The organism is Breznakibacter xylanolyticus (genome assembly GCF_003254275.1).
GTDB classification, from domain to species: Bacteria; Bacteroidota; Bacteroidia; order Bacteroidales; family Marinilabiliaceae; genus Breznakibacter; species Breznakibacter xylanolyticus.
Map to the genome: position 1 here is coordinate 4,275 of NZ_QKZK01000022.1, position 52,953 is coordinate 57,227.

The window sequence follows — 52,953 nt, forward strand, 5'->3', positions numbered from 1 at the left end:
AATTCGCATAATTCGTATAATTCGCGGTCAAAAAAAACTAAAACACAGTCACATACCAAACACACAAAACAATCCACATCACCCCGTTAACACATTCAAGCATAATTAAAAACCCGAACCATCTTGTGTCTTGCATCTTGACACTCAAATCTTAATACTTTTTTAAACATGAAAACCATCGGAGAAGAAATAAAAGAATGGCAAGAGTATCTCACCTCTTACGCCAACGCTGAAGCCGAACTATTCAAACTAAGACTCATCGACCGTATGACCGTCTTGTTTTCAGCATTGATTACCAAAGTCGTCATTTTAGCGTTCGTGTTGGTTTCCGCCCTTTTGGCATCAGTAGCTTTGGCCTTTTGGTTGGGGGATACACTCAAGTCATTACCTCTGGGATTTGTGATTGTCAGCGGTGCATACCTGGTGTTACTGGTTCTCTTTGTGATACTGCGGCAACCGCTGGTCGAAAAACCGGTACTTTCCTTACTCCTCGAGCTCTTTTTCTCAAAACCCCATCACGACAACGAAGCGTGACTACAATATAACTCACTTGAGTTATCTGCTTTCTTATTTAAACGCAAGACGTTACAAATTAACTCAGCGCCTTTGCGCCTCAGCGTTTATTCCGACTCTGTGGGCATTGAAAATGCGGAATATCTGACCAATTGAAATGATCTGTACCCTAAAAATTAACACCATGAAACCCAACCACCGATACGCTCACATCTCCTCCCTCAAAGCCCTTCGCCAGGAGGAAACCAAACTTCACTACCAGTCCCTGCTCGCCGAAAAATCCATGGCGCTCAAAGTCATGGAACTACGCTACGAATTCGACCCACAACGATGGGCTTCTCTCATTGGCGACAAACTATTTTGGTTCATGACACGATTCTTTGACTGAGAACGGGTCAACTGTCCCTTTCAACATCTAAATGCTCCTATTTCGTTCCCCTTCATTTCGTCTTGGGGTAAGCTCCATTTTTTGTGTCATTTTCTCCACACCCCAAAACCAAAATTCATTAAAATCAGCACTTCTCCCCAAAAACACACAATCGCAAATAACTGCTATATAAATACTTACAAGACACACCCCCACAATAATATATAGATAGTGCATAGATACTCCCTAGATAAAGCATAGATAGTGTATGAAGAGTGCCTGAAACGTTTAGTTAAATAACCACAAAAACACCACACCCCCATACTGTCAAAAAGTACAAATCACAATTCAAAAAGTGGTCTCATTAATGGTGCGTTCTACTAAAAATACGCTCTATCGCCAAAGAGTTTTCAATGAACACAGAATTCTCGGGGACACAGAGTTTTTTAGGCTATGATGTCCGTTTGAGAAACATCAATCCGGTGTTCAAATAAAAAAGCAGATAACTCAAAAGAATAATACCCCGCTCAAATCATCATGTAACGCTGAATATCAAGCCATTCCCTATTCTCCAATCCCCCCCTCACACCACAGAGCCGTAGGCTCGTCCCATCTTGTAAGGCCGGATTTCAATCCGGTCACACCTCACACCCCCCACTTCCTCATACCTAAAACCATCCCATCAGCGAAATGTCGCACCCGACACACCCCACAGAGCCCTAGGCTCGCCCCATCTTGTATGGCCGGATTTCAATCCGGTCACACCTCACACCCCCCACTTCCTCATACCTAAAACCATCCCATCAGCGAAATGTCGCACCCGACACACCCCACAGAGCCCTAGGCTCGCCCCATCTTGTATGGCCGGATTTCAATCCGGTCACACCTCACAAACCATCCTCCCTCATACCTAAAACCATCCCATCAGCGAAATGTCATACCCGACACACCCCACAGAGCCGTAGGCTCACACCATCCTGTAAGGCTGGATTTCAATCCAGTCCCCCCAACCGGTTCTCCTATCCCCCTCTCACCCCACAGAGCCGTAGGCTCGCCCCATCTTGTAAGGCCGGATTTCAATCCGGTCACACCTCACGTAAGGGCATACACCAATGAAGACCTAAGCCCCAAACATACTTTCAATCCCAAAAACCTTGAACTGTGGCATAACCACACAAAAGAAGCCTGCCCAACAATGATTGCTTGAGCAGGCCAGAAACATTCATGAAAAAAATAATTACCAACCTAAACCTCACAAAAAACTGAATGCTAGAACTGTTGAATGTTTCTAATTGAACTTTAAGAATCGTATTCTGATATAAAGGTAAGCCCAACAGCAGGGGTTGTCAATAGAACAAACTGAAAAAATTCACCCCTAATACAAATAAAAACACAGCCTCTATCAATCAAACAGATAGAGAAGAATTCTTCAACGGCTCGTAACGAATGGGCAACTGCACGTAAAAGGTACTCCCTGAATTCGGCATCGATTCCACCCACATGCGCCCCTGAAGCAAACTCGTAAGCCCCCTGCAAATGGCCAACCCCAGCCCCGCCCCATGCTGCGCATGTTCCCGAACCGTACCTCCGGCATGATGAAAACGCTCAAATATCTGGTCGATGGCCTCGGGCGCAATCCCAATGCCCGTATCGCGAACATAAAACAACACCTGGTCGCCTTCTTGCTGACAACCCATTTCGACTTCGCCCTGAGTGGTAAACTTCAACGCATTATATGCCAAATTATTCAATATCTGATAGGCCATCAGACTGTCGGTATAAATCTCTAGCGCGTCATCGGGCAGACTGAGCCGAAACTGAACCCGCGGATTCGACTGTATCTGGTGCAGCAACGACGCCTGTACCTGATGAAACAACGCATCTACCGACAACCAGGCTGCCGTCACAGGACTTTGGTTGGCCTCGATTTTTGAAAAACTAATCACATTATTGAGCAGCGTGAGCAAATTGCGTCCGTTTTCGTTGATGATGCGAATGTAACTGTTACGCACCTCCGGCTCCAACGTCCCGTCTTCGAGAAGCTCGGCAAAACCCAGGATGGCATTCATGGGAGTGCGAATCTCGTGACTGAGATTGACCACAAACGACGTCTTGGCCGCATCCGATTTAACGGCCTCCTGCTTGTCGCGCAATAGCACCCGCTTGGCATAAGCGATCACCGGCAACTCAAACACAAAAAATATCACGGTAATGAACAACACATCCAACAATCTACTCCGATTTGATGGATATGACTCGATGAGATGTGGCCAATAAAGCTCAATGGCAAACAGCCCGATGATATTAAACAACAAAAACACCAACACCCAATGATAATAGGTATTGACCGAAAAAAACAGGTATAACAACAAAAAACCCTGTGTCATCACCAACGCCGTACCCTGACTCCCACCCGAGAACATCCAAACCCCGTTGATCATGAGCACAAAAAAAACCAAAAAGATATTCCTGGCCCATAGAGTCTTACCTTTCGCATAATCGAGCCAGAATATAAAGGGCGTAAAAAAGACTGCAAAAAGCGAAAACATCGTCGCTGAAAAAGGAAGACCAAATAACGGATTGGTGATAAGCGACATACCCGTAATCAACACCGTTATCAGCAGGGTGTAATAAAACATCAGCTCATGAATGGAGTACTTTTCGGACCGAAACCATACGAACCGCTCGATATAATATCTATAAACCCCAGTTAATCGTCTCATAATGCACCTTAACCGATCGCGAAAGCATTGTGTCAAATATACAATAAATGCCAACAATCCCTACAAAGATAAAGGATAGAAAGCTGCCACGTCTTTATCGCCTGTTAAAATTCTTTACCTTTGCCCCAAACAAAGCAAAAGTCGTGATTTATCCACAAAACTTCGAAGAAAAAATCAAATTCACCCGCATCCGCGAACACCTCAAAGCCCATTGCGCCAGCACCCTGGGCATTGAACGGGTGGACGCAATGCAATTTACCTCCCGGCACGACGAAATGACCGGATGGCTGCTCCAAACTCATGAGATGCTGGTGCTGATGACCACTGCCGACGGTTTCCCAACCATGGTGTTTGTCGACATCCGCGAAGCCCTTAAGAAAATACGCATCGAAGGTCTTTACCTCGAAGAAAAAGACCTCTTTGACCTGCGCCGCTCCCTGGCCTCTATCCGTGACCTGGTGCGCTTCCTCTCCTCGCAGGACGAAGTCTGCTACCCCTCGCTGCGCGCCCTGGCTGCTCAGGTGACCATCTACCCGGGCATCATCGACCGCATCGACCAGATTTTAAACAAATTCGGCAAGATAAAGGACAACGCCACCCCCGAATTGGCCGCCATTCGCCGAGACATACAAGAGAAAATGGCCGGCATCAACCGACGCATGATGGCCATCCTCAAACAAGCCAAACAGGACGGTTTGGTCGAAGCCGATGCCTCCATCTCGATCCGCGAAGGTCGTGCCGTCATCCCCGTTCCATCGCCCAACAAACGAAAACTGGGCGGCATCATCCACGATGAGTCGGCCACCGGAAAAACCACCTTTATTGAACCGGCCGAAATCGTGGAAACCAACAACCAGTTGCGCGAACTGGAATATGCCGAACGCCGGGAAATCATCCGCATCCTCACGGCCATCAGCAACGACATTCGCCCCTATCTCGACGACCTGTTTTACTCATACGAATTCCTGGGATGGATTGATTTTATCATGGCAAAGGCAAAATTTGCCCAACAAACCGGCTCCACCCTTCCGGCCTTGGGCACCACGCCCGACATGACCTGGGATCGTGCCGTTCACCCGCTGTTGCTGCTCCAATTTCAGCAAACCGAACACACGGTAGTCCCCCTCGACATCGAACTCAAAGCCGACGAACGCATCCTGCTCATCTCAGGCCCCAACGCCGGCGGTAAGTCGGTGTGCCTGCAAACCGTGGGGCTGCTGCAATACATGCTGCAATGCGGCATGCTCGTGCCCATGCGCGAAACCTCGCGAATGGGCTTTGTTGAGCACATCTTTATTGACATGGGCGATGAGCAAAGCATCGAAAACGACCTGAGTACCTACAGCTCGCACCTCACCAACATGAAGCACTTTTTACGTCACAGCAACGGTCGCACACTGGTGCTCATCGACGAGTTTGGCACCGGCACCGAACCCATGCTGGGGGGCGCCATCGCCGAATCGGTGCTGGCACAGCTCAACCGTCAGGGAGTGTATGGCGTCATCACCACCCACTACACCAACCTGAAACACTACGCGGCCCAAACCCCCGGCATCATCAACGGCGCCATGATGTTCGACACCCACGCCATCCAACCCCTCTTTAAACTGGAGATGGGGCAACCCGGCAGCTCCTTTGCTTTTGAGATTGCCCGAAAAATAGGACTACCCGAGTCGATATTGACCGAATCGAAAGAAAAAATCGGTCAGGATCACATCGACTTCGACAAACACCTGCGCGAAATTGTGCGCGACAAACGATACTGGGAGCAGAAGCGGGAATCGATACGCATCAACGAAAAACGCCTCGAAGAGGTGCTGGCACGCTACCAGGGCGAACTGGCCAAGGTGAAACAAGAGCGCAAGACCATCCTCGATCAGGCCAAAACCCAAGCCGCCAACCTGCTCAACACGGCCAATAAACAAATTGAAAACACCATTCGTGAGATACGCGAAACGCAGGCCGACAAAGAACGCACCCGACTGCTGCGTCAACAGCTCGACGAGGTAAAAGAAAAGGTGGAGCAGTCGGCACACGACCGCGACGACACGGTGGAACGCAAGATTCGCCAAATTCAGGAACGCGAGAAACGCAAACAAGAAAAGGCCACCAAGCCACAGCACCCACCCCGCGAAGCCAAAGCGGCACCTGAGCGTGAGCCCGTGACCAATGCCCCGCTTCAAAAAGGCGACAGCGTGAAGCTGCCGGGTCAGGAGATTCCGGGCGAAATATTGGAAATACAAGGCAACACGGCCACAGTGGCCTTTGGCAACCTCAAAACCTCGGTGAAAATCAACAAACTCACGCGCATCAGCAAAAGCAACTACAAGAAAGAGGTGCGGCAGGCACAGGAATCCTTCAGCAGTGAACTGAGCGAACGCATCCGCAACAAAAAGCTCAATTTCAAGGCCGACATTGACGTGCGAGGCATGCGAGCCGACGAAGCGCTGCAAGCCGTGATGAGCCACATCGATGACGCCATCATTTGCGAAACCTCATCGCTCAAAATTCTGCACGGAAAGGGCGACGGCATTTTGCGCAAGATGATTCGCGACTACCTCGCTTCGGTGAAAGAAGTGCGTTCGTGTCGCGACGAGCACGTGCAGTTTGGCGGAAGCGGGATCACAATTGTGGAATTTGTTTAATAAAATCCGATGTCATTTAATGAATGTTCAGGGATGGCTTTCAGGGATGTCAAGGAGTGTATCGATCACTTTTTGTGCAATGTATTAGAGTTTAAAACTTGATATTCCCCTATGTTGTGATGAGTTAAAAGGATTTTTCCACGAATTCCACGAATTTCTATGACTTGCGCATGCATGTCATAGAAATATCATCATTGCTTTTCAATTCGTGGATTCATTCATTGTCTGGGATTTCATTTCATGTGCTTCATCACAATATTCGGGTATAGCGTGGTTTAAAAGGCGACTTAAGAAATAGATAAACAACCCTATGATTTCATCCTTACGCGTGTAATGCTTTTAGAGGCCCCATAGGAGCCAAATATCGGTAGCTTTTTGATGAATCGTTTACCTCTCGCCCCGATCGGGGCGAAAGATGATTGGTTTACCTTCTTCTACCGAGCTTTGGTGCCCAAAGGCACCATCAAACATGCTTGGATCGCGATTTGCTGCCGTGAAAAAAAAATCGGCACGGCAGAAAAAAAAATTTCCACGGCAGGAAATATTAAAACGCCATGCCATGGAATAAAAGCCCCTTGCGTGCCTCAAGCGTCTTAAACGGCAACTTCCCCACCGCTCAACAATTTCGCCAGGATGTTGTTAATACAACACCGCATCATTGCGAGGTCATTGACTGTCATCTACCCACATAAAATACAAACCATGAACGAACTCACCCTTGCCACCCCAACCTTGCTCTTTTCGGCCGTATCGCTGATTCTGCTAGCCTACACCAACCGGTTTTTGGGCTATGCACAGGTTATCCGAACACTTTATGAGCAGTTTTTGCGTAACCACGACCAGGTTCTGCTCGAACAAATTCGCAACCTCCGTCAACGGCTTTACCTCACCCGAGCCATGCAAATGCTCGGCATCCTGAGTCTCTTTTTTTGCGTGGCGGCCATGTTCCTCATCTACATTGGCATGCAAACACCGGCAGCCTATACCTTTGGAGGTGGATTGGTACTGCTCATTGCCTCCCTGGCCGTGTCGGTGTGGGAAATACAAATCTCCGTGCAGGCGCTCGACCTAAACCTAAAAGACATGGAAAACAGAAAATTATGAGCTTATGATTTAAGCGAAACACGCTCATAACAGTACAGACTCAGCCTCTTTTCAAGAAGTTTGCTAAAACATCATCAATTATTTTATACGAAACAATCTCGAGTTCCACTTAGGGGGATGAGAGGGCTAAACAATAAACACATGAAAAATCGAACCACCTTTTTCGCAATCATGATGGTCGCCATCATGTCCATCGCAAACGCATCGGCTCAGGATGTGAAACACGAGTTTCCGGCGTTGCCTTACGCCTACGACGCGCTGGAGCCCTACATGGACGCTGCCACCATGGAAATTCATTACACACGCCACCACAAGGGTTATTACGACCGGTTTGTAAAAGCCATTGCCGGCACGCCCCTCGAAAACCAGTCGCTCGAAACAATTTTTGCCGGCATCAGCAACGTGAGCCCGGGCATCCGCAACGATGGCGGCGGTTATTACAACCACGTGGTATTTTGGGAAAACCTATCACCCACTCCCGGGCAACCCTCGGCCAAGCTGACCCAAGCCATTGTCAATCGGTTTGGCAGCATGGAGGCTTTTCAGGAACAATTCAGCAAAGCAGCCCTCTCGGTCTTTGGCAGCGGATGGGCATGGCTCATCTTCACCCCCGACAACCAGCTGGAGATTGTCACCACCGCCAACCAGGACAACCCTCTCATGGACGTGGTTCCGGTGAAAGGTCAGCCATTGTTGGCCATCGACGTGTGGGAACATGCCTATTACCTCAAGTACCAAAATAAACGAGGCGAATACATCAACGCGTTTTGGAAGGTGGTGAACTGGGAAGCGGTGAGCAAACGACTGGAAGATGCAAGGGTAAAATCAATGAATTACGCACACGAAAAGATTATAGAATGAGTGCACAAACAAAATAGGAATAAAACTGAAGCACAATAATGAAGTCGATTTTCTAATTTCTAAACAGATGGTCTCATGTTTTTTTTTTACTATTTTCGTCAAACTAAAAAAAAAATCCCATGAAACTAATTACATCCCTGTTTCTAACCAGCTTGTTATATGTATCAAGCGCGCAAGCACAGAATTTAAACGAATCACTCATCTTACATTACCCATTCAATGGGAATACGACATGCTCTACAAATGATGATTATAACATAATCAACAGCGGCCCTTCACTATCAATTGATCGATTCGGAAATAATGATGCGGCTTTTTCATTTAATGGCTCTTCAGGTTTTAATCTATCACCAGTACATTTAAACAATCAATCATTGGCGCAAACCCTTTCAATGTGGATTAAAACCAGTAACACGAATAAAGTTGCATTTGGTGAACTCCTCTGTGGCATTGTAGGAGATGGTAATTCCAGATTCATTTTAGCAATGGATCAGGGTAAAATTTCAGTTGAATATGGTGTTGGCACCGGAAATAAATACATCAAAGTACAAACCTCAAACACAAATTTATTTAACGATGACCAATGGCATCATTTGGTATTAACATCCGAAGGTGATTACATCACCGATGGAGGAAAACTATATGTCGATGGAAATCTTGAATTAACATTCACGCCAGGATTCAATAATTCAACTCAAAATGTTGCCATCCGAATAGGTGGATACAGGGAAGAGAATTATTATACCGGATCAATCGATGACATACGGCTTTACTCGCGTGTCCTTTCTGAAAATGAAATCAACTATTTAAAATATGAATATCCTTGCACATCTACAGTCATCAAAGAAGTAACATCAACGACCAATTTGATTATTGAGATGCCTATTCCACTTACAGCATCGAATAAAAAAGTCGCCTCAATCAATGTCTATCCAAACCCGGCCAAGGAATACATCATCATTGAATCCGCAGATTACAATGACATTTTAAACTACACCGTTGATTTGCTGAATTTAAATGGGGTTGTTTTACAAAGTTCAAAATTCAATTCCCAGCAAATCAAGTTTAACTTAAATAGCCTATCGGCTGGAACCTATATGCTGAGAATTAAATCACCTTCAAACACCACTGTTGAAACTCGTACAATTACGATTCAATAATATCCCATCCTATCACACACAAAAAAGCCAGTTTTAAACTGGCTTTTTTTATTCATCCCTATCAACAGGGTGTTATTTCTTAACAGCAACCACCCTCACCTGAAACCATGAACGCTCAATACGTCCATAAATCCGGCAAAAGAGATGAAACATCCTTTTACCAAACAGTTTTGCAATCAACTGATAACGCGGTGGCCACTTATGAATAAATGCCTTGCTTTCCACCACCTGATAACCTGCTTCTGTAAATAAATTGCCCAAATTCATGGGACTCCATGAATACAGATGGTAATTCACATCTTTAGGATCGTACTTAAAACGAATCGAATCGCAGGGGACCACAAAAATGATCTTACCCCCTGCTTTCAGTTTATTTTTCAGCAGAATCAATTGATTCAAGGGATCGGGAACATGTTCCAAAGCATTATTTGAAATGATGCAATCCGCCCAATCATCAGGCAATTCATCCACTGAGGCAACGGCCTTAACACCAAGCTTTCCGGCATGCATTCGAGCGGTCTCATTAATCTCCACGCCCATTTTACCCTTGCAGGCAATATTTTTGAGCAAGAATCCACCACCACAACCAAAATCCACAACATTCATTTGAGCATCAATATCCTTCTCAAACTTCACAAGATTTGCCCATCCACCAAAAGCACCAATATTCTTTTGCCAGTCAAAATACGACTGATCGTAATAATCGCTCATACTATATGTCTAAATGTTTTACCCCCTCAACGCCTGCTCCACATCCTTTATCAAATCTCCGGCATCCTCAATGCCCACCGACAGGCGAATCAAGTCGGGGGCCACACCGGCGGCAATGAGCTGCTCATCGGTCAACTGACGATGCGTGTGGCTGGCCGGATGCAACACCGACGTGCGGGCATCGGCCACATGGGTAACAATGGCAATGAGCTTCAGGCTGTCCATGAAACGGATCGACTCATCGCGCCCACCCTTCAAACCAAACGAGATGACCCCGCACGACCCCTTGGGCAGATACTTCTGAGCCAGCGCATGGTAACGATTCCCCGGCAATCCCGGATAGTTCACCCATGCCACCTGGGGATGGCTCTGCAGAAACTCGGCAATTTGCTGAGCATTGGCACAATGACGTGGCATGCGCAAATGCAACGTTTCAAGCCCCAAGTTGGTCAGGAATGCATTTTGTGGCGACTGAATGGCGCCCAGGTCACGCATGAGCTGCACGGTGGCCTTGGTAATGAAAGCCGCCTTGCCAAACGCCTGACTGTAAATAAGACCATGGTACGACGGGTCGGGCTGCGTGAGGCCGGGGAACTTATCGGCATGCGCCTCCCAATCGAAATTGCCACTATCCACAATGGCACCACCAATACAGCAGGCATGGCCGTCCATGTACTTCGAGGTCGAATGCACCACCAAATCGGCGCCCCACTCAAAAGGACGACAATTGATGGGTGTGGCAAAAGTGTTGTCAATCATCAGCGGGATACCACCGGCATGAGCCACACGGGCAAACTTCTCAATGTCGAGCACCATCACGCCGGGATTGCTAATGGTTTCGCCAAACAGCACCTTGGTATTGGGGCGAATGGCCGCAGCAATCTCCTCCTCCGAAGCATCCTGATTGATAAACGTGGTCTCGATGCCCATCTTTTTCATGGTCACCGACAACAAATTGTAAGTGCCACCATAAATGGTCGACGAACTCACCACGTGATCACCGGCCGAACAAAGGTTAAAAAAGGCAAAGAAAAGCGCCGCCTGCCCGCTGGCCGTCAGCATGGCCGCCACGCCCCCTTCCAAGGCAGCAATCTTGGCCGCCACCGCTTCATTGGTAGGGTTCTGAAGGCGCGAATAAAAGAAACCGCTCTCCTCCAGGTCGAAGAGACGCGCCATCTGCTCGCTCGTTTCGTATTTAAAAGTGGTGCTTTGATAAATCGGCAGCACACGCGGCTCCCCCTTCTTGGGAGCCCAACCGCCCTGCACACAAATGGTATCGTTGCTTTGGGATGACATAATTGATCGTTTTTGAGGGATAAAAATTATCGCATCGAAAATACAATTTTTTAAGCCCCATCCCCGACCTTCATGCAATTAAATTGAATCAACAACTCAAGAGAAAAACATCACAAACACCCATCCCTCACAACTCCCCATTTTCAAACCTCGTGAGCATCTCCCCGGCAATGCTCCCCGAATTGGGGCGATACGGCAAACGGTGCCGATGAAACCACTGCGCATCGGCAATCTCCCCCCCGTCGGGCTTCAGCGGCAGGCAGCCATCGGCCTTGGCCGTAAAACCAATCATCAACGACCCCGAAAAAGGCCACGGCTGACTCTTGTAATATCGAATGTCACTCACCTCAATGCCCACTTCTTCGCGCACCTCACGCCGCACGGTCTCCTCCAGCGGCTCCCCCACATCGGCATAGCCCGCAATGAGCGAATACAGATTATTGGGAAAATTAACATTGTGAGCCAGCAAAATGTGGTCGCCACAAGTCACCGCCACGATGATGGCCGGCGAAATGCGCGGAAAAATCAAATGCCCGCACACCCCGCACACCAACGCCCGCTCATCCCCCTTGTGATGCGTGGCCGCCCCGCACCGCCCGCAAAAACGATTTTGCTCGTACCACTCCTTCAACTGCTTACCCACAGCCCCCACCCAGGCAATTTCGCGGGTCACCTGCGTGCGCAAAAATCCCATATCGAAATACGAAAAGCCGTCACTCAAATGGTTCCCAATTTGCGGCGCCCAAAAACAGTTAATCCCATTAAACGCAAACAAATAAAATGGCGACGCATCCGTGAGCGTCAACTCTGCCGCTGTCGGCAATTCATACCGGTCACCATCCTGCCGTAGCAACAGTTGACCATTCTCAAAATGCAAAATGAAATCACTCGGCAAAACGCCATCAACCACCTCAAAGTGGTTGTCGAACAAATGGGGATGAATATCGTGTAGCATCAAAAAATGATTTTAGCAAAACAATGCCATAAAATTAGCCGAAATAAACATTCCCCCCTTCAAACATCCACCCTTAATTGAACAAAAACAACCGCACCATCTCCATAAGGGCGTTCCCCTTCGGGTCGGGCTTTCCGCTGCAAGTCCTCGCTGCGCTCCGGGCTTTCCGCTCCAATCCCTAACGCAAGGTTACCCTGCACGCCTGTCGTGCCTGCCATCCGCCCTCAAAAAGTTGTTACAACCCGAAATTTCGCCTCCCATTTTAGCCGCAAACGTGCAGCAGCCAAAAATTCCTCGTGGTTGGCTCCTGCACATCTGCAGCAACCAAAAATTCCTCGTGGTTGGCTCCTGCACGTCTGCGGCAGCCAAAAATTCCGCATGGTTGGCTCCTGCACTTCTGCAGCAGCCTAAAATTCCTCGTGGTTGGCTGCTGCACACTTGCAGCTAAACAACAACCCGAAAAGCAGCCTGCCCCCAATCATCATCCCCCCCTCGTCACCCTTGCGCCATGCAAAAAAGGCCGCGAGACGTTTCCCGCGGCCTTTCCATACAAAACAAACAAAGTACAAACAAACAATTATCCTATCAGACAACACGGGCACACGCTCCGTGTCCTCCATCTGCGTTTTGAACCGTTCCCTTGCAGGTTGCGCTTTGCTTGTCAACACCTCGCTGCGCTGCCGACTGTCAACCACAATCCCCAACACATACACTCAGGCTCCGGGAGTACCCCCCATCACCTTCGATGCCGAAAAACACAACCATGCCAAACCACTTCATTGTTGAAAATGGTAGCCGGAAAGCAAAAAAATTGAAAATGAAAATCGATACGACGTGTATCCCTTCCATTCACAGCCTTTCACCCGAAAGCTACAAAATCAGTGCTGTGTTCATGGCAGGTCTTCTGGCTTGTCCGGTTTTGAAGCCTTCCCGTTTTTCAACAGTGGCATGTGTTTCAAAACCATATTTGGACTTTACAGCTACGGGGATAGCTCCGGATTCGCACCGGATTCCCTTTTCATTTTGGCCGATCAGAGCAATCGGTCAAAAACCATAAACATGACGCAAACATAATCGTCTTGCGCCAAACTAAAAAACTTTATGCCACATTTTTATCAACAACCCCATCCAGCGCCCGTGGCTACAACCGGCATCACTTTAGATTGCCTCTATATTACCGCAACGCCAAGACCAATGTGGCCAATCTTTTATCTTTGCGCCCTTAAATTAAAGGCATTCATGAACCTGCTCACCATTCTGCTCATCGCCTTCGGGCTCACCTTCGACACCTTTGCCGCATCGGCCACCATCGGCCTCATGGTAAAAGACATTCGCTTTAAACATGCCACCCGCCTGGCCATCGTCATGGCCTTCTTTCAGGCGTTGATGCCACTCATCGGCTGGTTCATCGGCATCTCCATACGCGACTACATCATCCACATCGACCACTGGGTGGCCTTTGGCCTGCTATTCTTACTGGGTGCCAAAATGATCATCGAGGGGCTCAAGCACGACGACGAGCGCTCCCCCTTCAACCCCTTTCGCCCCATGGTCATCGTCACCATCGCCATTGCCACCAGCATCGACGCCCTCATTGCTGGTGTGAGCTTTGGCCTTTCCGAACTCAACATTTGGCTCACCATCTTCCTCATTGGTTTTCTCACCTACCTGATGGCCATGCTGGGAATGCTCTTTGGCAAAACCATTGGCAACCGCATCGGCCATCGCATGGAAATCATCGGCGGACTCATGGTCATTGCCATTGGAGTGAAAATACTCATCGAACATCTCAATTGAAGCTCTCTCTGATGTAACAACATTGTAAGTTGTAATTGTAATTATTCAAGGGCTATCACACCGATTAATGAGGGACTACGATAACTCTTTTCAGTGATCTGCGTTCTTATTTAAAGGCAAGACGTTGTAATTAACTCAGCGTCTTTTGAGCCTCAGCGTTTATTCTTACACTGTGTGCATTAAAAACTATGTGCATTAACGCATCTCATCCCTTATCATCGCCGGGTTCGGCAATCAGTTCAAACGAACCATTGCTTTTATTGTAGGCAAATATCTCACCGGTCTCAATAATGTAATACCACCCCATGATTTTGAGTTCCCCCTTTTGATATTTCTCACGAATAAAGGGATAGGACAACAGGTGCTTCATTTGTTCCACCACATTCATCTGCTCGGTAAGCCATTCGCGGGCAGCCGGATCCGATGCCTCGGGCAAAGCCAACACCTTGTCGCGCACCGGATGTGCCAGTTGCAGCCATTTGCGCGTGTGCGGCATATTGGCCAGTTTTTCATCGGGCAAATACAATGCCTCACATCCCCCGCAGTTCGAATGACCGCACACAATGATATTCTCGACCCGAAGGGCTTGTATGGCATATTCGATCACCGAGGTGGTGGCCAAAAACTCGTCGGCCTCGCGATACAGGGGCACCAGGTTGGCAATGTTGCGCACCATAAATAATTCGCCGGGCTGTGTGCGGGTAATCAGGTTGGGTACCACCCGCGAATCGGAGCAACCGATAAACAAGGTGTGTGGCTTTTGCGATCGCCCCAACTTCTCGAACAATTGCTTGTGTTGCTCAAAATCGTGCTTTCGAAACTCAACAATGCCTTGCAGAATATTTTCCATACGCGTCTCTCTTTATTTACTTTAAAACAAAAAAGCAAAAAAAAAGTTGCCATTAAGCAACTCTTACAAAAATCAATTATTATCATCCGAGGCAACGGCCAGCCCCTTCAGCACCAGCTCTGCCGTAGCAGGATTCGTCGCCAATGGTACATTGTGAACATCACAAATACGCATCAGCATGTTAATGTCCGGTTCGTGTGGATGAATGTCCAACGGGTCGCGAAAGAAAAACACCCCTTGAATGAGCCCTTCGGCCACCTGCGCAGCAATTTGCGCATCACCTCCCTGTGGCCCCGATAGCATGCGCTGCACTTCGAGTCCTGCTGCCTGAGCGTGCTTACCCGTGGTTCCGGTTGCCACGATGGTAATATTGGCTGAATGAAGAAAATTGTAATGTTTATTCAAAAAAGAGACCATTTCGGCCTTTTTCCCGTCGTGGGCAATAACTGCTAACTTCATAATGGATGATTTTAAAATTGTGATGCCCTCTCCTCTTTATTTAAATGCAAATATAAACGCGACAAGGGCTATTGATGCCGGGTTTTCGTTTTTTTAACAGCTTTGTACCTCCCAACCATCAAAAAAAGGGGGATGCCTGCTTAAACACACGCATCCCCCTTTTCACACACCCAGGAAGGTATTAGTCCTTCACCACTTTCACGCTTTTCACCACTCCATTGCGATAAGTCATTTGAGCGATATAAATTCCGGGAACCAACAATTGATAATCATTTCCGGCGCAACTCCCGGTCAAAGTCAAGTACGTAGTTGCAACCACTTCACCTAACTCATTCAGTTGAAGAGTCGCATTTGACAAAGAATTAGCTTTAGCAGTCATGAGTCCATTGATGTGCTCAACGGTCAAAGCATTGGCGTAAATCGCCACATCGTCGAATTTAAAAGCAGGGTCTTTATCCCCCCAATTCCAAGCCTGGTTTCCACCCAAACAAACATAATCCAACTCAGAACCATTCGTAAATAATCCATTGACCGAACGGCCTTTGGTGCCATCACACGTCCAAGCGTTTTGCACAACCCCGTCCACATACATCTTCACAGACGTTTCGGCAAATGTGGCTGTAAAGAAATGCCAATTACTATCATCCAACCATGTTACATTAAAGAGATTGTGATTATATTCTGTATACTTCGTTGGATTCCCATCGTAATTCACATTTTCTGGCCACTTTAAATCAGTCCAACCCGCCAGATTAATTGATGCCTCCATTCTGAATTGAAGTGCCAACATGGGATATTCATTTACACCAGTTGCATTGGGTGCACTGCCATAAGCTGCAAAAATGGGATTCCAGTAACGTTCGGTGTTTGTACCTTTATGTACCCAGAAACAGATGGATAATTCCTTATTGGTCGCAATTTCAGAACCGGACAATACACTACTTGGCAATAATAAATAGTTGGTTCGAATTGCCTCGCCATCAACCGCATTATGAAACACTTTACCAAACCCTTGGGTTGTTTCATCAACAAATTGCCCGGAACCAACAACTGTTGCATCCTTTGCCCCATCTTCAAAATTGTTGTAGTACACTCGTGTTTGTGCATAAAGACCACATGTCGTCATTATGACAACCAACATGATTGAGTAGATTTTTTTCATCTGACCTTTTTAAATTGTTAATAAATTGAAATAATTGTATCGCAAACTTATTTCACAACCCCATTAACAAGGCGGACAAAAAAAGAAGGAATGAGGATAATTTGATAAATCAATAAAAAAACAAGCACACTAAAAACACAAAACCCTCAAAATTAATAAAATAAAAAAGCCACCTTTCAGGTGGCTCTATCTATAGGGGGTCATTTTGACATCAAATTAAGGTCGTCCATGAGCTTATCTTTGTACGATTTCCCAATGGGAATGAGTTTTGGGCCGGTTTCGGAATTAATAATTACCGAATTGTCCTCTATCACCTTTATCTTGCTCATGTTGACAATGAATGATCGATGTATGCGAACAAACTTATCCATCGGCATTTTGTCGGTGATTGACTTCATTGTAAAATGAATGGTGAATTTATCTTTAAACGTATTGACTACCACATAGTTTTCCAAAGCCTCGATCCATAAAATGTCGTCATACTTCACACGCACAAGCGATGAATTATTCTTGATAAAAATCTCGGTGCTCTTTTTGGCAAGATTCTCCTTCTTATCAAAACGCTCACGTGCCTTGTTGACCGCTTTTATGAAACGGGGATACAACACTGGTTTAAGAAGATAATCGGTGACATCGTACTCATACATTTCCAACGCATACTTCTCCTGCGATGAATAAATAATGACTTGAGGCAACACATTCAATGATTTGAGAAAATCAATCCCCGTCATTTCGGGCATCTCGATATCGAGAAAGATTAAGTGAATGGGATTTTCACTATCACTATGATTCAACGCGTAAATGGCCGATACCGCATTGTTGTATTTGCCCATCAACGTCAGCCCATCAGTTTTAGTGACAAAATCCTCAATAATCTTCGTCGAAAATTTGTCATCATCAACAATGATACAGTTCATAATTTCAAGAGTCAGGTTTACAAAAGCTTAGATCAAAAAAAGAGGTTATTCGCCAACAGCAATATCACGCAGCAGCAAACGACCAATTCAAATTTAAGAAAATCTCATTAGAATCGCAGCATAATTATGGGAGTTTTTTTCTATTAACGCCCAAAAATTTATGACCAATGCACCCAAATGTTCCATTAAATTTCAATTCGCTCCTCGATTCCCAATTGACTAAAAAAACGCCTCTCGATTAATTCAGGCGTTTTCAACGAATTACGATACCACGCATAAAGCAACGACAGCTTCTCCTGATCTGAAAGCTGCCATGGCAAATCGGATTTACGCAAAGCCGTGGTCAACACATGCAGAATAATGGCAACCGATACCGATATATTGAAACTCTCCGTAAAACCCACCATGGGGATTTTTATCAGCTCATCGGCGTGAGCCTGCACCACCGGACTAATACCTTCGCGCTCGGTGCCAAACACCAATGCCACTTTACCGGCCGATAAATCGAACTGCTCCAAATCCGCATCAGGGGCATGGGGTGAAGTAGCCACCACACGGTAACCTTGGGTCTTTAAATGCTGTATGGTTTTAAGGGTATTGTCCGATTCATGGCGGTAACGATGCAAATCGATCCAACGGGTGGCTCCCCTTACCACCTCGGCATTGACCTTAAAACGATTGCGTGTTTCAATCACATGCACGTCCTGAATCCCGAAACAATCGCACGTGCGCAACACGGCACTCCCGTTTTGAGGCTGAAAAAGATCTTCGAGCACCACAGTCAGGTAACGGGTTCGATTGGAGAGGTTACGATCAATGAGTTCAATGCGCTGATCGGTGAGAAAACTCCTAAAATGGTTCACCACCTGGCTCAACGCCTGGGGTGGTATGCGGCTCATCATCCTGGACATACAAAACGATCACTTATGGGTAAAAAAAAGAGAGCACAAAAGTACTCTCTTTTTCAATTTTTTTGGGTAAAAAATTAATTAACCGCGTCTTCCAATTCACTACCGGCTTTAAACTTTACAATTTTTTTAGCAGCAATAGTAATTTCTTTTCCGGTTTGAGGGTTACGGCCGGTACGAGCACCGCGCTCAGTCACACCAAAAGAACCAAAACCTACCAAAGATACTTTGTCGCCTTGCTTCAACACATCCGAAATGGTTTTTGTCAATGCATCCAATGCTTTTTTAGAATCAGCCTTCGTCAAACCAGCCTCAGCAGCAATTGCGTCAATTAATTGAGCCTTGTTCATAATCACAAATAATTTTAGGGTTTAAAAAATGGTTTATTGTATTCGTAACACAAATATAGAGGATTTCAGATGGCTTCCAAATTTCAGAACCAAAAAAATATAACATTTTGCTACATTTTTTTGAAGAATATCAGATTTCCGTTCTCAAACAACCTCTTCCCTATCAAGCATTCACTTGCAGGGGGTATTTATGTGCCTTGAAAATCAAGATGAATTTCGCTTTATTTTATCATATATCACCCAGACAAACCCTTAATTTTTCTAAAATAATGCAAAAATCAACAACTCAAATGAGCAGATTGAAAAGATCGGGATTTTCATTAATCACCTGATACTTAACACCACGCTCATTCATATTGGATATCAACGCATTATAATCATCTGGCGACTTCGTTTCAATGCCCACCAAAGCAGGTCCGTTTTCACGGTTATTCTTTTTGGTGTACTCAAAATGCGAGATTTCGTCATCAGGCCCCAGTATTTCGTTTAAAAATTCACGCAAAGCACCGGCTCGCTGAGGAAAACGAATGATAAAGTAATGCTTCAGTCCCTCATACAACATCGATCGCTCTTTGATTTCCTCGGTTCGGGTGATGTCGTTATTCCCGCCACTGACAATGCATACTACATTTTTCCCACGTATGGCATCGGCAAAAAAATCGAGTGCTGAAATGCTCAATGCGCCGGCCGGCTCAGCCACAATGGCTTCTTCATTATATAATTGAAGAATGGTGGTGCACACTTTACCTTCGGGAACCAACACCATGTCGTCAATCACCTCCTGAGCCAACTCAAAATTGAGGGCTCCCACGGTGGCGACGGCTGCTCCATCGACAAATTTTTCGAAATGGGAAAGTGTCACACGATGCCCTTGCTCCAATGCCTGCTGCATGGATGGAGCCCCCTGGGGTTCAACCCCGATAATGCGGGTGCCAGGACTGATTTGTTTAAAATAGGAACCCACACCCGAAATCAATCCGCCGCCCCCAACGGGGACAAACAGATAATCGAGTTTTTCGCGGGCATCGCGCAATACCTCAAGCCCCACTGTGCCTTGCCCGGCAATCACCGTGCGATCATCAAAAGGATGGATAAACACCGTTCCGTTGGCCTGACAATCGAGCATGGCAGCTTGGTAGGCATCATCATAAGTATCGCCAGTCAGGATAATCTCCACCTGATCTTTGCCAAACATACGCACCTGCTTGATTTTTTGCTGGGGCGTGGTGGCCGGCATAAAAATGCGTCCACGAATGCCCAAATGTCGACAGGCAAAAGCGACACCCTGTGCATGGTTACCTGCACTGGCACACACGATGCCACGCAATCGCTCATCGGCGGTAAGTGACGAAATTTTATTGTAAGCACCACGTATCTTGTAAGAACGCACCACCTGCAAATCTTCACGTTTGAGGTAGACATGCGCCTGAAAACGTTCAGAAAGAATGGGGTCAAACACCAACGGGGTCTGTACCACCACCTCCTTGATATTCTGATAAGCGGTTTCAATGTCCAATATCGATAACATAATGAATCGGTTTAGTCTTTCACCACCAGGTCGTTTTGCAACATACGGTTGTTGTACTGCTGCAAAACGGCTTTCATGGCCAGTTCCACATCATTAAACCCACCTGCGGCCTGAATGTTCTGTGACAAGGATGAATCGTTGACAAAATCGTACACCCCGGTCACCTTTTTTCCATCGAAATACATCACCAAACTGTCGCGCATAAATTGATAAGTCCCGCCAACATAATTCATCACAAAAGGCTTTTCGTTGCCCGTGAGGTCGTTGCCAAAAGCCATGTAAGGATTGGGGTAATGGAGCATCGACAGCACCGTGGGCATAATATCGGTTTGTTGCGCCAAACGGTTATCAACCCCTTTGAACGAGCCATCGGGTGCATAAAATATTAAAGGAATGGCAAACGCATTGACATTGGTCTTATAAGCATCGTGACACGGAAAGGTACTATGGTCGGCTGTGATAACAAATAAGGTGTTTTTGAACCAGGGCATTTTACGAGCTGTTTCGAAAAAGCGCCTCAAAGCATTGTCGGTGTAGCCAATGCACTGATGCAAATCCATGGTTCCCTTGGGAAATTTACCTTCATATTGTTGGGGCACTTTATAGGGATGGTGCGACGAAAGGGTGAACAGGGTACTCACAAAAGGCTCCTGCTCCTCTTCCAGCTGTTGAGCAAAAAACTGTAAAAACGGTTCGTCCCAAATCCCCCAAATTCCATCAAAATGAGTATCATCGTTAAATTCGTTACGCCCCACGTATTTTTGAAATCCGGCCATATTGGTAAACGCCTGAAAGCCCATGCTACCGTTGGGTGCCCCGTGAAAAAAAGAGCTGGCATAGCCCTCAGATCCCAATAAAGAAGCCAGACTATTGACGCGATTAGACGAATACTCCGACAACACATAAGGCAACACCAGTGCCGGCAGGGAAGCCGTCACCGATGGCAGCGCATCGATGGATTTTCGGCCATTGGCAAAGGCATTGGGAAAAACCAGACTATGATTACACAACGAATCGAGAAAAGGCGTGTAACCCTTATATTGACCACCCTCAAGCGCAGGATTGAAAAACGCAAAATGCTCCCGACTGAAACTCTCTAAAATGAGAACAACCACATTTTTACGATTAAAAGCAAGCGTATCGACAGGTTGTTTAACGGGTGAAAACAAAGCAGTCATCTGCGAGGGAGTCTCAAAGAAATCCATCTTCTCGAACGACTTTTTTCCAATGGTGCGAATGATGCTAAAAGGGGTGTTGAGCACGATGGCCACCTCTTCGGGCGACTGCACATATTCACCGGCGTTGCTCAGCGTAATGGGGCGGGTGCTGTGCCGATATCCACCACGAATACCCACAATGGTAAAGCCGGTGAAAAGCGTTAATGCCACCACCCCAATGGGGTAAGCCAGCCAACTGGCCTGATAATGATGAATGCGGGGCTTCACCATTCGGAACAAATAAACCAACATCGCCACCAGGGCGCCCCAAACCAAAAACATATACCAATAATCAAGCACAAACTGCCCGGCCAGGGTACCCAGATTCGACTCGTTTTTGAGGATATCGGCCACATTGGCCGTGGTCCGTTTCATGATAAAAGGGTAGTATTTAAAATCGATAACATTCAAAGACAACCCCACTGCATTTACGGTGACAAACATACCCCCTATGAAGCGCTGAAAACCGACTTTATCGCGCCAGGGTCCTGGAATGAGTGCCAACAGAAAATAAAGAGCATTCAGATAAAGCAAGGCGCTCACATCAAACACCACCCCGCCTTTCATCAGCACCCAAAAACTTCCCCAACTGACACCGGGAAACATGGCCATATTGAAGGCAAAAAACAACACACGGCACACGGCATACAACAACAATAGAACCACAAATTGATAGATGTAAACTGCAAATTCGTTCATCTGAAACCGGGAACGAAACCAATTTTTCATGTATAAAATTTTAAATATCAAAACATAAGACCAAGAGGCCATAATTAATCACCCACCCGATGTGTAAGGCATAAGCACTTCATTGCTACTTGAACTGCCACGAAGCCTCAAGAGTTACATAAAGAAGGTTTAAAAGCACAAAATGAGTGCAATATTAACGAATATCAAAACAGAAGCGGCTGCGAAGATGTAAAAACATCCTTCGCAGCCGCAAATATGAGAACCAAATCAATGGTTGAAATGAATCTTAAATGAGGTCGATGCCATTTTTGGCACACTCGGCACGCATGTCGTCCGACCAAAGGCTGGCTTGTATTTCACCAATGTGAGCCTTGCGCAGAAAGAACATACACAAACGCGACTGACCGATACCACCGCCAATTGAAAGCGGTAATTCACCACTCAGCAGACGCTTGTGGAACATGAGATTCTCGCGCTCGAGGGCATTCTCGAGAACCAACTGACGATGAAGAGCCTCGGGGCTCACGCGGATACCCATGGATGAGAGTTCGAAAGAACGCTCCAAGACGGGGTTCCAAACCACAATATCGCCATTCAAACCCATAAAACCATCAGTATTGGGCGTTGTCCAGTCGTCGTAGTCCGGGGCTCGGCCATCGTGTTTCTCGCCATTGGAGAGCTGGCAACCTATGCCCATGATGAATACAGCCCCTTTTTCACGGGCAATGGCATCTTCGCGCTCTTTGCCTGTCATACCGGGGTACATCTTCAACAGTTCTTCACTGTGGATAAAGAAAATATCTTCGGGCAAAATGGGACGAATGGCGGGGAACTTCTCGTACACCACGTATTCGGTGCGCTTCATCACCTCATATATTTTGCGAACAATGTACTTGAGAAAAGCAATGTTGTACTGCTCCGATGAAATGTGACGCTCCCAGTCCCACTGATCCACATAAAGCGAGTGGATGTTATCGAGGGTTTCATCGGCACGGATGGCGTTCATATCGGTATAAATACCATATCCGGACTCAATTTTGTAATCGGCCAAAATCATCCGTTTCCATTTAGCCAAGCTGTGAACCACTTCGGCACGAGCATCGCCCATGTCCTTAACGGGGAACGACACTGCCCGCTCCGATCCATTGAGGTCGTCGTTCAGGCCGGTGCCTCTCATCACGAACAAAGGAGCCGTCACCCGACGCAAACGCAATTCAGACGATAAACTTGACTGAAAAAAGTCCTTGATGATTTGAATGGCCTGCTCCGTTTGTATCAAATCAAGATATGACTTGTAGTTTTTTGGTATAAAAAGATGACTTACCATGATGTTTTAAATATTGTACTTCCTCTCGTGAACCCTCTCAGCAAAAAGATAACCCTTTCACCCAAAGAAGGTTTTAAAATATTTCTCTCTCTAGCCTGATGATATCCTTGCAGAATAAAATCTGCCAAAAATATAAAATTTTTAACAACCTGACACATTTTTCCCTTTCTGAAAAACAAATTTATCACCACTTTTAAAATCATCGGTTAATTTGAAAGAAAACACCCCTAATTCCAACACATTGGTAAAAAAACGATGCCTCTAAAAATAAAACAATCGGCATCGATGGTTCGACAACCTATTATCGAACTATTTTTGCACCACACAAAAAAGATCATGCCGGCAAACAACATATCACACAACATCATTAAGCTTAACATCATCAAGGTAGCCAAGTGGTTCATGCTCACGGCACCCATCATGATGTTGTTTTATAAAGAAATGGGCTTCAATGCCGAGGAGTCGTTTCGTCTGAAGGCGTTTTACTCCATCAGCATTGTCATATTCGAAATTCCATCGGGTTACCTGGCCGATGTCATCGGGCGACGCAAAACCATCATCATTGGTAGCATCTTTGGCACCCTGGGCTTTGTCATCTACTCACTAATGACGGGATATTGGCCATTTTTGATGGCCGAAATGACACTAGGCTTTGGCATGAGCTGCATCTCGGGAGCCGACTCGGCCTTGCTGTACGATTCGCTCAAAGTTACCGGTCGCGACCACCTGTACGTGAAATACGAGGGTCAGAACTTTTCAGTGGGCAACTTTGCCGAAGCCATGGCTGGCATCACGGGGGGTGCCCTGGCCGAAATCAGCCTGCGTTTCCCATTTTTTGTGCAAACAGGCATCGCCCTCATGGCCATCCCAGCCGCGTTGATGCTGGTGGAACCCCCATTGCATAGTAAACGCATGGCCATGGGCATGAAAGAGATATGGGGCGTGGTGCGCCATTCGCTCATCGACAACCGCCCGTTGCGATGGAACATTGTCTATTCGTCCATCATTGGGGCGGCTACACTCACCATGGCATGGGTCATCCAACTCTATTTAGCGCACATCGGTTATCGTGAATACCAAATCGGTATGGTGGCCATGGCCTTGAACCTGGTGGTGGGTTTTGCCACCCTTTCAGCCTATAAAGCAGAACGTTACTTAAGCCCCACCACCACCGTATGGGTCACCACACTCATCATCACCGGCAGTTTTATGGTGGCCGGTTTTTTTCAGTCGGGATGGATTATTGGTTGCTTTGTCCTGTTTTACATCGCCCGAGGCATCGCCACCCCTGTATTAAAGGACTATGTAAACCAAATCACGGGGTCGCACATCCGAGCCACGGTACTGTCGATACGCAGCCTCATCATACGAGCTGTTTTTGCCGTGGTGGCTCCGCTATTTGGCTGGTTTACCGACCAATGGTCACTGTCGGAGGCATTTATTTTTCTGGGACTTTTTTACATGGCAACCACCGGCGCGTCCATTGGTTTATTTTTAAAGACGTTGCCAGCAAAGGGCAACCGCTAAAGCTCAAAATCAATCTCCAGGCCATCGTATGCCAACCGCACATGGTCGGGTAACTGGCGCTCAACATCGGCATGCAGCCCCAACTGGTGGCCAATGTGGGTGATGAAAGCCCGACGAGGGTCTACCCGGGCAATGACATCAAGCGCTTCGGGCAAGGTGAAATGCGAAATGTGCGTTTCGAAACGCAGCCCACTGATGACCAGCACATCCAGCCCCATGAGCTTTTGCAACTCCGGCTCGTCGATGCGGTTCACATCGGTGACGTAAGCCATCTTCCCCACCCGAAACCCCAGGACGGGCAAACGGTGGTGCCACACGCGCACTGGCACCACGTCCACCCCCATGCATTGAAAGGGCTTCTCCCCTATCTCAACCAATGAATACTCAGGCACTCCTGGGTATTTGTAGGTCTGAAAAGCATAATCGAAACGGGTTTTCATGTCCTGATGAACACTATGCTCAGCATAAATGGGCATGGCGCCCTGCACTTGCCAGTTGAAAGCCCGCACATCATCGAGCCCCGACATGTGGTCGTAATGGGCATGGGTAAGCAAAATGGCATCGAGGTGCTTGACATTGGCTCGCAACATCTGCTGGCGAAAATCGGGACCGCAATCGATGAGTAGGTGCTTGCCCTTTACCTGTATCAATACTGAGGAACGCAAACGGTTATTACGGACATCGACACTGGTGCACACCTCGCAATCACAAGCAACCACAGGCACCCCCATGGAAGTACCCGTCCCTAGAAACGTGAGACGTCCTTGGTGAGCGGCAATGGATACGGAATGGGCAATGTAAGGAGATGTATGAGGCATGTCCGAATGATGATTTACCCCACAAATATAATGGCTTCGTACGGGGCATCCAACACAAGCCTTGCGGTTTTAAGACTCCCGCCCAATCTTTGCGGCATATTTCCCGGTAGCCAGAGACGATTATTGTTTGGGGATGTCTATTTTTGTGCTCCATTAAACAGATCTGCGATGCAAGGACAACTTTATCTCATCCCCAGTCCGCTTGGCGAAGGCGCCATCGACCATGTGTTACCCCAAGATGTGTGCCGTCTGATTTCGACGATCCGTCACTTTGTGGTCGAAAACGAGCGCACAGTGCGCCGTTTCCTCAAGCAGGTGAACAGGGACATTGACATCAACGCTCTGCACTTCACCATTCTCGACAAAGACACCTCCCTCTCGCAGCTGCCGGCCATGCTGGCTCCCATCGCTCAAGGACATCATGTAGGTATTGTGAGCGAAGCCGGGTGTCCGGGCATTGCCGATCCGGGCGCCACCCTGGTGGCACTGGCACACGAACGCAACATCAGGGTGATGCCATTGGTAGGACCTTCGTCCATTTTGTTGGCGCTAATGGCCTCGGGCATGAACGGTCAAAGCTTTGCCTTTAACGGCTACCTGCCCGTCAAGAAAAACGAAAAAACGGAAGCCATCAAACGCTTTGAGCTTCGCTCAATGAAGGAGAACCAGTCGCAAGTGTTTATTGAAGCCCCCTATCGCAACCTACAACTACTCGATGACATGCTGGCCATTTGTAAACCGGCCACCCGTCTGTGCATTGCCTGCGATATCACCCTCACCACGGAACTCATCGCCACGCGCACCATTGCCCAATGGCAAAAAAGCCCGAAGCCGGATCTTCACAAGCGACCGGCAATTTTTATCATACAGGGATGATGCCCCTTTCGACAGTGCATCGGATTGATGTCATTCACAATTACTTCTACATTATATCCCCCTGCCCTGCCAGAGACATGTGACACCCAAATGCATCACAAAACTTCTTACGACCGAGCGTGTTCAGGACTTACACCCGGAGTTATCACCCATGCCGGGCGCACAAAAAAAACCCTGTCAGGATTTGAAAACCTGACAGGGTTATAAAACACTCCTCCATAATCAGATGGAGCTAGCCGCGCCCCCAGACACGATAAAAAGCCTCGGCAACACCAAGCATAAATAAGTTGCCCTCCTCCAATGACAATGATCAAATCAATCGGCCTTGGTTTTGATGATAAAATAAAGAACCAGATTGGGGTTGGAAAAATCCGTTGCAACATAAGAGTTCTCTTCAACTGAAACAACACCACCCAACTTATCGTAGTTGGTTTTGCGAACAACAGCATTCAACTTGCTTACGACCTGTTTGGTATCTGAAGTATTGCCGGTTTTAAACTCCTGGATATTATCCCCATAAACCTCATCATAACCAGTAGAAGCAGCAGGCTGTATAAAGCCGATGAAATCATCTAACCCATAGGTCTCCTCTCGTTCTTTGATGTAATCAACATACCCTTTGTAAACCAACCGCTCTTCAACGTTTCCATCTATTCCGTAAACAAATTCAATAAAGGTGTGTTGCTTGTGATAACACAGCTCCTTTTCGGTGATCAAAAGCGTACCGGCAACAACATCGTGATCGATGGTTTGGGTATAAATGGTACTATCCTTCATGGAAGGCATGCCCAGAATAAAACCCTGATCGATAACCCTAGTGAAAGTAGCAATAGTACGATAAGTATGACTATTTAGAAGTTGCCGGCTCACGGACTGATGATGGTTTTCGACCCTGAAACCGGTGACTTGGCTCAACCATTTGGCACCAGGAGTCCCGATGGAGAGATAGTCGGAAGCATTTGTAAAAGTATGTTTATATGGCCAACTGCCATTGTAGATATCTAACATGGCTATGTTTTCGATATTCATAATGGGCATTGCAGTCAATTCAATGGATGCATCAAAATCTTTGGCTTCGATGTATTCCTTATTGATTAAAAGCAAGAAGCTGGTATTTTTAAATTTAGTGCGTGCGTTATCTTTATTACGGCTCTCTAACAAAAAGCTGTACTGAAGCGAGTCGCTGATATCAACAAAGTTCATTTTCAATTTCTCAGCATCGTAAGTCACATGATACACCTTGTGATCTTGATCGAGCTCATGTTTCCGTTTATAGCTGACCATCACCATGGTATCTGGATTGATATTATCGAGCATGATGATTTTAGAAGCCATGTAAGGAACATTCACTTCCACTTGATCGATTTGAACTTTATCGTCGCCATTAGCAAATCGATAAGTCACCGGGTGGGCAAACACCTTTTTGCTTCTATAATTTTGTATATATGCAAAAGGATTACCCTTTTTGTTGATGATGGTAAACTGATCGTTTTCACCCGATAGCAGATACTTTACATACGCCTCATACTCATCGCCCAAATTCGAATTTAAATACTTGCTGACGTAATTGCCCAAATAGGTTCGCCAACCACCAAACCAACTGGTTTCTTTCAAAAGGGTTGCCGGCTCTAGCTTTTCGACCCCCGGTCTCCAACTGCGCATGTAATGCATGAAGGTACCTGCCAAATAGCCATATTCACGAGTTCCCGACATCCAAGCGGTTAACATAGAACTATCCCAGTGATCCCACGAATTTGAAATATAGTTTGCAAAAGGAAATTTGGAGGATTCCAAACTCTTCTTGAGAAACTCTTCAGACTCCGCTTCGGGAATGGCTTTGTCGTCCCAAACAATCCGGTCGGACAAAGTGGCATGGGCTTCCATCCAAAAAAGATTACCACCATTGGCCGAAATATAGTAATCCTGTGTGTAATGCATGAATTCATGCGCCAAGGCTTGCTGCAATTGGGGTGTTTTTAATATATCCTGCGAGATGGTAAGGTAGCCCTGAAGCATTCCCAAAATGCTCACTTCACCATCGGCTTCCCCTGAAAAATTATGGACATACACTTTAAACTTGCCTTCAGGTACGGTCAATCCCAAAGACTTATACTTATTAATGACCATGGGCAGATACTCTGTTATGTCCTGCACCATCAACGGAACACCGGCAACATGCCAAGGCTGCTTAGGCTTTTTACGACCATATATTGCATTCAAAAATTCTTCTTGAAACTCATTGTAAAATACCAGGATATTATTTCTGTCATATACATCGGTATATCCCCTGCGATACTCTTCGGCATACCACCACCATTTCATTTTGGTCAAATGATGGGTAAGAATGTTCAGCGTGCTGTCTTTCAAGCTCAAGCGGGCATTTTCAAAAGGTTTCCACAACTGATTCTTGTCATCATAATAAACGGCTTCAAAACGATTGATCTCCTTTTCGTTAACCTTCAACTTGTCAATATTCTTCAGCTTAATCAACAACGGGATATCAAAGGAATCGGCAAAACTGACCGACACATCGTATCCCATACCCGCCACCACGCCTTTGGGTGATGCAGGGCCATTTTCGAGCTTGGTGATTGTGAGCCTAAAGTCAGCATCATGAAAGTTAACAGGAACCACCACTTCGATGCTATCGACAGAGATTGTTTTCAGGTTTTGAGTCACATTGATGACCTCATCAAACAATACTGTTCCCAAGGCTTTAACCAACAACTGATCGCTGTACTTTGGGTCACATCCCTGCTCATCCAGACAGCAACGGTAGTAGGCATTATTCTTAGGCTCAAGCAGTAAAGCCTGCTCACTGATGCTTTTCACGTTACTTTTCAAATCGATCCTCGTCATTTTATCGGACACCTTCTCCCAAGTCGTGCCATCAGAAGATGCCTCCCAATAAATGTTGCCCCGTTTCACGTGCAAGGGAGGTACCAGGGTGACGGTTCGGTCACTGACAGATTGATTGACTAAATTACTCTGTGCTCCCACATGTCCTTCGGTATAACTTTCGGCTAATATTTCCTCATCAGAAGCCAATCGAAAACTGATGGGTTCGGTATTTAAATTGAACATGCAGGGATAAGAATCGGAAGATCCCCCATAAGCAAATTCAAAAGAAGGTGAAGCGGGGTTAAAGACCTTGCAGTAATATTTATTGTTGATATTTTGCTCGTTGATAACGAGAGTTAAAACAGGACCTTCGCCCACGCCCTCGAGTCGCGCATCTTTAATGATGAGAGACTGAAATTCAGGATATGCCAACCAGTAATATTCATTGGTCGGAAGCTTCATTCTACTAATATCACGAATATCAATAATGACCGTGTCGCCCAATTGGACATTAAACACCTGTTTATTTAAAGCAACCGTTTTTTGATCGCGCACCCCAAACTTGAGGTTGTCGGCCTGGGGAATATCATCAAACACAAAGCGATTATTATTGAGACGCACAAATTTATTAAGTTCGGTTTGCATGAGCCTGAGGGGAATGGAGCCCTGCAAATCGTTGTTCTCGAGCAGCACAGTCGCATTGTCGTTGATGTTTCCTAACGAAGCCGGAATGGCTGTAATTTGATTGTCGTTGAGAAATAACTGAGACAAAGAGGGACAATTCCCCAAATCGTCCGGAATGGTTGTCAAATTATTAAACGCTAAGTCCAACAACACCAAATTACCAGACTGCCCCAAATTATCGGGAACCGAAGTGATAAGGTTATGGTTTGCAGAAAGCGAATGAAGACTCACGCACAAAGCCACACCATAAGGTAAAGCCGTTAAACGGTTGTTGTTGAGTTCAATTTTCTCGAGAAGGATTAAATTGCCAATGGATTCAGGGATGGATGACAACAAGTTATCGGACAGTCCCAGGAATTCAAGGTCGCCAAAATTCCCAATGTATGAGGGCAAATCGCCGGCTAATTGGTTTTGATGCAAATCCAAACGTTTTAACACAGGGCAATGGCTGTCTCCTTCTTCAAAACCCGTCAATAAATTTTCACTCAAATTCAAATACTCAAGATTGGGGAGGTTTATCATCGGCACATTGCCGGTCAACAGGTTTCCCGACAAATCCAGATCATACAATTGCAAGAGCCCGTTGAGAGACGCGGGGATTGTTCCAGACAAATTTTGATTAGAAATATTGAGCACCCTGAGTTTACTTAAATTACCAATGGTTGCCGGAATGCTACCCGAGAGATTCCCCCGGCCAAATTCGGAGACAATCTGAGTCAATCGTAACATTTCGAGGTTGCTTAAATTGCCAATTGCAGCAGGCAGCGTACCCCCCAGCCCATTTGAAATGTTTAAAGATTTGAGTTTTTGAAGTCGGTCAATATCATTGGGCAGTTGCCCCATCAGGTTGCCTTTATAAAAATTCGGCTCAATGTAAATGGAAGTATTGACAATATCGAGACTCTGCAACTCCGTCAGGTTAGAGATGGATGCAGGAATGTTACCATTCAAACATCCATAGAAAGATAATTCCCTCAAGGCCGTAAGTTTACCGATTTCTGGAGAGATACTTTGATCACTTGCGGGAGGGATGGCAGATGAAATGGATAATTTTATCACCCTGTCGTTGAACAACAACACACCGGGCCATTTATATACAGGCATTGACAAATCCCATTTGGTGGCCGGCGTACCCCCCAAGGCATGATGAATGGCCACCAGCGCGAGAGAATCCTGCACATTTGCCTTTTTAGGTTCAGGAGTGATGACCAGAGGGGTGCGAATATTATTGAAAAACTTCAGATTATTGATACCAAAAAACTCATTTGAGTTTAACAGATAATAGCCATTGAAACTCCCTCCCCATCCAAAATCGACGTGATAAAAACCACGGCTGTCGCAGCCATCAACAACAAAGGCATGCCCTACGGGTTCACCCGAGAGTGAGATATAAACAGGGCGCAGTTGTTCTAACTCATTGATGATATACTCATGGGTCACATCGGCTTGAGCCGTATAATAATGAAAATATTTCTCCAATCCGGCGGGAAAATCCTTGTTCGGAATGCTTCCGTAAGGGCTTCCGCAATATTGCATCTCCATTGAGTTACCCACATGAAAGGATAACAATTCATGAGAATCATAGGTGTTTCCTTCAAAATTGGCACAAATCTCGCCATGTGAGGCATCCTGATAACAATGAGCGCCATACCCATTTATGGGTTTGCCTCGTCGGGCTGCATGATACAACATGATTTGGGTAACGGCCGTGGCCACACATCCGGTGGGACACCCGCCAACTTCGCCATGCGAAAACTGATTAAGCCGAATATTGTAATTGCCCAACAAGGGAGTCACCACCGCAGCACTGGCGCTTTTGAGAGGAGAAGAGGCATAAAACACCAATGAATCCTGGTACAAATTCATCAACTCTCCTAGCTGAGGAGGAATATTGGCCGTATCAAAACGCCCATCATCAGAATATCCAACCACCCGATAAGCATTGTTGCATTGAGCAACCATGGCATATCCGCCATTGCCATTATCAAACACAAACAGAGGTGTTTTGACATGGTCGGGCGATTGATAGACTTTAGCAATGGAACTCGCAGACTTAAGGGATGAAACGGTATTGCCCTCAGCGCCAATCACCCGGCGATTTTTAAAAAATTCGGTTGCCAGTTGCCTGGCGCCACTCGCATCCCTGCTTTGTGACATTGCAACAGCATTGACCAATAATAAGCAAACAACGGGTATAAATTTCAACTTCCCCTTCATAAGACACTGTTTAAACCAAAAAAATATAAAACTTCGAAGCATAGGAACACCATTAACGCACAATAATTTTCTCAACCCGATGCTCCCACTTAGATTTAGCGGAGACAAAGTAAGATCCAGGCACCAGGTTCACGGGGATACTTTGACTTTGAAGAATGAATTGTGACGCAACCACCTTTCCTTTCAAGTCAAAAATCCTCACCCAAGTCTCTTCACCCCACCACTCATCAGGGAGATCAACTTGAATGTGATCGATTACCAGGGTTGGATAAATGCATAGCGCATAAGATTTTACGGACTCCAGGTGAGCGAACTTGAGGTTAAAAGCGGTAGAAGCCTGGCACTGGGTGTTGTCGATGACTTTTAGCACCAGCTGATCCCCTTTATTGGCGGTAAACACAGCCACATCAGTGGTCGATATCACCTGATTGTTTAAAAGCCATTCGAACTGATAAGGTGCTGCCCCCCCCTCAATGTCATAACCCATCAGACCGAGTACCACAGGCACGCCCTGAGGAATTTCGTCATCAAAAAGAGAAACGACCTTTAAGGCTTTGTCGGCTTGCCTGGGCATGTCCATTTTTATCACTGTTTGAGCCGAGACACCCGCATAGGCAACAAAACAGAGGAGCCACAATATATATAAATTTCTCATAAGCAATTATTTATAAATAATCAATCGAAAGCCGGTATGGTGATTGTAACCATCATAAAGGAAGGCTTCGGTGCTAATGTCGGGAGGAAGAAAATTTCGGGATGAGATGCGGCAGTTGTTACGGTCATACTCAAACCGTTCAGCACTGAAATCGCCCCCCTTAATCACCTTTAAAGTTCCTGTTGTTGGCCCTGCAGGATTGGTTAAAGTAGATGGCGGCGGTGCTTGCTCGGTCCACAGCACATACCAATCGCTGCACCATTCACTCACATTGCCGCTCATATCGTACAACCCCAGCTCATTGGGTTTTTTGGAAGCAACGACGTGTTTTCGTCCTTCAGAATTCAAATAATGCCAGGCCACTTCGTCGATATAGATGCTGCCGGCAAAGCTGGTTTGCTTGCTTAGCATCCCCCCCATGGCAGCCACCTCCCATTCGTGTTCGGTGGGTAATCGGAAGCGATAGTCCGCAAGGGCATTTATTTTGGGTAAAAACACATTGGCGATGGTGTTGTAATTGACCACAACGGGCATTTGTGGCTTACTGCTTTCGTCGACGTAAGGCAAAGATCCCAACACGGCTTGCCATTGTGCATTGGTGATTTCGGTTTGGGAAATGAAGTAACTGCTGAGAAAGACACTCCGGGAGGAGAAGTAAGTTTCGCCTTGAAGAAAGAAAGTGGTATCGGCCTCCACCGGCAAAAACGTAAAGGGAACACCGTTAATTTGAAATTCAATTTTTGAGACCCCTTTTTGTACCACCTCAATGGTCTGTGTGGCGTTTCCGGAAGAAATAATCACCTTTGCAGTTCGCTCAAAGAGAGGGTTGGGAGAAGCTCCAATTAAAAAGGCAGTGGATTGGTCTCCGGAATTGGCCGATAACGACATCCAATCGGCATCGCAAGAGGCCTTCCAACTCTTGTCAGAGATCACCTTGACCAAACTGGCATCTTTGCCTGAAGAAAATTGAATAAGCGCCTGAGAAACGGATAAATCACCACCTCCTCCCCCATCATCATCATCCTTTCCACAGGCGACAAAAAAAAGAGAGAGCATAAAAAAACAAACGATTTTACTATTCATAACCGTAAGATATTAACAATAACATGCCATCAAATAATGCGTCATCGGAAAACTCTGTTTCAAAATTAATTAACTTTTAATAACGCATTCGCAACATTTTGACCAACTGCCGGTTTTACTACACTGCTGGAGAATTAAAGACATATATCTTCTCTTCAATTTTTAAAGCCTCAAAACCAAAACCTGAAGCGAATGAATAAATTCAGAGAAAACATCCCCCCAAGTACTCATCAAACTCGCGCTCGAAATTAGGCGTAAATACCCCTCTCCTCAGATTGGCTCGAATCTCTTCCATCGACCAAAATCGGGCATCATCGAGTTCACCGGGATTAAAACTAATTCCGTGGTCGTCGGCAGTGATGAAGCTATATACCAGTTCTCGTTCCACAGAGCTCTCCCACACGTACTGCCCAAGCAAACGCGCTCTAAAGCTCGTCAATCCAATCTCCTCAACCGTCTCGCGTGCCAGTGCCTTGTCGATAGATTCCCCCACATCCACGTGTCCGCCCACGGCTGTATCCCACTTCCCGGGTTGTATCTGCTTATGAAGTGGTCGCTTTTGCAGATAAACTCCCTTGTGGTTCACGACATGCAAATGCACCACAGGATGCAATAACCGCGAACCCCCATGCACCACACTACGAGGCGCTTTGCCCAACACTTCACCTTGAGCATTGGTCAGGGGCAGCCACTCTTGGGTTGCATATTTTTTTTGCTGATGACGTTTGAATATAAATTCGATGCAAAAATAAACGCCCATCACCACAAACATGCCCGGACCACTCACGATGCCCCACCAGCGCAATGATCCCCACAGTGCCACCGCCAGGGTCAACAATGTGTATACCCCCAACGCCACCACCATGCGGCGAAACGACAGTTGCATCTCCCACATTTGCCAAGGGTTCACGGTCATGTGGTTCATGTACCGATGAGTCATCGACTCCATTAATTGTTGACGTCCCCAGGCCACCACGGCCAGCATCACCACCATCACCGCACCAATGACCACCGGCTTTAAGCGGAAAAACACATCGTTGTCGAGCCAAACTGACACACTCCCCATCACCACAATCAACCCCATATCAATCAACAAAAATCGGTCGGGCTTTTGTTTTCTGATCATTCCCCATGCCAGTTCTCCCACCCCAAAAACGATGGCCACAATCAAACCCGTGGTGGTTCCCCATATATCTTCGGCCACCATGTAAATCAGCAATGGCAGTAAACCCGGAATCAGTTGTTTGATCAGTTGCAGCTTGTTCATTTGAAATGGATAAATAATAATGTCGTTAATAGAAGAAGACATTAGACGTTCAGGCAGATGATGAGATAAAGCAAGAAACTAGCTGCATCCATCTCCTGAATCTCATCTATCTGTCTAATATCTCATTTTATTCATATCCTTTTTGCGTTGATCGCATAAAAAATCCGGCAAAAAAACTCTGCCGGATTGAAATATCAACAACGCGTTCGTCTATTATTTGCGAAGTGTTTCCAATGCCTTATTCACATTGGCTTCGATGCGGGTCGCTACGCTGGATGCATCAGCCTTGACAAATTTGTCGCCGGTGATGTTTTCATACAACTCAATGTAACGCTCCGACACGCTGGCAATGAATGCATCGGTCATCTCGGGCACCTGTTGGCCTTCTTTGCCCTGAAACCCATTTTCGATGAGCCACTGACGCACGAATTCTTTGGAGAGCTGCTTTTGCTCCTGTCCATTGGCCAAACGCTCCTCGTATCCATCGGCATAGAAATAACGCGATGAATCAGGCGTGTGAATCTCATCGATGAGATAAATCTTACCATCCTTTTTGCCGAACTCATATTTAGTATCTACCAATATCAGTCCCTTTTCGGCGGCCATTTGGCTGCCTCGTTCAAACAAGCGACGGGTGTATTCCTCGAGCATAAGATAATCAGCTTCCGACACTAAACCTTGTTTGATGATTTCTTCACGGGAGATGTCCTCATCGTGACCTTCGGATGCTTTGGTAGTGGGGGTGATGATGGGTTGGGCAAACTGTTGGTTCTCCTTCATGCCATCGGGCATGGGCATCCCACAAAGCATACGTTTCCCTGACTTGTATTCGCGCCAGGCATGTCCGGTTAGGTATCCGCGTATCACCATCTCCACTTTAAATGGCTCACACAAATGGCCAATGGTCACCATTGGGTCTGGCGTTGCAACCTTCCAGTTGGGAACAATGTCGGATGTGGCATCCAAAAACTTCGAGGCAATTTGGTTCAACACCTGCCCTTTGTAGGGAATCCCCTTGGGCAACACCACATCAAAAGCCGAAATGCGATCACTCACCACCATCACCAGGTAGTCGTTGCCAATGCCGTACACATCGCGCACTTTCCCTTTGTAAACACTGGTTTGACCGGGAAAACAGTAATCGGTTTTTACAATTGCTTGCTCCATAATTTATCGTGTTTATTTGTTCTCTGCTTTTGGGAGATGACTTTTTTTAGCTTTCTTGCCATCCCGATCGTATGCCTCTACAATGTCCTGCACCAGGCGATGGCGCACAATGTCCTTCACTGTAAAACGAATTTGTGCAATGCCCTTGATATTATCGAGCAAACGAACAGCTTCAATCAACCCCGATTGCTGGTTCAAAGGTAAATCGACCTGTGTGACATCGCCGGTAATGATAAAACGAGCATTATTGCCCATGCGAGTGAGGAACATCTTCATTTGAGCCGTGGTGGTGTTCTGCGCCTCATCCAAAATCACGTAAGCATTGTTAAGCGTGCGCCCGCGCATAAAAGCCAGCGGGGCAATTTGAATCACGCCTGTCTCCATGTATTCTTTGAGTTTGGCAGCGGGAATCATGTCCATCAAGGCATCATACAAGGGCTGTAAATAAGGGTCGATTTTGTCTTTAAGATCCCCGGGAAGGAAACCAAGCTTCTCGCCTGCCTCTACGGCCGGACGGCTCAATATAATGCGCTTCACCATTCGAGCCTTCAACGCTCTAACAGCCAAAGCAATGGCCACATAAGTCTTTCCCGACCCGGCAGGGCCGATGGCAAAAATCATATCGTTGCCATTGGAGGCATCTACCATGACGCGCTGGTTCTCAGTGCGTGCCTTAATGGGCTTACCGTTGATGCCGTAAACAATGGCATCTGTATCAACCAGTCGCGGCTGCACAGGCGAATCGCCGGCTAATATTTCGTTGATAGACGATTCGTTGAGGGTGTTGTACTCGTTAAAATGATCAAGCAGTTGATTAATTTTTTCTTCAAAAGCGGCCACCTCCTCCACATCGCCCATGGCCTTGAGCCAGTTGCCCCGTCCCACGATGCGCAATTTAGGAAAACGATTGCGAATGATTTCGAGTTTACAGTTCTTTACTCCCATGAACTCCACCAGATCCACCGCTTCGAGATAAATCAACTTTTCAATCATATTTTTAAGCCATCCCCTTTTATAATGGGTGCCACAAAGTAACAATAAAAATTTCAATCTACCCACGCACGCAGGCCGAATTCAAGGCGGTGATTAAAGGACGTTAACCGATATTTGTGCCTTTAAAGATTAACAGTACATTCGTGCCCATTGTTTCACACATCTTCAAACTTTACATCACCATGGAAAACCAGAACCCCAGTCGCGAGGAACGCTTGGCCGCCTTTGGTAATCTGCTCGACATTCTGAGCGAGCTTCGCATAAAATGTCCTTGGGACAAGGAGCAAACCAACGAATCGTTGCGCACCCTTACCATCGAAGAGACTTACGAACTGGCCGATGCCATTGTTAAAAATGATGCCAATCACATAGAAAAAGAACTGGGAGATATCTTGTTGCACATCGTATTCTACGCCCTTATCGGCGAAGAGAAAGGTCAATTCAACATTAAAACAGTCATCGACCATCTCAACGAAAAGCTCATCTATCGTCACCCGCACATTTTTGGAAACACCCAGGTGGCCGATGCCCGTCAGGTAGAGCAAAACTGGGAACAACTGAAACTAAAGGAAAAAGGGGGTAACAAAACAGTATTAGGTGGCGTACCCGATTCGCTGCCGGCCATCATTAAGGCCAACCGCATTCAGGACAAGGCGCGCGGCGTAGGCTTCGACTGGGACAATCGGAATCAGGTATGGGACAAAGTCACCGAAGAACTCAACGAACTCAAAGCCGAAATTAATGCACTGGATCAGGATAAAATGGAGGCCGAATTTGGCGACCTGCTCTTTTCGATGATTAACGCAGCTCGTCTTTTCAACATCAACCCTGAAAACGCACTGGAACGGACCAATCGAAAATTCATCAGCCGCTTCAACTATCTGGAAGAAAAAACCATCAAGCAAGGGCGCTCCCTGCACGAAATGACCTTGGCTGAAATGGATCAATTGTGGGAAGAAGCCAAAAAACAAGCCCTATTGTAATGATTCATCCCCCGGGGTACCGAAAAATCATCGATTTAGAACAGATTTTTCAGCTTCAAAAAATTTGACTTGGGTTGAAAACATTGTATATTTATAATCATCATATAAAAACATTGCGACCATGAACGCTCAAAACTACACCGTACTATACGTTGACGATGAACCAGTTAATCTGGAACTCTTTAAAGCAACGTTTCGCAACGACTTCGATGTAATGATTGCATCCGGGGGCGAAGAAGCTTTACAAATGATGAAAGAAAAACCGGTCGATGTGGTTGTAACCGACTGGAAAATGCCTAAAATGAACGGCATGGATTTGATTGAGCAAATAAAAAGAAGCGACCCCAACAAGATTTGCATCTTACTGACTGCCTTTTCCGATCCCGAAGTCATGATTCGTGCCACCAACGAAGGAAAAGTTTTTCGCTACATGCTTAAGCCTTGGTTGCGCAGTGACATGAAAATGGTGTTGAGCGACGCATTTAATCACATCAATCAACCGTCATAAACAAACACAAGACAAAAAATGGCCGCACCTTCCCCTGAATTACTCATTCAGGGGATTTATTTTATACATTTAACTTGTGTAGCCTTTACTACTGCAACAAGTTTCCCTTTACCTCCAATGGTAACCCGGAAACCATCAGCAACACATTGTCGGCTCGCGATGCCAGATATTGGTTGCACCATCCCTGCAAGTCGGTGAACTTGCGTTGTACATCATTCGCGCCATGCCCCCCCATGCCTATTTCGTTGGTAACAGCAATAAGTGTAAAATCCTGTTCCAACAGACGATCAATAATCTCTTTGGCCATCACTAAAGACTGATCAACATCGCTTTGCAGATCAAAAAATATATTCGTCAGCCACAACGTAATGCAATCGAGCAGCACCACCTTTTGAGAAAAATCATGGCGATACAGATATTTCTCCTCCTCCAGATTGGTCCATCGGGCATCCCGATCCTGCTGATGACGCAGGATGCGTTGGCGATGATCTTCATCCCAAATACGCGATGTAGCCAAATAGACAGGTGTATCCGATAATTTCAAGGCCAAATTTTGGGCAAAAGCACTCTTTCCCGAACGCTGCCCTCCGGTAATTAATACAAACATCTTCCTTTAAATTTTGACAAACCTCACTCGAAAATTATCTCCATTCAACACCACTTCAACCACACAACCATAAGGCAAATCAAGGTTAAAAATATGTGAGGCCGGAACTTGAAGACAATGCATCAACACACACCTGATGACCCCGGAATGGGTAACCACAACCAATGAATCGTCAGTTGGATTCGAAAACAAATCGTTAAAAAAGGGCATGACCCGCTCATGAAAATCCCCAAAAGATTCACCTCCCGGTGGGGCGTAATGCCATAAATCATCAGCCCAATGTGTGAGCACCTCCACAGGAATCGCTGACCAGGGCAACATTTCCCATGCACCAAAATTCATCTCCTTCAATCGATCGTCCCATACGACCGATCGATGCTCCCGTAAAGCATCAGCCAAACGGGCACACCGCTTCAACGGACTTGAATAAATGCGTTCTAAACCACGTTCATTCAAGCAAGTTCGGATGCGTTCTAAATGTTGATCAAACCGTGCATCAACATCCAAATCAGTAAAGCCATAACACACACCGGCATCCACCTCTGGAGGCGTATGTCGCACTAGTTGAAGAATCATGAATGAAAATCTTATTGATGTTTAAACATCGCCACATCAGTATTTCTAAATGCAAATCAAACACTCAACCAACATCTAAATTTCATCCTCTTTCTTTTCGGCTAATGTCATCGATAGAGAACGCAATTTATCAGATGGCGAATAAATGTCTTATGAAAATTCAAGAATCACTAACACTGCGAGGTAAGCCACCACTTCAGTGATTTGCTGCACAGTACCAAGGCAATCGCCCGTGTAACCGCCAATTCGACGCTTAAACCAAGCATCAACAAAAAATTTTGATATCAGCATCACAAACGGTAAAAGCGCAAACCACCATGAGTAAAAAAGAAACAGTACCAACAATGCAGAGATAATGGCAATCAGGAGATCACCCCCCTGAATGTTTTTGGTAACCGGTTTCGACTTACTCGACTCATCCTCCCTCACATATTCGAGACCGTGCATGGTCATCACCGCCATTAAGCGGCTCAGCGTGTGACCTGCGATTAAAGTAGCAGGAATGATTTTATCGGGAATTTCACGCAAAGCAACAAACTTCACTCCCAACAAAAAAAACATTCCAATGACGCCATAGGCTCCCACACGCGAATCCTTCATAATTTCGAGCACTCGCGCTTTGGTCCATCCCCCGCCAAAACCATCGCACACATCGGCAAAACCGTCTTCGTGAAAAGCCCCCGTAACCAACACAGTGGCTACCATCGACAACAACACCGCCACCGACGAAGGCAATATCAGCGAAGCACCCCAAAAGACCCCGGCACCAATGCCCCCCACCAGCATCCCCACCAAAGGGAAATAACGATTACACCGGTTGAGCAACTCCTGCGAATAGGGAACCGATACCGGAATGCGGGTAAAAAACATAAGGGCCGTAGCAAACAATGCCCACTGGTTGCGAATCATATTCATCAGGTCACATTAAATGTTACGTGTGAAATTACTGCTGACTAACGCCGGCTCCCTCGAAACTGCTCATTTCATTAACAAAATTAACAGCCGACAAAATCAATGGATAAGCAACGGCTGCACCGGTGCCTTCTCCAAGACGCATATCGAGTTTCATCAATGGTTCAACACCCAAGATTTCAAGCATAAGACGATGTGCATTTTCATTGGACTGATGGCAAGAAATGCAATAATCGAGCACATCGGGGTGCAAGGCATGAGCGGCTAAAAGTGCCGATGTGGCAATAAACCCATCTATAAGCACTACCATACGATGGTGAGCAGCCTGTAAAATGGCTCCGGCCATGGTGATGATTTCAAAACCACCCAGTGCAGCCAGAATTTCAATGGGCGAGGTCAAATGAAGATGGGTGTCGAGAGCCCGAGCAATGACCTGCTGCTTGTGTAGTATGCCATCGAGCGAAAGCCCGGTTCCAGCTCCGGTGGCCTTAGCAGGATCAACTTCGGCCAATTTACACAACAACGCCGATGCTGCGGTGGTATTGCCAATCCCCATTTCGCCCAAACCAATCACATTAGAGCCTGACGCATGCACGCCATCAACCAGTTTGGCTCCATTGCCCAATGCCTGCTTACACTGCTCCACTGACATCGCCGGGTCTGTGGCCATATTTTTCGTACCATAATCGATTTTCATGGCAATTAAATCAGAATGGGGAGCAAAATCGTGTTTTACACCGCAGTCGACAACCTTAAGCGCAATGCCATGCTGACGAGCAAAGACATTAATGGCCGCACCTCCCGATAAAAAGTTATACACCATTTGCCAGGTCACATCCTGCGGATAAGGACTCACTCCTTCGGCCACCACTCCATGATCGGCAGCACACACAAAAAAAGAAGGTAATTTAAGCTGGGGCTCAAGAGTTTGCTGAATACGGCAAATTTGTGACGCTACTTTCTCGAGTCGCCCCAATGCTCCTTGAGGCTTTGTTTTCAAGTCAATTTTTTGGGCAATGGCATCGTCCAAATCGGTAGCAAGGGGCTCAATGATAAATTCCTGCATGATCAAACTATTATAAAAAGATGAAACCACGAGGCAGGAAAAATCAGCACAACTCCCCAAAACCGTTATAGCCTTGTTTGGAAAAGACTGATTAAGCTTTGCCCCGAAGCAAAAAATCATAAATACATCACCAAGGCAGGTCTTCCGGCTCACCCAGATTTCGCACCTTCCCACCCGAAATAGGCAGTGGCATTATACGAAGACTTCCCATCACAACATCCATGGGAAAGGTTTACGGCTGCGGGGACAGCTCCGGATTACACACCGGATTCCCTATTAAGCATGGCACCTTGTGGTGGCAAAGATATAAAAATGCAGCAATGCAGGAATTGTTTTCAAAAAGTTCGTAATTAATGGCGATTCGAGATAAACAAAAAAAAATCCCTCAAAAGAGGGATTCTAAATAAAGTTACATTACCATCGTTCTTAACGCAAATCAATCACATCCACATTGGGATTGGCCAATTTATTGAAAGTGAAATCAGTATCGGCAAACGACTGATTGGTTTGCATTTTACTAACTTTCACGGTATAATGATTCCCATCCTTTCCAATCTGCTTAAAAGAATAAAGCTGAAGGTTATCTTTTTGAATGAGCAACTTGATGCGCGAGAAAGGCTTGTCGCGGTTTTCGGGAAACAAATCAATTTCGTACAATACCTTCCCTCCTTCTGTTTTTTCTCCAATGTACGAGAATTTGAACCCTTTCTCGTACATGGTGAAAATTTTTGCAGGATTCAACACACTCTCATCAGCGGCATCTGGCACAATCACTTGCACTTCACCGGCATCTTTCATATAAGTCCACTGATTTTTTCCGTCAAAAAAGGTCTCAACCCCCATCAGTTTCACAGCATACTTATTGCCTTTAACTTTAATACTGCCTTGATGTACCTCATTGATTTTTTCTTGTTGATTTTCTAACGAAAAGGAAAAATCGGCCGATATAGTGGTATAAGTTTTAGTTTTGGCCGACACCTGATCCAGAATTTCTTTGGCTTTTTGAGTGTTTTGTGCTGTCAGCATCGTACTCATCAAAGCCAGTGAAAGAAGAGAAAATAAATACTTCATGTTTGTTTCATTTATGCCCGAAGGCTTTAAGACTCATTTTATATTACATTTCTTCGTTAGAAGAACGACAATTGAAGAATCAAGAATCGTTCCAAAAATTATCGCATTGCGCTAAAAAGGCGTTCCAAATGAGCTTCGTCCTGCACCAAAACCTGCCGAGCCTTACTTCCCTCAAAGGGACCGACCACCCCGGCAGCCTCCAACTGATCCATGATTCGTCCGGCACGATTATAACCAATAGAGAAACGACGTTGAATTAACGAGGTGGATCCCGACTGATTGGCCACAACAATGCGAGCTGCTTCTTCAAACATTGAGTCGCGTTTACTCAAGTCCACTTCACCCGGTTCGCTTCCCTCGCTGCTGGCTCCCACGTATTCAGGCAAGAGCATGGCTGATGGATAAGCTCGTTGCGAACCAATAAATTCTACAATTTTTTCAACCTCAGGTGTATCAACAAACGCACATTGTACCCTCACTAAGTCACTACCCTGCGAAATCAACATATCACCTCGCCCAATCAACTGGTTAGCCCCGGGCGAATCGAGAATGGTGCGCGAATCAATCATCGAAGCCACCTTAAAGGCCACACGCGTGGGAAAGTTGGCCTTGATAACTCCGGTAATGATATTGGTGGATGGGCGCTGCGTAGCAATAATCATGTGAATACCCACAGCACGAGCTAACTGTGCAATACGGGCAATGGGAAGTTCCACTTCTTTGCCGGCTGTCATAATCAAGTCAGCAAACTCATCAATAATGACCACAATATAAGGTAAGAATCGATGCCCCCGCTCGGGATTCAATTGCCGCTTCACAAACTTATGATTATACTCCTTAATATTGCGAACCTGTGCCTGCTTAAGCAAATCGTAGCGAGAATCCATCTCGACAGTCAACGAATTGAGGGTACTCACCACGCGCTGCACATCGGTGATAATAGGCTCTTCTTCGTCGGGCATCTTTGCCAAAAAGTGACGTTCTAATTGTGAGTAAATATTCAACTCAACCTTTTTGGGGTCAACCAGCACAAACTTCAATTGCGAAGGATGCTTCTTGTATAACAAAGATGTGATAATCGCATTTAAACCCACCGATTTACCTTGCCCTGTGGCTCCGGCCACCAACATGTGTGGAGCTTTGGCCAAATCAAGCACAAAAGTCTCATTCGAAATGGTTTTCCCAAAAGCAATGGGCAAATCGTACTTGGCAGTTTGGTATTTTTTGGAAGCAATGATATCACGCATCGACACCACCATCGGTTCCGAATTTGGAACTTCAATACCAATGGTTCCTTTTCCCGGAATGGGTGCAATAATACGAATCCCTAAGGCCGAAAGACTCAAGGCAATGTCATCTTCCAGATTCTTAATCTTTGAGATACGAACTCCCGGAGCCGGAACAATTTCGTACAGCGTCACCGTTGGACCAATGGTTGCCTTAATGCTGGCAATACTAATCTTATAGTCTTCAAGCGTACGAACAATTCGTTCCTTATTGGCTAAAAGCTCCTCATTGCTCACTTCGCCCGAATCACTGTGATGCTCATCCAATAATTCTAATTCGGGAAAACGATACGACGACAATTCCTGTGTTTCGTCATAATCAGACAGTGGTTCTCCGGCATTAACATCTCCCAAATCAACATCAGCATCCATCAATGGAGCCACTTCGACTCTGAAATTATCATCACCCAAACGATTTTCGAATTCATCTCGGTGTTCAACGGGAATCTCAGGCGTCACCGAACGGGTGTACGAGAAAAACTGTTGATCAATCTCCGGTTCATTCGCAACTAATGATGACATGTCAGGCTCACTTGCCGACTCCTCATCATAATCGTCCGGTTCACCCTCCTCAACAAGCACACTTTCATCGTGCTTTTCAGGAACTGAATTCGAAACCAATGACTCATTTGCCATTTTTCGACGAAATAATCCTTTGAACCAGTTAATAAACCCATCAAAAGAAACAGCCAAATAAATAATCAGCGATACCAGTAAAAATATGGTCAACCCGGTATACCCCATCAATGCGATCATCCAATTGCTTACATAATAACCATGCGCCCCCCCCAGCATTAAATACTGATCATCCACCCTGCTAACAAAAACAAAAGCAAGTGAAATACTAAGCCACAACATCAATACAAAGGTGTGAATCAACGACTTGCGCAACGGCAAGAAACGAGCACCAAGTAAACGCATCCCCCCCAAAAACAAGATAAACACCATACCAACAGAAGCCACACCAAACCAACGATTAAACATGACATCAGCCATGAATGCCCCCAACTTACCCATCCAATTTTCAACTTTCACTTCTGAATCGGTGAAAAATTCTCCAAAAGGAATATCGAACCTACTTTTATCCGCAGCGCCGGTAAAGAAAAATGATAAATAAGCCACGAACATCATCACTGACAATGCCACAGACAATACTCCTGTTACAAATTGAAATTTAACATCCTTGAATGAATGCAGCCATTCGCGAAAAAGATTCTGCACCGAACCGGTTTGTTTGGACGTTTGCTTCTTAGCCATTATAAATGGTTGATTATTTTGAAGGCAAAAATAAGGCAGTTACATGGATTGCGGATGTCTTTTGACGGAATTTTTATCCAAGAGTTATAAACACCCAACATGAATCCATGCAAATTACATATAAAACAATGGATTCACATTAACATCTCTGTATCATCAAGAGAATAAAGAAAACGGAACAAATGACTCACTTGATAATCATATCAACCATATCCCTCACCTCCTGGCGTGAAACTATCTCATATTGAGTGGGAAGTGCGATAGGTTCCGTTTGAACATCACACGAAAATGACGTTGCCCTAAAACGAAATTCGTGTCGATTATAATTAATGGTAAAAGCCATTGGGACTCCATCGATCCCTTCAAATGGGGAACGCATCATTTTTGAGTTTAATACTAGTTGATCAGTGAACCAGGCATCATATCTCACCTTCGGATTATCACTACGAGAGACTGCCACTTTATAACATTTAAACCCGGCAATGATCGCGATAGAGTCACGATAAATCAGAGTTTGATAAGGTGCGCCTTGACCAAATAAAAACCATCGTTCATCTGTTTTTAAAGGATATAGCATCCGGCGATTTAACAACCTGAACACGGTGAAACAACTATCGCCACCTGCTAAACTCAAAAAATCTAACGAAAAGAGGTTCATATCACCCTTGATGACCAATTTCATCCGGTCATCAGCAAAATAAACTTGTAACTTATCAGGAAGAATATGACTGACAGAACGGCTTTTAAAATTTTCGGGATAATCAATTGAATACTCAACAACTCCCTGCTGTATCTTACTGATTCGTTGCCCATCACGGCATCCAAACATCACAAATAAGATTACCCAAACGCTCCACCATCGAATCATTTCAGTCATTAATTAAACTCTTCAAAATTAGCATTTTTTGCCAACTTAGAACATCTTTCTTCCGATGGAAACAGAATTTAACCTTGCCTCCTGATTGCCATTTCTTGGATTCCAATATTTTTACAAAAAAATTCATCTCATGCCAAGTCATTATATATGCCAGTGCAATCAGGTAACAGAACTGGAAATCAGAACCATTATTAACAAAAAAATCGACTCAAACATTGAGGATGTTCAACTCATTACGGGAGCAGGCACACGTTGTGGTCGATGCCGAACCATTGTGAACGAAATTGTAACCAGTCAAATCAAACAAAGACCCATCACCCAGCTCAAACTGTTTTAAACTAAAAATCCGCCATAGCACTAACGGAAAGCCATAAACTGTCCCTAGTGCTATTGCGGAATAAAGAATTAAAAATATCTCTTACATCAAGAAACTCAGCAAAATACCGGCTGCCACTGCACTCCCAATCACGCCGGCCACATTAGGCCCCATGGCATGCATCAACAAATGATTCGTCTTATCATACTCTTGACCAACCACTTGTGACACTCTGGCACTGTCAGGCACAGCCGATACTCCGGCATTGCCTATCAATGGATTAATCTTATTTCCGTCTTTGAGAAACAGATTAAAAAACTTCACAAATAATACCCCTCCCGTAGTTGCAATCACAAAAGAAAGAGCCCCCAACAAGAAAATACCAATTGATTTAGGCGTTAAAAAGCTGGTTGCCTGAGTAGATGCTCCCACTGTCAACCCAATCAAAATGGTCACAATGTCAATCAGTGGACCTTTTGCCGTATCAGCCAAACGCTTGGTCACCGTACTCTCCTTGAGCAAGTTTCCAAAAAACAACATCCCCAACAATGGCAAACCACTAGGTACCAAAAAACATGTCAGTAATAACCCCACAATTGGAAACATGATTTTTTCCAACTTCGATACCGTGCGTGGAGGTCTCATTCGAATGACACGCTCCTTTGAGTTGGTCAGCAAACGCATAATGGGCGGCTGTATCACTGGGACCAAGGCCATGTATGAATAAGCAGAAATGGCAATGGCTCCCATCAAATCGGGTGCTAACTTAGATGACAGAAAGATTGCCGTTGGGCCATCAGCTCCGCCAATAATCCCAATGGCACCGGCCTCCATGGGCGAGAAGCCCAACATCAAGGCAATGCAATAAGCACCAAAAATTCCTAATTGAGCTGCTGCTCCAATTAATATCAATTTGGGGTTGGATATCAAGGCCGAGAAATCGGTCATTGCACCAATCCCCAAAAATATCAACGGAGGATAAATCCCTTGAGAGACCCCAAAGTAGAGATAATTCAACACACTGCCACTCTCGTAAATCCCAATTTTAAAACCGGGAACAAAAGCGATATTACCCATTAAAATCCCAAACCCAATGGGAACCAACAACATGGGTTCATACTCCTTTGCAATGGCCAGATATATAAATACCAAACCAATCAGGATCATGATCAAATGTCCCACCGTTAAATTAGCGAATGCAGTAAACGCCAAAAAATGAAACAAATTTTCAATCACAAACCCGATAAAACTCGTTGCCTGCTCCATAAGGTCAAGACTTTAAGTAATTATTCGATCACTACTAACACATCACCTTCCATCACTGAATCACCTTTGGCTTTCTTCACAGAAACAACTTTTCCGCCTTTGTCAGCTTCAATGTTGTTTTCCATTTTCATAGCCTCAAGCACCAGTAATTTCTGACCAATAGAGACTGTATCACCCTCTTTTACAAACACATCAATCACAACACCCGGAAGTGGCGATTTAATGGTTCCTCCCCCTTTGGGACCAGAAGGACTACTTGTTTTTGCAACCGATGGGTGTGAGTCGGTTGAAGGAACAGATACACTTCGCACCAACTTAGGTGTTTTGGTCATCTGCATCGCCTGATCAACTTCTACCTGATATACAGTTCCGTTAATCTCTACCTCTGCCACATTATCCTCCATGCTCACAATATGAGCATCATACTGATTGCCATTTATTTTAAACTTAAACTTTCTCATGACTATTTTAATAAATAATTATCACCGGGTGCTATTTACAACACCAAATATTAATCAACAAACGATCACACACAAATTCATCGAGGATTACGACGCAACCCATAGATTTTTGAACTCCATGGCGAATAGGTTCTTGACACCTGATTAATTGTCAAAACCGTGTTCTCATGGTCGTGCAATTGATTCTTGTGCATGTACAAAGCCATGGCAATTGCAGCATTAATTTCGCCAGAAGTGGTTGCTTTCTCGGGCATATCCGACTGCGGCACCGCATGCTTGGCTCCTGCCCCCTGACGGTTCAGGCTCCATCCCATGAACTTGAAAAATAAAAATAATACGATGAGTGCTAAAAAAACCACTCCCATTGCTATCATTGTCATACCGAAACCTTTAGGATCTACTTTAACAAACCGCTCGCCTCCTGTAATGGGCGAAGCGGTTAAATTACTACTACCGGGTGTCGTTTGCTTCAAATATGTCCATTGAGTTCCCCCATCTTCTAAGCGTCCCCAGGTCACATCATGTTGCGATTGGTCAGGAATTTTGACACTATCAACCAATGTTTTTCCACTGGCATCATATAGCGCCAATACACCACCATCCTTCAACTCAAAATTCAAATGAAGAATTCCGTTGGTGGGGCGATTATCTGCCCAAAACACCAAAAAACTTCTCGAAGGAATTTGTGTAATCATCTGTCCTTTGGGAATCCGATATTTGGTAGGTTGTTGCAAATCGTTGGTCAAATACATTCCTCCCATGTCAACGGTGTTATAGGCTGAATTAAAAATCTCAATCCAGGAACCATGACGACCATAATCATCAACATAATTGGAATCGTTGTGAACCAACAACTCGTTAATCCGCAAATCCAATGTACTTTGAGCATTCAGGGTGGCCACACCGGCCAGCCCTGTCAGCATCATACAGGCGGTTATCAAACATACTTGAATGTAACGCATACCGTAATATATTATAATGGAATATTTGAGTGCTTTTTGGGTGGGTTCACCTCTTTTTTGGTAGCCAACGATTTCAAAGCACGAATAATGCGGAAACGCGTATTACGAGGCTCAATCACATCGTCAATATAACCATATTTAGCAGCATTATATGGATTTGCGAATTGATCTTTATACTCATCTTCCGATTTCTTCACAAACTCCTCACGTTCAGCAGGATCTTCAATACTACTGATTTTTTTGCTTTGCAACACTTCAATAGCTCCTTTAGGCCCCATCACCGCTATTTCAGCAGTAGGCCAAGCGTAATTAATGTCTCCACGCAAATGTTTCGAACTCATCACGCAATATGCACCTCCGTATGCCTTACGCAATACGATTGTAATCTTAGGAACAGTGGCCTCTCCATACGCATAGAGCAATTTGGCACCATGAATAATAATTCCGCCATATTCCTGAGCCGTACCGGGCAAAAATCCTGGAACATCTTCCAGCGTCACCAAAGGAATATTGAATGCATCACAAAAACGCACAAAACGAGCCGCCTTACGCGATGCATTAATATCTAACACCCCTGCCAAATAAGCAGGCTGGTTGGCAATAATACCCACTGACACGCCATCAAAGCGAGCAAAACCGACCACAATGTTAGGGGCATAATTACGATGCACTTCCAAAAACTCGTGATTATCCACAATGGCGTGAATCACATCCTTCACATCGTAAGGCTTGTTCGGATTATCGGGAATAATTGTATTCAACGACTCCTCCAAACGATCAATCGGGTCATCACAAGGAACCAAAGGCGCATCTTCAAGATTATTCTGAGGCAAATAACTCAATAATTTGCGCAACAATAAAATACCTTCTTTCTCGTCTTCCGCAATAAAATGCGAAACACCTGATTTAGAACCATGAACCACAGCACCTCCTAATTCAGCATCGGTGACCACCTCACCCGTCACGCCTTTTACAACCTTAGGACCTGTCAAGAACATGTAACTGTTCTCCTTACTCATCACGATAAAATCGGTCAAAGCGGGAGAATAAACGGCACCACCGGCACAGGGACCAAAAATAGCAGACAACTGTGGGATCACGCCCGAAGCCATAATATTCCGCTGGAAAATCTCAGTATAACCGGCCAAACTGGTCACACCTTCCTGAATTCGAGCTCCCCCCGAGTCATTTAACCCAATCACAGGGGCTCCCACCTTCATGGCGATATCCATCACTTTGCAAATCTTTTGCGCATAAGTCTCAGACAACGATCCACCAAATACGGTGAAGTCCTGCGCAAAAACATAAACCACACGACCATCAATAGTACCGTGGCCTGTGACCACACCATCACCTAAAAACTTGGTTTCTTCCATACCAAAATTGGTACAGCGGTGTGTCACAAACATGTCAAATTCCTCAAAACTACCCTCGTCCAACAACATCTCAATGCGTTCACGAGCGGTCATTTTTCCTTTTGCATGCTGTGCATCAATGCGTTTTTGACCGCCACCCAGCTTGGCTTTGGCCCGCAACTCTATCAGCTGTTTAATCTTTTCTTGGTTCAACATACGTCAATCCCTTTATGATGAGTGTTTATACTGTTTCGATGAAATATTACTTTTTTGGATCTTCACACAATTCGGTCAACACACCAAACGTTGACTTAGGATGTAGAAAACCAATGTTCAAACCTTCAGCACCTTTGCGAGGTGTCGCATCAATCAACTTCACCCCTCGCTCTTCAGCCAATTTCAGCTTATCTGCCAAGCCATCAACCGCAAAAGCCAAATGATGAATCCCTTCACCCTTTTTCTCAATAAACTTACCAATAGGCCCTTCCGAATCAGTCGACTCCAGCAATTCAATTTTCGTTTGCCCGACTTTGAAAAAAGCTGTTTTTACCTTCTGATCAACTACCTCCTCTACGGCATAGCAGGTTAAGCCCAATACTCTTTCATAAAAAGGAATGGCCTCATCTAAACTCTTCACGGCAATACCAATGTGCTCAATATGCGTCGGTTTCATGTGTAAATAATTAAAGAAATTTATACTTAATCTGAACGCTACAAAAGTAGATGATTTTACACGGATATGCAGCAATAAAAACAATAAAAATGGCTGTTTTAAAACATATACACTCCCATTTTCAGAGAGCAAGTCACTTATTTCAGGCATAAAATCACACACAACAACCTCACCCCGTAAGTATTATCACTTAAATCTTAATCCCCCTAAACCCTCTTCTGAACGTTCCCCTTCGGCTCGGGCTTTCCGCTCCAATCCCTAACGCCTAATACCCAATAGCACCCCATCTACAAACAGGCTTCACATCAAGCCCCCAATCCAACTCAATAAAAAACTCCGTGCCCCTCCATGTCACCTCTGTGCAACTCTGTGTCACCCACCATTACACAGAGCCCACCGAGAAGGCACTAAGATCCACAGAGCAACAATTCGTTCCATTAGTACTAATCGACGCAGTCGCTTTGCGAAGCATAGTTATTGTTGTCTTCGACGCATTGCGAAGCAAAGAATTCGTATAATTCGTGTAATTCGTGTAATTCGCGGTTAAAAAAACTTTTTCTACCTGATCCCCTCGTGCACTTCGCGGATAAAAAAGTCTACAACGCAAAAAAGCCAGCTGATTACTCAACTGGCTTTTCTAAAAATCGGCGGCGACCTACTCTCCCACTTCTATGCAGTACCATCGGCGCGGCAGGGCTTAACTTCTCTGTTCGGAATGGGAAGAGGTGGAACCCCTGCGCTATAACCACCTTAATATTTTTTTAGACTTTCAGACTTCAGACATTTAGATCTCAGACATCTATATCTGTCTGTCTCTTTGTCTTCTTCTCTTTCTTGTCTTTTTATTGACACTAGCAAATTCAAAATCAACGACATCCAACATACAGTCCATGCAGAAGCTTCGGGTAATTAGTACTGCTCGGCTTTGATGTTACCACCTTTACACCTACAGCCTATCAACGTCATCGTCTTTAACGTCCCTCAAGGAGATCTCATCTTGAGATGGGCTTCGTGCTTAGATGCTTTCAGCACTTATCCCTTCCACACATAGCTACTCTGCGCTGCCCCTGGCGGAACAACAGATACACCAGCGGTATGTCCATCGCGGT

45 protein-coding genes, 2 rRNA genes and 2 riboswitches are annotated in these 52,953 nt (G+C 45.6%); of the genes, 13 read left to right on the forward strand and 34 right to left on the reverse strand.

What is annotated here, in order from left to right; genetic code table 11:
• Window positions 1-168 precede the first annotated feature (168 nt).
• Together LX69_RS12220 and LX69_RS12225 are read left to right on the forward strand one after the other, a co-directional pair.
• The gene (locus LX69_RS12220) at window positions 169-534 is read left to right on the forward strand and encodes a hypothetical protein (RefSeq protein ID WP_111446342.1); all 366 of its coding nucleotides are present in this window, start codon (window positions 169-171) and stop codon (window positions 532-534) included.
• Window positions 535-697: 163 nt separating this feature from the next.
• Complete coding sequence (locus tag LX69_RS12225) at window positions 698-901, forward strand: hypothetical protein (RefSeq protein WP_111446343.1); 204 nt, start codon at window positions 698-700, stop codon at window positions 899-901.
• Between the two features lie 1,385 nt (window positions 902-2,286).
• Here LX69_RS12225 and LX69_RS12230 read toward each other — a convergent pair.
• A complete protein-coding gene (locus LX69_RS12230; RefSeq protein WP_111446344.1) occupies window positions 2,287-3,603 on the reverse strand; it encodes a sensor histidine kinase in 1,317 nt (438 codons plus the stop codon).
• Between the two features lie 47 nt (window positions 3,604-3,650).
• Between LX69_RS12230 and LX69_RS12235 the strand changes: the two genes are divergently transcribed.
• The 5 genes from LX69_RS12235 to LX69_RS12250 all read left to right on the forward strand — a co-directional run bounded on the left by LX69_RS12235 (window position 3,651) and on the right by LX69_RS12250 (window position 9,373).
• Window positions 3,651-6,248 carry an endonuclease MutS2 gene (locus tag LX69_RS12235; protein ID WP_245935013.1) on the forward strand — a complete coding sequence of 866 codons (2,598 nt, stop codon included), beginning with the start codon at window positions 3,651-3,653 and terminating at the stop codon, window positions 6,246-6,248.
• Window positions 6,249-6,626: 378 nt separating this feature from the next.
• Complete coding sequence (locus tag LX69_RS17540; protein ID WP_146260727.1) at window positions 6,627-6,845, forward strand: hypothetical protein; 219 nt, start codon at window positions 6,627-6,629, stop codon at window positions 6,843-6,845.
• A 105-nt stretch (window positions 6,846-6,950) separates the two neighbouring features.
• Entirely contained in the window at window positions 6,951-7,352 is a 402-nt protein-coding gene (locus LX69_RS12240) for a DUF2721 domain-containing protein (protein WP_111446382.1), read from the forward strand.
• A 141-nt stretch (window positions 7,353-7,493) separates the two neighbouring features.
• On the forward strand, window positions 7,494-8,213 hold the full coding sequence (locus tag LX69_RS12245; RefSeq protein WP_317046403.1) for a superoxide dismutase: 720 nt from the start codon (window positions 7,494-7,496) through the stop codon (window positions 8,211-8,213).
• A 119-nt stretch (window positions 8,214-8,332) separates the two neighbouring features.
• Complete coding sequence (locus tag LX69_RS12250; RefSeq protein WP_111446346.1) at window positions 8,333-9,373, forward strand: LamG-like jellyroll fold domain-containing protein; 1,041 nt, start codon at window positions 8,333-8,335, stop codon at window positions 9,371-9,373.
• Window positions 9,374-9,445: 72 nt separating this feature from the next.
• Here LX69_RS12250 and LX69_RS12255 read toward each other — a convergent pair whose 3' ends face one another.
• The 3 genes from LX69_RS12255 to nudC form a co-directional block, all read right to left on the reverse strand.
• A complete protein-coding gene (locus tag LX69_RS12255; RefSeq protein ID WP_111446347.1) occupies window positions 9,446-10,084 on the reverse strand; it encodes a class I SAM-dependent methyltransferase in 639 nt (212 codons plus the stop codon).
• A gap of 18 nt (window positions 10,085-10,102) precedes the next feature.
• On the reverse strand, window positions 10,103-11,380 hold the full coding sequence (locus LX69_RS12260) for an O-acetylhomoserine aminocarboxypropyltransferase/cysteine synthase family protein (protein WP_111446348.1): 1,278 nt from the start codon (window positions 11,378-11,380) through the stop codon (window positions 10,103-10,105).
• Window positions 11,381-11,507: 127 nt separating this feature from the next.
• Window positions 11,508-12,335, reverse strand: coding sequence for an NAD(+) diphosphatase (nudC, locus tag LX69_RS12265; protein WP_111446349.1), 828 nt, complete (start codon window positions 12,333-12,335; stop codon window positions 11,508-11,510).
• 877 nt (window positions 12,336-13,212) lie between these two features.
• A riboswitch (cobalamin riboswitch) is annotated at window positions 13,213-13,406 on the reverse strand.
• A 168-nt stretch (window positions 13,407-13,574) separates the two neighbouring features.
• Here nudC and LX69_RS12275 point away from each other — a divergent pair.
• Window positions 13,575-14,132 (forward strand): manganese efflux pump MntP, encoded by a 558-nt coding sequence (locus tag LX69_RS12275; RefSeq protein ID WP_170124370.1) that lies wholly within the window; start codon window positions 13,575-13,577, stop codon window positions 14,130-14,132.
• A 205-nt stretch (window positions 14,133-14,337) separates the two neighbouring features.
• On the opposite strand, the gene LX69_RS12280 is transcribed toward LX69_RS12275, so the two are convergent.
• The 9 genes from LX69_RS12280 to asnA form a co-directional block, all read right to left on the reverse strand.
• The gene (locus tag LX69_RS12280; protein WP_111446352.1) at window positions 14,338-14,982 is read right to left on the reverse strand and encodes a carbonic anhydrase; all 645 of its coding nucleotides are present in this window, start codon (window positions 14,980-14,982) and stop codon (window positions 14,338-14,340) included.
• Between the two features lie 72 nt (window positions 14,983-15,054).
• Window positions 15,055-15,441: a methylglyoxal synthase gene (locus LX69_RS12285; RefSeq protein WP_111446353.1), complete on the reverse strand. Its 387-nt coding sequence runs from the start codon at window positions 15,439-15,441 to the stop codon at window positions 15,055-15,057.
• A 181-nt stretch (window positions 15,442-15,622) separates the two neighbouring features.
• Complete coding sequence (locus tag LX69_RS12290; RefSeq protein WP_111446354.1) at window positions 15,623-16,603, reverse strand: LamG-like jellyroll fold domain-containing protein; 981 nt, start codon at window positions 16,601-16,603, stop codon at window positions 15,623-15,625.
• A gap of 200 nt (window positions 16,604-16,803) precedes the next feature.
• Window positions 16,804-17,520, reverse strand: coding sequence for a LytR/AlgR family response regulator transcription factor (locus tag LX69_RS12295; protein ID WP_111446355.1), 717 nt, complete (start codon window positions 17,518-17,520; stop codon window positions 16,804-16,806).
• Between the two features lie 185 nt (window positions 17,521-17,705).
• On the reverse strand, window positions 17,706-18,419 hold the full coding sequence (locus LX69_RS12300) for a TrmH family RNA methyltransferase (RefSeq protein ID WP_170124375.1): 714 nt from the start codon (window positions 18,417-18,419) through the stop codon (window positions 17,706-17,708).
• Window positions 18,420-18,505: 86 nt separating this feature from the next.
• Window positions 18,506-18,778: an HU family DNA-binding protein gene (locus tag LX69_RS12305; RefSeq protein WP_111446357.1), complete on the reverse strand. Its 273-nt coding sequence runs from the start codon at window positions 18,776-18,778 to the stop codon at window positions 18,506-18,508.
• A gap of 286 nt (window positions 18,779-19,064) precedes the next feature.
• Window positions 19,065-20,306 carry a threonine ammonia-lyase IlvA gene (gene ilvA, locus LX69_RS12310; protein ID WP_111446358.1) on the reverse strand — a complete coding sequence of 414 codons (1,242 nt, stop codon included), beginning with the start codon at window positions 20,304-20,306 and terminating at the stop codon, window positions 19,065-19,067.
• 11 nt (window positions 20,307-20,317) lie between these two features.
• Complete coding sequence (locus tag LX69_RS12315) at window positions 20,318-22,252, reverse strand: LTA synthase family protein (RefSeq protein WP_111446359.1); 1,935 nt, start codon at window positions 22,250-22,252, stop codon at window positions 20,318-20,320.
• 247 nt (window positions 22,253-22,499) lie between these two features.
• A complete protein-coding gene (gene asnA, locus LX69_RS12320; RefSeq protein ID WP_111446360.1) occupies window positions 22,500-23,540 on the reverse strand; it encodes an aspartate--ammonia ligase in 1,041 nt (346 codons plus the stop codon).
• Between the two features lie 285 nt (window positions 23,541-23,825).
• Here asnA and LX69_RS12330 point away from each other — a divergent pair, with 285 nt between their 5' ends.
• Window positions 23,826-25,067, forward strand: coding sequence for an MFS transporter (locus LX69_RS12330; RefSeq protein WP_245935014.1), 1,242 nt, complete (start codon window positions 23,826-23,828; stop codon window positions 25,065-25,067).
• Here the strand turns inward: LX69_RS12330 and LX69_RS12335 are convergent.
• Window positions 25,064-25,885, reverse strand: coding sequence for an MBL fold metallo-hydrolase (locus tag LX69_RS12335; protein ID WP_111446362.1), 822 nt, complete (start codon window positions 25,883-25,885; stop codon window positions 25,064-25,066). The two genes, LX69_RS12330 and LX69_RS12335, sit on opposite strands and share 4 nt — an antisense overlap.
• 168 nt (window positions 25,886-26,053) lie before the next feature.
• Here LX69_RS12335 and LX69_RS12340 point away from each other — a divergent pair, with 168 nt between their 5' ends.
• Window positions 26,054-26,761 carry an SAM-dependent methyltransferase gene (locus tag LX69_RS12340; protein ID WP_111446363.1) on the forward strand — a complete coding sequence of 236 codons (708 nt, stop codon included), beginning with the start codon at window positions 26,054-26,056 and terminating at the stop codon, window positions 26,759-26,761.
• 315 nt (window positions 26,762-27,076) lie between these two features.
• Here the strand turns inward: LX69_RS12340 and LX69_RS12345 are convergent, their stop codons facing one another.
• The 6 genes from LX69_RS12345 to LX69_RS12370 form a co-directional block, all read right to left on the reverse strand.
• Window positions 27,077-32,503, reverse strand: coding sequence for a C10 family peptidase (locus LX69_RS12345; RefSeq protein WP_221621354.1), 5,427 nt, complete (start codon window positions 32,501-32,503; stop codon window positions 27,077-27,079).
• Between the two features lie 52 nt (window positions 32,504-32,555).
• On the reverse strand, window positions 32,556-33,158 hold the full coding sequence (locus LX69_RS12350; protein ID WP_146260728.1) for a T9SS type A sorting domain-containing protein: 603 nt from the start codon (window positions 33,156-33,158) through the stop codon (window positions 32,556-32,558).
• Window positions 33,159-33,164: 6 nt separating this feature from the next.
• Window positions 33,165-34,241 carry an SUMF1/EgtB/PvdO family nonheme iron enzyme gene (locus LX69_RS12355; protein WP_111446366.1) on the reverse strand — a complete coding sequence of 359 codons (1,077 nt, stop codon included), beginning with the start codon at window positions 34,239-34,241 and terminating at the stop codon, window positions 33,165-33,167.
• Between the two features lie 202 nt (window positions 34,242-34,443).
• Window positions 34,444-35,508, reverse strand: coding sequence for an NUDIX domain-containing protein (locus tag LX69_RS17810; RefSeq protein ID WP_170124373.1), 1,065 nt, complete (start codon window positions 35,506-35,508; stop codon window positions 34,444-34,446).
• A gap of 213 nt (window positions 35,509-35,721) precedes the next feature.
• On the reverse strand, window positions 35,722-36,675 hold the full coding sequence (locus tag LX69_RS12365) for a phosphoribosylaminoimidazolesuccinocarboxamide synthase (RefSeq protein ID WP_111446367.1): 954 nt from the start codon (window positions 36,673-36,675) through the stop codon (window positions 35,722-35,724).
• A 12-nt stretch (window positions 36,676-36,687) separates the two neighbouring features.
• Complete coding sequence (locus LX69_RS12370) at window positions 36,688-37,668, reverse strand: PhoH family protein (protein ID WP_111446368.1); 981 nt, start codon at window positions 37,666-37,668, stop codon at window positions 36,688-36,690.
• 182 nt (window positions 37,669-37,850) lie between these two features.
• On the opposite strand from LX69_RS12370, the gene mazG reads away from it, so the two are divergent.
• Both mazG and LX69_RS12380 read left to right on the forward strand, forming a co-directional pair.
• A complete protein-coding gene (gene mazG, locus LX69_RS12375) occupies window positions 37,851-38,651 on the forward strand; it encodes a nucleoside triphosphate pyrophosphohydrolase (RefSeq protein WP_111446369.1) in 801 nt (266 codons plus the stop codon).
• 121 nt (window positions 38,652-38,772) lie between these two features.
• Window positions 38,773-39,159: a response regulator gene (locus LX69_RS12380; protein WP_111446370.1), complete on the forward strand. Its 387-nt coding sequence runs from the start codon at window positions 38,773-38,775 to the stop codon at window positions 39,157-39,159.
• Window positions 39,160-39,247: 88 nt separating this feature from the next.
• On the opposite strand, the gene LX69_RS12385 is transcribed toward LX69_RS12380, so the two are convergent.
• From LX69_RS12385 to LX69_RS12415, 7 genes are all read right to left on the reverse strand, one after another.
• Entirely contained in the window at window positions 39,248-39,766 is a 519-nt protein-coding gene (locus LX69_RS12385; RefSeq protein ID WP_111446371.1) for a bifunctional adenosylcobinamide kinase/adenosylcobinamide-phosphate guanylyltransferase, read from the reverse strand.
• Window positions 39,767-39,772: 6 nt separating this feature from the next.
• On the reverse strand, window positions 39,773-40,342 hold the full coding sequence (gene cobC, locus LX69_RS12390; protein ID WP_111446372.1) for an alpha-ribazole phosphatase: 570 nt from the start codon (window positions 40,340-40,342) through the stop codon (window positions 39,773-39,775).
• 150 nt (window positions 40,343-40,492) lie between these two features.
• The gene (locus LX69_RS12395; protein ID WP_221621355.1) at window positions 40,493-41,257 is read right to left on the reverse strand and encodes an adenosylcobinamide-GDP ribazoletransferase; all 765 of its coding nucleotides are present in this window, start codon (window positions 41,255-41,257) and stop codon (window positions 40,493-40,495) included.
• Between the two features lie 28 nt (window positions 41,258-41,285).
• The gene (gene cobT, locus LX69_RS12400; RefSeq protein ID WP_111446373.1) at window positions 41,286-42,320 is read right to left on the reverse strand and encodes a nicotinate-nucleotide--dimethylbenzimidazole phosphoribosyltransferase; all 1,035 of its coding nucleotides are present in this window, start codon (window positions 42,318-42,320) and stop codon (window positions 41,286-41,288) included.
• 116 nt (window positions 42,321-42,436) lie between these two features.
• Window positions 42,437-42,628: riboswitch (cobalamin riboswitch) on the reverse strand.
• A gap of 118 nt (window positions 42,629-42,746) precedes the next feature.
• Complete coding sequence (locus LX69_RS12405) at window positions 42,747-43,391, reverse strand: LolA family protein (RefSeq protein ID WP_111446374.1); 645 nt, start codon at window positions 43,389-43,391, stop codon at window positions 42,747-42,749.
• A gap of 98 nt (window positions 43,392-43,489) precedes the next feature.
• Window positions 43,490-45,934 (reverse strand): FtsK/SpoIIIE family DNA translocase, encoded by a 2,445-nt coding sequence (locus LX69_RS12410; RefSeq protein WP_111446375.1) that lies wholly within the window; start codon window positions 45,932-45,934, stop codon window positions 43,490-43,492.
• A gap of 187 nt (window positions 45,935-46,121) precedes the next feature.
• Window positions 46,122-46,811, reverse strand: a complete 690-nt coding sequence (locus tag LX69_RS12415) for a hypothetical protein (protein WP_111446376.1) — start codon at window positions 46,809-46,811, stop codon at window positions 46,122-46,124.
• Window positions 46,812-46,941: 130 nt separating this feature from the next.
• Between LX69_RS12415 and LX69_RS12420 the strand changes: the two genes are divergently transcribed.
• Window positions 46,942-47,148 (forward strand): (2Fe-2S)-binding protein, encoded by a 207-nt coding sequence (locus tag LX69_RS12420; protein WP_111446377.1) that lies wholly within the window; start codon window positions 46,942-46,944, stop codon window positions 47,146-47,148.
• 81 nt (window positions 47,149-47,229) lie between these two features.
• Here the strand turns inward: LX69_RS12420 and LX69_RS12425 are convergent, their stop codons facing one another.
• The 7 genes from LX69_RS12425 to LX69_RS12455 form a co-directional block, all read right to left on the reverse strand.
• On the reverse strand, window positions 47,230-48,393 hold the full coding sequence (locus tag LX69_RS12425; RefSeq protein ID WP_111446378.1) for a sodium ion-translocating decarboxylase subunit beta: 1,164 nt from the start codon (window positions 48,391-48,393) through the stop codon (window positions 47,230-47,232).
• Window positions 48,394-48,413: 20 nt separating this feature from the next.
• The gene (locus LX69_RS12430) at window positions 48,414-48,854 is read right to left on the reverse strand and encodes an acetyl-CoA carboxylase biotin carboxyl carrier protein (RefSeq protein ID WP_111446379.1); all 441 of its coding nucleotides are present in this window, start codon (window positions 48,852-48,854) and stop codon (window positions 48,414-48,416) included.
• A 77-nt stretch (window positions 48,855-48,931) separates the two neighbouring features.
• Complete coding sequence (locus LX69_RS12435) at window positions 48,932-49,780, reverse strand: OadG family transporter subunit (RefSeq protein WP_170124374.1); 849 nt, start codon at window positions 49,778-49,780, stop codon at window positions 48,932-48,934.
• A 47-nt stretch (window positions 49,781-49,827) separates the two neighbouring features.
• On the reverse strand, window positions 49,828-51,387 hold the full coding sequence (locus LX69_RS12440) for an acyl-CoA carboxylase subunit beta (protein WP_111446381.1): 1,560 nt from the start codon (window positions 51,385-51,387) through the stop codon (window positions 49,828-49,830).
• 46 nt (window positions 51,388-51,433) lie between these two features.
• Window positions 51,434-51,994, reverse strand: coding sequence for a methylmalonyl-CoA epimerase (mce, locus tag LX69_RS12445; protein WP_245935015.1), 561 nt, complete (start codon window positions 51,992-51,994; stop codon window positions 51,434-51,436).
• Between the two features lie 492 nt (window positions 51,995-52,486).
• A 5S ribosomal RNA gene (gene rrf, locus LX69_RS12450) occupies window positions 52,487-52,597 on the reverse strand.
• 136 nt (window positions 52,598-52,733) lie between these two features.
• Window positions 52,734-52,953 (reverse strand): 23S ribosomal RNA (locus tag LX69_RS12455); the annotation flags it as partial.

Coding starts and splice junctions, on each gene's coding strand:
- LX69_RS12220 (WP_111446342.1), top strand. CDS start 169: ATGAAAACCATCGGAGAAGAAATAAAAGAATGGCAAGAGTATCTCACC.
- LX69_RS12225 (WP_111446343.1), top strand. CDS start 698: ATGAAACCCAACCACCGATACGCTCACATCTCCTCCCTCAAAGCCCTT.
- LX69_RS12230 (WP_111446344.1), bottom strand. CDS start 3,603: ATGAGACGATTAACTGGGGTTTATAGATATTATATCGAGCGGTTCGTA.
- LX69_RS12235 (WP_245935013.1), top strand. CDS start 3,651: ATGCCAACAATCCCTACAAAGATAAAGGATAGAAAGCTGCCACGTCTT.
- LX69_RS17540 (WP_146260727.1), top strand. CDS start 6,627: ATGAATCGTTTACCTCTCGCCCCGATCGGGGCGAAAGATGATTGGTTT.
- LX69_RS12240 (WP_111446382.1), top strand. CDS start 6,951: ATGAACGAACTCACCCTTGCCACCCCAACCTTGCTCTTTTCGGCCGTA.
- LX69_RS12245 (WP_317046403.1), top strand. CDS start 7,494: ATGAAAAATCGAACCACCTTTTTCGCAATCATGATGGTCGCCATCATG.
- LX69_RS12250 (WP_111446346.1), top strand. CDS start 8,333: ATGAAACTAATTACATCCCTGTTTCTAACCAGCTTGTTATATGTATCA.
- LX69_RS12255 (WP_111446347.1), bottom strand. CDS start 10,084: ATGAGCGATTATTACGATCAGTCGTATTTTGACTGGCAAAAGAATATT.
- LX69_RS12260 (WP_111446348.1), bottom strand. CDS start 11,380: ATGTCATCCCAAAGCAACGATACCATTTGTGTGCAGGGCGGTTGGGCT.
- nudC (WP_111446349.1), bottom strand. CDS start 12,335: ATGCTACACGATATTCATCCCCATTTGTTCGACAACCACTTTGAGGTG.
- LX69_RS12275 (WP_170124370.1), top strand. CDS start 13,575: ATGAACCTGCTCACCATTCTGCTCATCGCCTTCGGGCTCACCTTCGAC.
- LX69_RS12280 (WP_111446352.1), bottom strand. CDS start 14,982: ATGGAAAATATTCTGCAAGGCATTGTTGAGTTTCGAAAGCACGATTTT.
- LX69_RS12285 (WP_111446353.1), bottom strand. CDS start 15,441: ATGAAGTTAGCAGTTATTGCCCACGACGGGAAAAAGGCCGAAATGGTC.
- LX69_RS12290 (WP_111446354.1), bottom strand. CDS start 16,603: ATGAAAAAAATCTACTCAATCATGTTGGTTGTCATAATGACGACATGT.
- LX69_RS12295 (WP_111446355.1), bottom strand. CDS start 17,520: ATGAACTGTATCATTGTTGATGATGACAAATTTTCGACGAAGATTATT.
- LX69_RS12300 (WP_170124375.1), bottom strand. CDS start 18,419: ATGAGCCGCATACCACCCCAGGCGTTGAGCCAGGTGGTGAACCATTTT.
- LX69_RS12305 (WP_111446357.1), bottom strand. CDS start 18,778: ATGAACAAGGCTCAATTAATTGACGCAATTGCTGCTGAGGCTGGTTTG.
- ilvA (WP_111446358.1), bottom strand. CDS start 20,306: ATGTTATCGATATTGGACATTGAAACCGCTTATCAGAATATCAAGGAG.
- LX69_RS12315 (WP_111446359.1), bottom strand. CDS start 22,252: ATGAAAAATTGGTTTCGTTCCCGGTTTCAGATGAACGAATTTGCAGTT.
- asnA (WP_111446360.1), bottom strand. CDS start 23,540: ATGGTAAGTCATCTTTTTATACCAAAAAACTACAAGTCATATCTTGAT.
- LX69_RS12330 (WP_245935014.1), top strand. CDS start 23,826: ATGGTTCGACAACCTATTATCGAACTATTTTTGCACCACACAAAAAAG.
- LX69_RS12335 (WP_111446362.1), bottom strand. CDS start 25,885: ATGCCTCATACATCTCCTTACATTGCCCATTCCGTATCCATTGCCGCT.
- LX69_RS12340 (WP_111446363.1), top strand. CDS start 26,054: ATGCAAGGACAACTTTATCTCATCCCCAGTCCGCTTGGCGAAGGCGCC.
- LX69_RS12345 (WP_221621354.1), bottom strand. CDS start 32,503: ATGAAGGGGAAGTTGAAATTTATACCCGTTGTTTGCTTATTATTGGTC.
- LX69_RS12350 (WP_146260728.1), bottom strand. CDS start 33,158: ATGAGAAATTTATATATATTGTGGCTCCTCTGTTTTGTTGCCTATGCG.
- LX69_RS12355 (WP_111446366.1), bottom strand. CDS start 34,241: ATGAATAGTAAAATCGTTTGTTTTTTTATGCTCTCTCTTTTTTTTGTC.
- LX69_RS17810 (WP_170124373.1), bottom strand. CDS start 35,508: ATGAACAAGCTGCAACTGATCAAACAACTGATTCCGGGTTTACTGCCA.
- LX69_RS12365 (WP_111446367.1), bottom strand. CDS start 36,675: ATGGAGCAAGCAATTGTAAAAACCGATTACTGTTTTCCCGGTCAAACC.
- LX69_RS12370 (WP_111446368.1), bottom strand. CDS start 37,668: ATGATTGAAAAGTTGATTTATCTCGAAGCGGTGGATCTGGTGGAGTTC.
- mazG (WP_111446369.1), top strand. CDS start 37,851: ATGGAAAACCAGAACCCCAGTCGCGAGGAACGCTTGGCCGCCTTTGGT.
- LX69_RS12380 (WP_111446370.1), top strand. CDS start 38,773: ATGAACGCTCAAAACTACACCGTACTATACGTTGACGATGAACCAGTT.
- LX69_RS12385 (WP_111446371.1), bottom strand. CDS start 39,766: ATGTTTGTATTAATTACCGGAGGGCAGCGTTCGGGAAAGAGTGCTTTT.
- cobC (WP_111446372.1), bottom strand. CDS start 40,342: ATGATTCTTCAACTAGTGCGACATACGCCTCCAGAGGTGGATGCCGGT.
- LX69_RS12395 (WP_221621355.1), bottom strand. CDS start 41,257: ATGAATATGATTCGCAACCAGTGGGCATTGTTTGCTACGGCCCTTATG.
- cobT (WP_111446373.1), bottom strand. CDS start 42,320: ATGCAGGAATTTATCATTGAGCCCCTTGCTACCGATTTGGACGATGCC.
- LX69_RS12405 (WP_111446374.1), bottom strand. CDS start 43,391: ATGAAGTATTTATTTTCTCTTCTTTCACTGGCTTTGATGAGTACGATG.
- LX69_RS12410 (WP_111446375.1), bottom strand. CDS start 45,934: ATGGCTAAGAAGCAAACGTCCAAACAAACCGGTTCGGTGCAGAATCTT.
- LX69_RS12415 (WP_111446376.1), bottom strand. CDS start 46,811: ATGACTGAAATGATTCGATGGTGGAGCGTTTGGGTAATCTTATTTGTG.
- LX69_RS12420 (WP_111446377.1), top strand. CDS start 46,942: ATGCCAAGTCATTATATATGCCAGTGCAATCAGGTAACAGAACTGGAA.
- LX69_RS12425 (WP_111446378.1), bottom strand. CDS start 48,393: ATGGAGCAGGCAACGAGTTTTATCGGGTTTGTGATTGAAAATTTGTTT.
- LX69_RS12430 (WP_111446379.1), bottom strand. CDS start 48,854: ATGAGAAAGTTTAAGTTTAAAATAAATGGCAATCAGTATGATGCTCAT.
- LX69_RS12435 (WP_170124374.1), bottom strand. CDS start 49,780: ATGATGCTGACAGGGCTGGCCGGTGTGGCCACCCTGAATGCTCAAAGT.
- LX69_RS12440 (WP_111446381.1), bottom strand. CDS start 51,387: ATGTTGAACCAAGAAAAGATTAAACAGCTGATAGAGTTGCGGGCCAAA.
- mce (WP_245935015.1), bottom strand. CDS start 51,994: ATGCCTGAAATAAGTGACTTGCTCTCTGAAAATGGGAGTGTATATGTT.